This is a genomic window from Enterobacter sp. RHBSTW-00994, assembly GCF_013782625.1.
Lineage (GTDB): Bacteria > Pseudomonadota > Gammaproteobacteria > Enterobacterales > Enterobacteriaceae > Enterobacter.
Window position 1 is genome coordinate 3503806 of record NZ_CP056199.1, and the last position, 57671, is coordinate 3561476.

The 57671-nt window shown below is 51.2% G+C and carries 52 protein-coding genes, 1 tRNA gene, 3 rRNA genes and 1 other annotated feature; of the genes, 19 read left to right on the forward strand and 37 right to left on the reverse strand.

The annotated features are described in order from the left end of the window. Positions 1-358: 358 nt before the first annotated feature. Positions 359-4246, reverse strand: coding sequence for a phosphoribosylformylglycinamidine synthase (gene purL, locus HV346_RS16775; RefSeq protein ID WP_181620398.1), 3888 nt, complete (start codon positions 4244-4246; stop codon positions 359-361). Positions 4247-4512: 266 nt separating this feature from the next. Between purL and mltF the strand changes: the two genes are divergently transcribed. Continuing rightward, entirely contained in the window at positions 4513-6063 is a 1551-nt protein-coding gene (mltF, locus tag HV346_RS16780; protein WP_181620399.1) for a membrane-bound lytic murein transglycosylase MltF, read from the forward strand. On the opposite strand, the gene tadA is transcribed toward mltF, so the two are convergent. Genes tadA through murQ form a run of 4 tightly spaced genes read right to left on the reverse strand, consistent with a single transcriptional unit; the run spans position 5951 to position 9426 of the window. Further along, on the reverse strand, positions 5951-6457 hold the full coding sequence (tadA, locus tag HV346_RS16785) for a tRNA adenosine(34) deaminase TadA (protein ID WP_181620400.1): 507 nt from the start codon (positions 6455-6457) through the stop codon (positions 5951-5953). The two genes, mltF and tadA, sit on opposite strands and share 113 nt — an antisense overlap. 57 nt (positions 6458-6514) lie before the next feature. Continuing rightward, complete coding sequence (gene yfhb / locus HV346_RS16790) at positions 6515-7150, reverse strand: phosphatidylglycerophosphatase C (RefSeq protein ID WP_181620401.1); 636 nt, start codon at positions 7148-7150, stop codon at positions 6515-6517. Positions 7151-7154: 4 nt separating this feature from the next. Continuing rightward, a complete protein-coding gene (locus tag HV346_RS16795) occupies positions 7155-8516 on the reverse strand; it encodes a PTS transporter subunit EIIC (protein ID WP_181620402.1) in 1362 nt (453 codons plus the stop codon). 16 nt (positions 8517-8532) lie between these two features. Next, on the reverse strand, positions 8533-9426 hold the full coding sequence (gene murQ / locus HV346_RS16800) for an N-acetylmuramic acid 6-phosphate etherase (RefSeq protein WP_181620403.1): 894 nt from the start codon (positions 9424-9426) through the stop codon (positions 8533-8535). Positions 9427-9543: 117 nt separating this feature from the next. Here murQ and HV346_RS16805 point away from each other — a divergent pair, with 117 nt between their 5' ends. Together HV346_RS16805 and HV346_RS16810 are read left to right on the forward strand one after the other, a co-directional pair. After that, complete coding sequence (locus tag HV346_RS16805; RefSeq protein WP_181620404.1) at positions 9544-10392, forward strand: MurR/RpiR family transcriptional regulator; 849 nt, start codon at positions 9544-9546, stop codon at positions 10390-10392. A gap of 56 nt (positions 10393-10448) precedes the next feature. Next, positions 10449-10709: a YfhL family 4Fe-4S dicluster ferredoxin gene (locus tag HV346_RS16810; RefSeq protein WP_181620405.1), complete on the forward strand. Its 261-nt coding sequence runs from the start codon at positions 10449-10451 to the stop codon at positions 10707-10709. Here the strand turns inward: HV346_RS16810 and acpS are convergent. The 12 genes from acpS to rseD form a co-directional block, all read right to left on the reverse strand. Next, positions 10706-11086, reverse strand: coding sequence for a holo-ACP synthase (gene acpS, locus HV346_RS16815; RefSeq protein WP_181620406.1), 381 nt, complete (start codon positions 11084-11086; stop codon positions 10706-10708). The genes HV346_RS16810 and acpS overlap by 4 nt on opposite strands. Next, positions 11086-11817 (reverse strand): pyridoxine 5'-phosphate synthase, encoded by a 732-nt coding sequence (gene pdxJ, locus HV346_RS16820; RefSeq protein WP_181620407.1) that lies wholly within the window; start codon positions 11815-11817, stop codon positions 11086-11088. The genes acpS and pdxJ overlap by 1 nt, the downstream gene beginning before the upstream one ends. A 32-nt stretch (positions 11818-11849) precedes the next feature. Continuing rightward, positions 11850-12557: a DNA repair protein RecO gene (gene recO, locus HV346_RS16825; RefSeq protein ID WP_181623817.1), complete on the reverse strand. Its 708-nt coding sequence runs from the start codon at positions 12555-12557 to the stop codon at positions 11850-11852. Positions 12558-12688: 131 nt separating this feature from the next. Further along, positions 12689-13594 (reverse strand): GTPase Era, encoded by a 906-nt coding sequence (gene era, locus HV346_RS16830; RefSeq protein ID WP_181620408.1) that lies wholly within the window; start codon positions 13592-13594, stop codon positions 12689-12691. Then, complete coding sequence (gene rnc / locus HV346_RS16835; protein ID WP_010434072.1) at positions 13591-14271, reverse strand: ribonuclease III; 681 nt, start codon at positions 14269-14271, stop codon at positions 13591-13593. Before rnc ends, era begins: the two co-directional genes overlap by 4 nt. A 224-nt stretch (positions 14272-14495) precedes the next feature. After that, entirely contained in the window at positions 14496-15470 is a 975-nt protein-coding gene (gene lepB, locus HV346_RS16840) for a signal peptidase I (protein WP_181620409.1), read from the reverse strand. A 16-nt stretch (positions 15471-15486) separates the two neighbouring features. After that, positions 15487-17286, reverse strand: a complete 1800-nt coding sequence (lepA, locus tag HV346_RS16845; protein ID WP_181620410.1) for a translation elongation factor 4 — start codon at positions 17284-17286, stop codon at positions 15487-15489. Between the two features lie 186 nt (positions 17287-17472). Continuing rightward, positions 17473-17949: a SoxR-reducing system protein RseC gene (gene rseC / locus HV346_RS16850; RefSeq protein WP_181620411.1), complete on the reverse strand. Its 477-nt coding sequence runs from the start codon at positions 17947-17949 to the stop codon at positions 17473-17475. Continuing rightward, a complete protein-coding gene (gene rseB, locus HV346_RS16855) occupies positions 17946-18899 on the reverse strand; it encodes a sigma-E factor regulatory protein RseB (RefSeq protein WP_181620412.1) in 954 nt (317 codons plus the stop codon). Before rseB ends, rseC begins: the two co-directional genes overlap by 4 nt. Continuing rightward, positions 18899-19549, reverse strand: coding sequence for an anti-sigma-E factor RseA (rseA, locus tag HV346_RS16860; protein ID WP_181620413.1), 651 nt, complete (start codon positions 19547-19549; stop codon positions 18899-18901). The genes rseB and rseA overlap by 1 nt, the downstream gene beginning before the upstream one ends. A gap of 31 nt (positions 19550-19580) precedes the next feature. Next, a complete protein-coding gene (gene rpoE / locus HV346_RS16865) occupies positions 19581-20156 on the reverse strand; it encodes an RNA polymerase sigma factor RpoE (protein ID WP_000003307.1) in 576 nt (191 codons plus the stop codon). Beyond that, a complete protein-coding gene (rseD, locus tag HV346_RS23540) occupies positions 20153-20320 on the reverse strand; it encodes a rpoE leader peptide RseD (RefSeq protein ID WP_309228233.1) in 168 nt (55 codons plus the stop codon). The genes rpoE and rseD overlap by 4 nt, the downstream gene beginning before the upstream one ends. A 261-nt stretch (positions 20321-20581) precedes the next feature. Between rseD and nadB the strand changes: the two genes are divergently transcribed. After that, on the forward strand, positions 20582-22201 hold the full coding sequence (gene nadB / locus HV346_RS16875; RefSeq protein WP_181620414.1) for an L-aspartate oxidase: 1620 nt from the start codon (positions 20582-20584) through the stop codon (positions 22199-22201). Here nadB and HV346_RS16880 read toward each other — a convergent pair. Further along, complete coding sequence (locus HV346_RS16880; RefSeq protein ID WP_181620415.1) at positions 22186-22923, reverse strand: tRNA1(Val) (adenine(37)-N6)-methyltransferase; 738 nt, start codon at positions 22921-22923, stop codon at positions 22186-22188. The genes nadB and HV346_RS16880 overlap by 16 nt on opposite strands. A gap of 132 nt (positions 22924-23055) precedes the next feature. On the opposite strand from HV346_RS16880, the gene srmB reads away from it, so the two are divergent. Next, positions 23056-24384 carry an ATP-dependent RNA helicase SrmB gene (srmB, locus tag HV346_RS16885; protein ID WP_181620416.1) on the forward strand — a complete coding sequence of 443 codons (1329 nt, stop codon included), beginning with the start codon at positions 23056-23058 and terminating at the stop codon, positions 24382-24384. A 55-nt stretch (positions 24385-24439) separates the two neighbouring features. Here the strand turns inward: srmB and grcA are convergent, their stop codons facing one another. Beyond that, positions 24440-24823, reverse strand: a complete 384-nt coding sequence (gene grcA, locus HV346_RS16890) for an autonomous glycyl radical cofactor GrcA (RefSeq protein WP_181620417.1) — start codon at positions 24821-24823, stop codon at positions 24440-24442. A gap of 313 nt (positions 24824-25136) precedes the next feature. Between grcA and ung the strand changes: the two genes are divergently transcribed. Beyond that, entirely contained in the window at positions 25137-25826 is a 690-nt protein-coding gene (ung, locus tag HV346_RS16895) for a uracil-DNA glycosylase (RefSeq protein WP_181620418.1), read from the forward strand. A gap of 70 nt (positions 25827-25896) precedes the next feature. On the opposite strand, the gene HV346_RS16900 is transcribed toward ung, so the two are convergent. Continuing rightward, positions 25897-26994 (reverse strand): tRNA/rRNA methyltransferase, encoded by a 1098-nt coding sequence (locus HV346_RS16900; RefSeq protein ID WP_181620419.1) that lies wholly within the window; start codon positions 26992-26994, stop codon positions 25897-25899. Between the two features lie 206 nt (positions 26995-27200). On the opposite strand from HV346_RS16900, the gene trxC reads away from it, so the two are divergent. The 5 genes from trxC to HV346_RS16925 all read left to right on the forward strand — a co-directional run bounded on the left by trxC (position 27201) and on the right by HV346_RS16925 (position 32920). Next, positions 27201-27620, forward strand: a complete 420-nt coding sequence (trxC, locus tag HV346_RS16905; RefSeq protein WP_181620420.1) for a thioredoxin TrxC — start codon at positions 27201-27203, stop codon at positions 27618-27620. A gap of 69 nt (positions 27621-27689) precedes the next feature. After that, positions 27690-28388, forward strand: coding sequence for a tRNA-uridine aminocarboxypropyltransferase (tapT, locus tag HV346_RS16910; RefSeq protein ID WP_181620421.1), 699 nt, complete (start codon positions 27690-27692; stop codon positions 28386-28388). Positions 28389-28423: 35 nt separating this feature from the next. Then, on the forward strand, positions 28424-31087 hold the full coding sequence (gene pat / locus HV346_RS16915) for a protein lysine acetyltransferase (RefSeq protein ID WP_181620422.1): 2664 nt from the start codon (positions 28424-28426) through the stop codon (positions 31085-31087). Between the two features lie 110 nt (positions 31088-31197). Next, positions 31198-32553 (forward strand): CDP-diacylglycerol--serine O-phosphatidyltransferase, encoded by a 1356-nt coding sequence (pssA, locus tag HV346_RS16920; protein WP_181623818.1) that lies wholly within the window; start codon positions 31198-31200, stop codon positions 32551-32553. A gap of 43 nt (positions 32554-32596) precedes the next feature. Continuing rightward, positions 32597-32920, forward strand: coding sequence for a YfiM family lipoprotein (locus HV346_RS16925; RefSeq protein WP_181620423.1), 324 nt, complete (start codon positions 32597-32599; stop codon positions 32918-32920). On the opposite strand, the gene HV346_RS16930 is transcribed toward HV346_RS16925, so the two are convergent. The 8 genes from HV346_RS16930 to rluD form a co-directional block, all read right to left on the reverse strand. Then, entirely contained in the window at positions 32917-34212 is a 1296-nt protein-coding gene (locus HV346_RS16930) for an MFS transporter (protein WP_181620424.1), read from the reverse strand. The genes HV346_RS16925 and HV346_RS16930 overlap by 4 nt on opposite strands. 252 nt (positions 34213-34464) lie before the next feature. Then, positions 34465-34580, reverse strand: a 5S ribosomal RNA gene (gene rrf, locus HV346_RS16935). A 93-nt stretch (positions 34581-34673) separates the two neighbouring features. After that, a 23S ribosomal RNA gene (locus tag HV346_RS16940) occupies positions 34674-37577 on the reverse strand. A 231-nt stretch (positions 37578-37808) separates the two neighbouring features. Then, a tRNA-Glu gene (locus HV346_RS16945) sits at positions 37809-37884 on the reverse strand. Between the two features lie 85 nt (positions 37885-37969). Further along, positions 37970-39509: ribosomal RNA gene (locus HV346_RS16950) — 16S ribosomal RNA — on the reverse strand. Together the 16S, 23S and 5S rRNA genes with 1 tRNA gene alongside form the textbook arrangement of a ribosomal RNA operon. A gap of 462 nt (positions 39510-39971) precedes the next feature. After that, entirely contained in the window at positions 39972-42545 is a 2574-nt protein-coding gene (clpB, locus tag HV346_RS16955) for an ATP-dependent chaperone ClpB (RefSeq protein WP_181620425.1), read from the reverse strand. Positions 42546-42674: 129 nt separating this feature from the next. Further along, positions 42675-43406 carry a purine nucleoside phosphorylase YfiH gene (gene yfiH / locus HV346_RS16960; protein ID WP_181620426.1) on the reverse strand — a complete coding sequence of 244 codons (732 nt, stop codon included), beginning with the start codon at positions 43404-43406 and terminating at the stop codon, positions 42675-42677. After that, positions 43403-44383, reverse strand: coding sequence for a 23S rRNA pseudouridine(1911/1915/1917) synthase RluD (gene rluD / locus HV346_RS16965; protein WP_181620427.1), 981 nt, complete (start codon positions 44381-44383; stop codon positions 43403-43405). The genes yfiH and rluD overlap by 4 nt, the downstream gene beginning before the upstream one ends. A gap of 130 nt (positions 44384-44513) precedes the next feature. Here rluD and bamD point away from each other — a divergent pair, with 130 nt between their 5' ends. The 4 genes from bamD (at position 44514) to pheA (ending at position 47282) form a co-directional block, all read left to right on the forward strand. Beyond that, a complete protein-coding gene (gene bamD, locus HV346_RS16970) occupies positions 44514-45251 on the forward strand; it encodes an outer membrane protein assembly factor BamD (RefSeq protein ID WP_181620428.1) in 738 nt (245 codons plus the stop codon). A 269-nt stretch (positions 45252-45520) separates the two neighbouring features. Further along, positions 45521-45862 carry a ribosome-associated translation inhibitor RaiA gene (gene raiA, locus HV346_RS16975; protein WP_181620429.1) on the forward strand — a complete coding sequence of 114 codons (342 nt, stop codon included), beginning with the start codon at positions 45521-45523 and terminating at the stop codon, positions 45860-45862. A 104-nt stretch (positions 45863-45966) separates the two neighbouring features. Next, positions 45967-46092, forward strand: a sequence feature (Phe leader region). Then, a complete protein-coding gene (pheL, locus tag HV346_RS23315; protein WP_203452719.1) occupies positions 45968-46015 on the forward strand; it encodes a pheA operon leader peptide PheL in 48 nt (15 codons plus the stop codon). (Overlaps the previous feature by 48 nt.) Positions 46093-46121: 29 nt before the next feature. Continuing rightward, entirely contained in the window at positions 46122-47282 is a 1161-nt protein-coding gene (gene pheA, locus HV346_RS16980) for a bifunctional chorismate mutase/prephenate dehydratase (RefSeq protein WP_181620430.1), read from the forward strand. On the opposite strand, the gene HV346_RS16985 is transcribed toward pheA, so the two are convergent. Genes HV346_RS16985 through aroF form a run of 3 tightly spaced genes read right to left on the reverse strand, consistent with a single transcriptional unit; the run spans position 47279 to position 50414 of the window. Beyond that, complete coding sequence (locus tag HV346_RS16985) at positions 47279-48151, reverse strand: SMP-30/gluconolactonase/LRE family protein (RefSeq protein WP_181620431.1); 873 nt, start codon at positions 48149-48151, stop codon at positions 47279-47281. The two genes, pheA and HV346_RS16985, sit on opposite strands and share 4 nt — an antisense overlap. 60 nt (positions 48152-48211) lie before the next feature. Further along, the gene (gene tyrA, locus HV346_RS16990) at positions 48212-49333 is read right to left on the reverse strand and encodes a bifunctional chorismate mutase/prephenate dehydrogenase (protein WP_181620432.1); all 1122 of its coding nucleotides are present in this window, start codon (positions 49331-49333) and stop codon (positions 48212-48214) included. Between the two features lie 10 nt (positions 49334-49343). Then, on the reverse strand, positions 49344-50414 hold the full coding sequence (gene aroF, locus HV346_RS16995; RefSeq protein ID WP_181620433.1) for a 3-deoxy-7-phosphoheptulonate synthase AroF: 1071 nt from the start codon (positions 50412-50414) through the stop codon (positions 49344-49346). A 214-nt stretch (positions 50415-50628) separates the two neighbouring features. Between aroF and HV346_RS17000 the strand changes: the two genes are divergently transcribed. The 4 genes from HV346_RS17000 to HV346_RS17015 all read left to right on the forward strand — a co-directional run bounded on the left by HV346_RS17000 (position 50629) and on the right by HV346_RS17015 (position 53405). Continuing rightward, positions 50629-51003: a DUF2799 domain-containing protein gene (locus HV346_RS17000; protein WP_181620434.1), complete on the forward strand. Its 375-nt coding sequence runs from the start codon at positions 50629-50631 to the stop codon at positions 51001-51003. Between the two features lie 153 nt (positions 51004-51156). Next, positions 51157-51693, forward strand: coding sequence for a YfiR family protein (locus HV346_RS17005; RefSeq protein WP_181620435.1), 537 nt, complete (start codon positions 51157-51159; stop codon positions 51691-51693). Then, positions 51686-52906 carry a diguanylate cyclase DgcN gene (gene dgcN / locus HV346_RS17010; protein WP_181620436.1) on the forward strand — a complete coding sequence of 407 codons (1221 nt, stop codon included), beginning with the start codon at positions 51686-51688 and terminating at the stop codon, positions 52904-52906. The genes HV346_RS17005 and dgcN overlap by 8 nt, the downstream gene beginning before the upstream one ends. 13 nt (positions 52907-52919) lie before the next feature. Beyond that, complete coding sequence (locus HV346_RS17015) at positions 52920-53405, forward strand: OmpA family protein (protein WP_181620437.1); 486 nt, start codon at positions 52920-52922, stop codon at positions 53403-53405. A gap of 2 nt (positions 53406-53407) precedes the next feature. Here the strand turns inward: HV346_RS17015 and HV346_RS17020 are convergent, their stop codons facing one another. From HV346_RS17020 to rpsP, 6 genes are all read right to left on the reverse strand, one after another. Beyond that, a complete protein-coding gene (locus tag HV346_RS17020) occupies positions 53408-54778 on the reverse strand; it encodes a PepSY-associated TM helix domain-containing protein (RefSeq protein ID WP_181620438.1) in 1371 nt (456 codons plus the stop codon). A gap of 39 nt (positions 54779-54817) precedes the next feature. Continuing rightward, positions 54818-55222, reverse strand: a complete 405-nt coding sequence (locus HV346_RS17025; protein ID WP_181620439.1) for a DUF2946 domain-containing protein — start codon at positions 55220-55222, stop codon at positions 54818-54820. A gap of 132 nt (positions 55223-55354) precedes the next feature. Then, complete coding sequence (gene rplS, locus HV346_RS17030) at positions 55355-55702, reverse strand: 50S ribosomal protein L19 (protein ID WP_006178051.1); 348 nt, start codon at positions 55700-55702, stop codon at positions 55355-55357. A 43-nt stretch (positions 55703-55745) separates the two neighbouring features. Next, positions 55746-56513, reverse strand: coding sequence for a tRNA (guanosine(37)-N1)-methyltransferase TrmD (gene trmD / locus HV346_RS17035; protein WP_181620440.1), 768 nt, complete (start codon positions 56511-56513; stop codon positions 55746-55748). A gap of 30 nt (positions 56514-56543) precedes the next feature. Then, positions 56544-57089 (reverse strand): ribosome maturation factor RimM, encoded by a 546-nt coding sequence (rimM, locus tag HV346_RS17040; protein WP_166717700.1) that lies wholly within the window; start codon positions 57087-57089, stop codon positions 56544-56546. 18 nt (positions 57090-57107) lie between these two features. Continuing rightward, positions 57108-57356, reverse strand: a complete 249-nt coding sequence (rpsP, locus tag HV346_RS17045; protein WP_181620441.1) for a 30S ribosomal protein S16 — start codon at positions 57354-57356, stop codon at positions 57108-57110. Between the last annotated feature and the right edge of the window lie 315 nt (positions 57357-57671).

A 57671-nucleotide genomic window follows, 5' to 3' on the forward strand; every position in this document is an offset into this window, starting at 1 on the left:
ACGGCAGGCACCTGTTTGTGCGTCATTCGAAGTTTATGTAGCACGTCCCGAAGGGGCTGACATAAGAGGGTGAATGAGCCACTGCGCAATATTATGCAACACCCATGCCAGAATAAAAAGTAAATATTTATATTATTGATAATAATGAGGTTTATTGATTCACGCCGTCAATTACTCATCGAATGATTTTCATGCTAAGCGTCGCCAATTAACAACACCTTAGCTTAAACATAATTAATTTCATATAAATCATAGAATTAAATGTCTCCATATGGAGACATTCTAAATGCAGGGTTGTCGCGAATTCCCGACAAAAAAAAGCCCCCATTTCTGGAGGCTTTTTACAAACAGGAGGCGTTTAGCCCAACTGTTTACGTGCATTGCGGAAAATGCGCATCCACGGGCTGTCTTCGCCCCAGTTTTCCGGATGCCAGGAGTTGCTCACCGTACGGAACACACGCTCCGGATGCGGCATCATCACCGTGACCCTGCCACTTTCGCTGGTCACTGCGGTAATACCATTCGGGGAGCCGTTCGGGTTTGCAGGATACGTTTGCGTCACTTTGCCAGTGTTATCGACAAAGCGCAGCGCCACCAGGCCTTTGCTTTCAAGCTGAGCAAGATGGGCAGCATCACGAACTTCAACCTGGCCTTCACCGTGAGATACCGCAATCGGCATCTGCGAGCCAACCATACCCTGCAACAACAGAGACGGGCTTTGTGTCACTTCAACCAGGCTAAAACGCGCTTCGAAGCGGTCAGACTGGTTACGCACAAAGCGTGGCCAGGCTTCGCTTCCTGGGATCAGTTCACGCAGATTAGACATCATCTGGCAACCATTACATACGCCGAGCGCCAGAGTCTGCGGACGGTGGAAGAAGGTTTCAAACTCATCACGAACGCGGTTGTTGAAGAGGATGGACTTCGCCCAGCCTTCTCCCGCCCCCAGCACGTCACCGTATGAGAAGCCACCGCAGGCCACCAGCGCCTGGAAATCGTCCAGCCCGGTACGCCCAGCCAACAGGTCGCTCATATGAACATCGATGGCATCAAAACCTGCACGGTGGAAAGCTGCCGCCATTTCAACGTGGGAGTTCACGCCCTGCTCACGCAGCACGGCCACTTTTGGACGCGCGCCTGTTGCAATATACGGGGCAGCGATATCCTCGTTAATGTCAAAGGAGAGCTTCACGTTCAGGCCTGGATCGTTGTCATTGGCTTTCGCGTTGTGCTCCTGATCGGCACATTCCGGGTTATCACGCAGACGCTGCATCTGCCAGGTCGTTTCCGCCCACCACATACGCAGTGTGGTGCGGCTTTCGCTGAACACCGCATGGCCATCGGCTTCAATCACAAAACGATCGCCCTTCACGGCACGACCCAGATAGTGCACGCAATCTGCCAGGCCATGTTGTGCCAGCAGTGCCTCAACCGCATCGCGATCTGCTGCACGCACCTGAATCACCGCCCCCAGCTCTTCATTAAACAGCGCCGCCAGACGATCGTCACCAAGCGAAGCGATGTCGGCTTGCACACCACAGTGACCGGTAAAGGCCATTTCTGCCAGGGTCACCAGCAGGCCGCCATCGGAGCGGTCGTGGTAGGCCAGCAGTTTGCGCTGAGCAACCAGTGCCTGAACCGCATCGTAGAAGCCCTTCAACTGCGCGACATCACGCACATCAGCAGGTTTATCACCAAGCTGACGATAAACCTGAGCCAGCGCCGTTGCACCCAGCGCGTTATGGCCTTTGCCCAGATCAATCAGCAACAGGGCGTTGTCTTCAGTCGAGAGCTGCGGAGTGATGGTCTGACGTACGTCTTCGACGCGCGCAAACGCAGTGATCACCAGCGAGAGCGGAGACGTCATCTCGCGCTGCTCGCTCCCTTCCTGCCAGCGGGTTTTCATCGACATGGAGTCTTTACCCACCGGAATGGTCAGGCCGAGAGCAGGACACAACTCCTCGCCCACCGCTTTAACAGCTTCGTACAGACCCGCATCCTCACCAGGGTGACCGGCTGCAGCCATCCAGTTCGCGGAGAGCTTAATACGTTTGATATCGCCAATCTGCGTCGCAGCAATGTTCGTCAACGCTTCACCCACAGCCAGACGGGCTGAAGCGGCGAAGTCGAGCAGTGCCACAGGCGTACGCTCTCCCAGCGCCATCGCTTCACCGTAATAGCTGTCCAGGCTCGCGGTGGTAACGGCACAGTTGGCTACCGGGATCTGCCACGGACCAACCATCTGGTCGCGAGCCACCATACCAGTTACGGTACGGTCGCCAATCGTAACAAGGAAGGTTTTTTCTGCAACGGCAGGCAGATGCAACACACGGTTCACGGCCTCCGCGAGGGTGATGCCCTGGCGATCCAGTGATTTACCCGCCGCTTTACGGGTCTGAACGTTACGCGTCATCTTCGGCGTTTTGCCAAGCAGCACATCCAGCGGCAGGTCGATAGGCTGATTGTCGAAATGCGGGTCGTTCATGGTCAGGTGCAGTTCTTCTGTCGCTTCACCAATGACCGCATACGGTGCACGCTCGCGGCGACACAGTTCGTCAAACAATGGCAACTGATCGGCCGCAACGGCCATCACATAACGTTCCTGGGATTCGTTGCACCAGATCTCCAGCGGGCTCATGCCGGGTTCATCACTCAGTATTTTACGCAGGTCGAAACGGCCACCGCGTCCACCATCGCTCACCAGTTCCGGCATGGCGTTAGATAAACCACCCGCGCCGACATCGTGGATAAACAGAATCGGGTTAGCGTCACCCAGTTGCCAGCAACGGTCGATAACTTCCTGGCAACGGCGTTCCATCTCCGGGTTGTCACGCTGTACAGAGGCAAAATCGAGATCGGCATCAGACTGGCCGGACGCCATAGAAGACGCCGCACCGCCACCCAGACCGATATTCATCGCCGGGCCACCCAGGACGATCAGCTTCGCACCAACGGTAATCTCGCCTTTTTGCACGTGATCGGCACGAATGTTACCAATCCCGCCTGCCAGCATGATCGGTTTGTGGTATCCACGCAGCTCTTCACCGTTGTGGCTGTCCACTCTTTCTTCGTAAGTACGGAAGTAACCGTTCAGTGCCGGACGACCAAACTCGTTGTTAAACGCTGCGCCACCCAACGGGCCTTCCGTCATGATATCGAGCGCGGTAACGATACGTTCTGGCTTACCAAAATCTTCTTCCCACGGCTGTTCAAAACCAGGGATACGCAGGTTGGAGACGGAGAAACCAACCAGACCGGCTTTTGGTTTTGCACCGCGGCCGGTTGCACCTTCATCACGGATTTCACCGCCAGAACCGGTTGCCGCACCCGGCCACGGGGAGATCGCCGTCGGGTGGTTGTGGGTTTCAACCTTCATCAGGATATGCGCTGGCTCCTGGTGGAACTCATAACGCCCTGCTTCGCGATCGGCGAAGAAGCGGCCCACTTCTGAACCTTCCATTACCGCCGCGTTATCTTTATAAGCAGACAATACGTGGTCAGGGGTTTGTTCAAAGGTGTTTTTAATCATTTTGAACAGCGACTTTGGCTGCTCTTCGCCATCGATAATCCAGTCAGCGTTGAAAATCTTATGGCGGCAGTGTTCGGAGTTGGCCTGCGCGAACATATAGAGCTCGATGTCGTTCGGATTGCGGTTCAGCTTAACGAAAGCATCCTGCAAATAATCGATTTCATCTTCGGCCAGCGCCAGACCTAAACGCTGGTTAGCCTCAATAAGTGCCTGACGTCCCTGCCCCAGCAGATCTACGCTTTGCACGGGTGCTGGCTGGTGATGAGCAAACAACTTCTGCGCATCGTCCAGAGAGGTAAACACACTCTCCATCATACGGTCGTGTAGCTCGTCAGCAACACTCTGCCACTGCTCAGTGGTCAGCGTTGATGCTTCAACATAGTACGCCACACCACGTTCCAGACGAGTAATCTGATTCAGGCCACAGTTGTGGGCGATGTCAGTGGCTTTTGAAGACCAGGGGGAGATTGTGCCAGGACGCGGAGTCACAAGCAGAAGTTTACCGCCAGGCGTATGGCTATTCAGGGTTGGGCCATACTTGAGCAAGCGTCCAAGGCGCGCCAGCTCTTCGGCATCCAGAGATGCATTCAGATCAGCAAAATGGACATACTCAGCGTAAATATCGCTTACCGGGAGGTCGGCAGCCTGAAAACGTGCCAGCAGTTTATTAATACGGAAGGCAGACAGTGCAGGCGAACCACGCAGAATTTCCATCATAAGTCTCTCGTCTTCGAAGCGCCTGAGGCGCTTACAGTGTGCGCAAGGGGAAAACGGGCGTCATTATAGAGAATCCTGAGCGCCGACGAAACCGTTTGCGTCGAAATAAAATCAACGTTTACGTTTAACAATAGATGTGACCAAACTCTCGAAATTGTTGCCAACTGGCGTAACTTTGCGCAAAATGCCGCACATTCAATGGCAATCCTTATTCTTAACATGGCTACAGCATACTGAGGCAACCGGCGTCGCAGAGAATTAACTAATTGAAAAAATTAAAGATTAATTATCTGCTCATCGGCATAGTTACCTTGCTGTTAGCAGTGGCCCTATGGCCTTCTATCCCCTGGTTCGGCAAAGCCGAAAACCGTATCGCCGCGATCCAGTCGCGGGGAGAGTTGCGCGTCAGTACCATCGTCTCGCCACTGACCTACAGTAATATTAATGGCAAAATCATTGGCCTCGATTACGAACTCGCCCAGCAGTTTGCCAATTACCTGGGCGTGAAGCTCAAGATCACGGTACGCCAGAATATTAGCCAGTTGTTCGATGACCTGGATAACGACAATGCCGACATGCTGGCTGCCGGGCTGGTCTATAACAGCGAGCGTAGCAAGAGCTACCAACCCGGCCCAACTTATTACTCCGTATCACAGCAACTGGTTTATCGCGTCGGCAGCCCGCGTCCGCGCTCTTTGGCCGCGATTACCGAACAGCAGATGACCATCGCCCCTGGGCATGTGGTGATTGATGATTTGCGTGCGCTGAAAGAGAAGAAATACCCTGACCTTAGCTGGACGGTAGATGAAAAGCTGGGGACAACTGCACTGCTCGAGCAGGTTAAAGATAAAAAGCTGGCCTATACCATTGCCGATTCTGTTGCGATTAGCCTTTTCCAGCGTGTTCACCCTGAAATCGCGGTGGCACTTGATGTCACCGACGAGCAACCCGTCACCTGGTTTAGCCCCTTAGACAACGACCAGACTCTCTCAGCCGCCATGCTCGATTTCTTTAATTCGATGAATGAAGACGGCACGCTGGCGCGTCTGGAGGAGAAGTATCTCGGTCACGGAGAGGACTTCGACTACGTTGATACCCGCAGTTTCCTGCGCGCGGTAGACAGCGTTTTACCCGATTTACAGCCGCTGTTTGAGAAGTACGCGCAGGAGATCGACTGGCGACTGCTGGCTGCCATCTCTTACCAGGAATCGCACTGGGATACGCAGGCGACATCGCCAACCGGCGTACGCGGACTAATGATGCTGACCAAAAATACGGCGCAAAGTCTTGGCCTGAGCGATCGCACCGATGCGGAACAAAGCATCAGCGGGGGAGCGCGTTATTTACAGGACATGATGGATAAAGTGCCGGAAACCGTCCCGGAAGAAGAGCGTATCTGGTTTGCCCTGGCTGCCTATAACATGGGCTATGCGCATATGCTTGACGCGCGGACACTGACAGCAAAAACCAAGGGTAATCCGGACAGCTGGTCTGACGTAAAACAGCGTTTGCCGCTGTTAAGCCAAAAACCCTGGTACAACAAGCTCACTTACGGCTATGCCCGAGGGCATGAAGCCTATGCCTATGTGGAGAATATCCGTAAGTATCAGATAAGCCTGGTCGGTTATCTGCTGGAGAAGGAAAAAGAGGCGAGCGAGGCAAAACAGCTCGCGCAAAGTTATCCAGTCGTGTTACCGGATGAAGTTAATCGTCCGACGGCTTCAATTCTGCCTTTTGTTGCTTTTTCTGCTGCCGGCGCATTCGAAAGAAGTCACTTAACAGTCCCGAACACTCTGGTGCAAGTACCCCACCGATAGTCTGTACCTGGTGATTCATTCCAGGATGGCCCAGCACATCCATTAACGACCCCGCCGCCCCGGTTTTTTCATCCCGCGCACCGAATACCAGCGTCCCGATGCGGCTATGTACCATCGCACCGGAACACATGACACAGGGTTCTAGCGTGACATACAGCGTAGTATCGAGCAGACGATAGTTTTGTAGTACCAGGCCGCCCTGGCGTAGCGCCATAATTTCGGCGTGCGCGGTAGGATCGTGGCGACCGATAGGGCGATTCCACCCTTCACCAATCACCTGATTATTGTGAACCAGAACAGCACCGACGGGGACTTCGCCCTCGTCCCAGGCACGTTTAGCCAGCGTAAGCGCATGGCGCATCCAGTATTCATGAGTGTGTTCAAGGTCGGACAACGATTAATACTCCAGTCTGAAAAGCGGGCGCATTATACACACCCGCTATGGTTAACTCTATTCCAGTTGCTGAAGTTCGCCGGTTTGCGTGACACGCCAGCGGTGCTGGCAGAAATAGAGCAGCGGGTTATCCTGCTTACTGTCGCTATAACCGCTGTAAAGGCGCAGAGGTGTGCCGATTTTTTTCTCCAGTTGGACGACCTTCTCATGCCCCAGGCAGCGCATCGTCAACACCCATCCGCCATAGCCGCGCGCAATCTGCGTCGCGATGAGGTTCACGTGCGCCAGCCAGGCGGAGTCCCCGTATACCCGCTCCACCAGCGGTTGCGGAGAACCGGTGATGAGCCAAATATCTGCGTCACTGGCAGCCAGGTAGCGCGTCAGGCGATCCTGAACGGCCGGGAATGCTGTCACGTGTTCACGAAACCAGCGGACAAAATCGTCTTCAATCTGCTTAAGTCGAGCCTCACGGTGACCAAAAGTACATCCCCATAACAGGAGACTCATCGGCCAACGCGCCGCACGCCCCTTAATCAACAACGCAATTGCGATGACGGGAAGGAGAAGCAGCACGAGCAATGCATTCAACGGAAGACGCCGCAGCAGGTAACGAATAAAACTGCCAAACATATCCTGCTGATGTAACGTGCCGTCCAGATCAAAAAAGACAACACGACGCTCGTGATTAACCAAACCTTTACTCCTCCGGATCGTTAAAGCCTAACAGCCAGGTAAACAAGAACCCGGCGATCACCGCTACCAGATAGCCTAACAGATAGAGCATCACTTTTCCGGTCACGATGGTTAATGCCAGAGGCAACCCCGATATACCAAAGGTGATCACTGTTGCCACCTTCCAGTAACTGATCAATGCCCCACCAACCGCACCGCCGAGACATGCAGCGAGAAAGGGTTTACCCAACGGTAACGTCACACCGAAGATCAACGGTTCGCCAATGCCGAGTAGCCCTACCGGCAACGCCCCTTTGATCACCTTTTTCAGCCGCTGATTGCGCGTTTTCATCAGGACAGCGATGGCAGCACCGACTTGTCCGACACCTGCCATCGATAAAATCGGCAGAAGCGCGTTATACCCATGCGCCTGAACCAGTTCGACGTGAATCGGCACAAGCCCCTGATGCAAGCCCGTTAATACCAGCGGCAGGAATGTCCCGGAGAGTACAGCCCCAACCAGCAAACCACCGCGGTCGATAGCCAGAGAAGCACCGTGCGCAATGGCTTCAGAGATCCATCCCCCCAGTGGTTGCAGGGCGACAATAGCCACACTACCGGTGATCAGTGTGGTCAGAAGCGGGTTAAGGATCAGCTCAATTGAGCCAGGCAGCAGGCTCCTGAGCTTTTTCTCGATCCAACACATCAAAACCACGACCAGCAGAACGGCAATAACACCACCTCGCCCTGGCTGAAGTGCCTCACCAAACAGCGTGATTTGCGCGAGTTGCGGGCTGGAGAGAATGCCCGCCATTACACCGCCCATCGCCAGCGAGCCACCAAAAACTTTTGCGGTATTGACCCCAACCAGAATGTTCATAATGGCAAACACAGCGCTGCCAAAAATACCTAATATGCCCAACAGGTTAGGATAATGTGTCGCAAAATCCCCGACGATATCCGGGCGTTTAAGAATGTTAATGATCCCGGTAATCAGTCCCGACGCAATAAACGCCGGAATAAGCGGAATAAAGACGTTAGCCAGTTGTCGAAGGGCATCGCTCATCGGGGCTTTGTATTTGGCTTTGACCTGCGCTTTGGTACGTTCAGCCTCGTCAAACGCCCCAGTGCCCTCACCTGCCATCTGCGCACGCATCGCATCAACAACCTGAGCCGCTTTGCCCGGCCCGACAATCAGCTGATGCTGCTGCCCTTGTTTGACATAGCCGCTGACGCCAGAAAGCGCCTTGAGACGCGCCAGATCAAGCTGTTCATCGTCCTGAACTTCCACCCGCACACGCGTCATGCAGTTTTCCAGACGCAGAATATTTTTCTCCCCGCCGATCCCCTGCAAAATGTCGCTGGCGAGCGCTGCTGTTTTTTCCATACACGCCTCTGAGGTTTTAGTTTTCTAACGCTGCCCGTAAGAATCCGTGGTGCGCATCGAGTTTTGCTCTTGCTGCGGTGGCATCCAGCCCGCTTAAGATCATCAAAATTGCCGGTTTCACGTCGTGATCCGTTTGTGCAAGAACCCTTTCCGCGTCTTCCCGGCTCGCGCCAGTGGCTTCCACCACCATGCGGCACGCTCTGTCCACCAGCTTGATGTTAGTGGCTTTCATATCCACCATCAGGTTCTGATAGACCTTGCCAAATTTCACCATCGCACCGGTTGAAATCATATTGAGAACCAGTTTTTGTGCCGTTCCTGATTTCAGGCGCGTCGAACCGGTAAGTGCTTCAGGTCCTACTACCGGAGAAATGGCGATATGTGCCACCTGCGCAATCGGTGACCCCGGATTACAGGAGATGGCTACAGTGGTACAACCGACCTGTTTAGCAAACGCCAGACCGCCAATGACATATGGCGTCCGCCCGGATGCAGCCAGACCGACAACAAGATCCTGCGATGTCAGGTTCAGATTTTTGAGGTCATCCTCACCCAACTGCTGGCTATCTTCTGCGCCTTCAACAGCCTTCAGAAGCGCACCAGGACCGCCGGCAATCAGCCCAACGACCAGACCGTGCGGCACACCAAAGGTCGGAGGGCACTCTGACGCGTCAAGCACGCCGAGTCGTCCACTGGTTCCCGCCCCCATATAGATAATGCGCCCACCCGCTTTTAGCGCCTCCGCTGCGGCATCGACCGCTTTTGCGACCTCAGGCAATGTCTCTTTCACTGCCTGCGCGACCAGCGTATCCTGTTGATTAAAACGGCTAACCAGCTCAAGCGTGGAGAGCGCATCCAGATCCATGGTGTGCGGGTTACGCGTTTCAGAAACAAGTGAACCAAGATTCATTTTTTTACCTCAAGAATTTTTAATTCATAATAATCACACTATAATGGAATATAAAATTCATTCAGGCGAGCAAATTTCTTTATTGCTGCGGTAATCACATTTTCGCCAGGAGACCGTATGAACTGTTTAATTCGCATTCGCCAGCGCTATGCAGGCTTTGCCCAGAGCGACAAAAAACTGGCGGACTTTCTGCTTTCGCAGCCAGATCATGCCCGACACCTTAGCTCTCAGCAGCTGGCAAGCGAGGCTGGAGTCAGCCAGTCCAGTGTGGTGAAATTCGCCCAAAAAATTGGCTTTAAAGGATTCCCCGCACTGAAATTGGCTATCAGTGAAGCGTTGGCAAGCAATCCCAACCCTCAGTCTATGCCGCTGCATAATCAGATTCGGGGTGATGATCCCATGCGTCTGGTGGGCGAAAAGCTCATTAAAGAAAATGTGGCCGCTATGCACGCCACACTCGACGTGAACAGTGAAGAGAAATTACTGGAAAGCGTGGCAATGTTGCGCGCCGCTCGGCGGATTATCTTGACAGGTATTGGAGCGTCAGGCCTGGTGGCACGTAATTTTGGCTGGAAGCTGACCAAAATTGGCTATAACGCGGTTGTCGAACATGACATGCATGCGTTGTTATCCACTGTGCAGGCGATGGATCCTGACGATCTGCTGCTGCCCATTTCATATTCCGGCGAGCGCCGCGAGATCAATCTTGCGACAGATGAAGCCCTGCGTGTAGGCGGGAAAATTCTGGCCATCACCGGTTTTACCCCTAATGCTCTGCAACAGAGAGCAACCCGCTGTCTGTACACCATTGCGGAAGAACAGGCCACGCGCAGCGCTGCTATTTCATCCACCAGTGCACAGATGATGCTCACCGATCTACTGTTTATGGCACTCGTTCAGCAAGATCTTGAACATGCGCCAGAGCGCATTCGTCACAGTGAGGAGCTGGTAAAAAAACTGGTCTGAACAGGGAATGAGCGTATAATGCCCGCCCTGTTTGTGTTGCTTCTGAGAAATTCCTGATGGCGCTGTTAATCACCAAAAAATGCATCAATTGCGATATGTGCGAACCCGAATGCCCTAACCAGGCGATTTCGATGGGTGATAGCATTTATGAGATTAACAGCGACCGTTGCACCGAATGCATCGGCCACTATGAGACGCCAACCTGCCAGAAAGTGTGCCCTATCCCGAATACTATTCTGAAAGATCCGGCACATATGGAAAACGAAGAGCAGTTATGGGACAAGTTTGTCCTGATGCACCACGCGGATAAGCTTTAACTTTCGATAATTACCGTCGCGCAGGCGTAATGCCGCTCATCCGCAAGTGTGACGTGCATATGCGCGACCCCAAGTTTATCCGCCAGCTTTTGCGCTTCACCCCATAAACGTAAACGGGGTTTGCCCAGCTCATCGTTAAACACTTCGAACTGATTAAACGCCAGACCGTTTCGAATACCGGTTCCGAACGCTTTGGCTGCCGCCTCTTTTACCGCAAAGCGCTTTGCCAGAAAACGCACCGGCTGTTGGTGCGTTTCCCAGATGGCCCATTCATTGTCACTTAACACGCGTCTCGCCAGTCGCTCGCCACTACGGGCAATCACCGCTTCAATACGAGCAATTTCAACGATATCCGTGCCTAAGCCCAGAATAGCCATTACTTACGTGCTTCCAGCATCAGGCGTTTCATTTCAGCAACCGCCTCTTTAAGGCCACTTATTACCGCACGCCCCATAATCGCATGACCAATGTTCAGTTCATGCATCTCTGGTAGCGCGGCGACAGGTTTGACGTTGTGGTATGTCAGGCCGTGCCCGGCATTCACCTTCAGACCGAGGCTTGCGGCATAGGTTGCAGCTTTAGCGATACGCTCCAGTTCTTTTGCCTGGCTGGCATCATCCTTTGCATCGGCATAGCAACCCGTGTGGATTTCAATGTACGGTGCGCCCACTTCTGCAGCCGCTTTGATCTGCTCGGAATCGGCATCAATAAACAGGGAAACCAGAATGCCTGCATCGGCCAGACGTTTGCAGGCATCGCGCATTTTATCGCGTTGCCCGGCCACATCCAGACCGCCTTCAGTGGTCACTTCCTGACGCTTTTCTGGCACCAGGCAGCAAAAATGCGGTTTGGTTTCACAGGCAATCCCCAGCATCTCTTCGGTGACGGCCATTTCCAGGTTCATGCGAGTATCCAGCGTCTGACGCAGAATACGGACATCGCGGTCGGTGATATGGCGGCGATCTTCGCGCAGGTGAACAGTAATGCCGTCGGCGCCAGCCTGCTCCGCGATAAACGCCGCCTGAACCGGATCAGGATAAGCAGTGCCGCGCGCATTACGCAGCGTGGCAATATGATCAATGTTGACGCCTAACAGTAATTCAGCCATGACAATCCTCGGTTTTCTTGTGTTTCTACGATCTAACGTTTCGGCATAAACTGCCTAAATAATTCGCGGCTCTTTAAGGGCTTGCCACCAAGATACGGCTTGAGTGCAATTCGGGTAAAGCGTTTTGCCGCTCTCAGGGTATCGACGTCAGGAAACTCTCGCTCATACAACGCCCTAAGCTGTCGCCCGGTAAACGTACTGTTATCGATAACGATACTGGCGATAAAGCCCTTTTCCTCGCGATAACGGTAAGTCATGGTGTCATCAACCGGTTCGCCGCTACCCGCACAATGCAGAAAATCAACGCCGTATCCCAAATGCCCCAGTAAGGCCAGTTCGAAACGCCGTAGAGCAGGTTCAGGCGTGCCTGTTGCACCCGCCAGAGCCTGGATACAATGCAGATAATCGAAAAAAAGTTCAGAGAAGCGGGTCTCATGTTCAAGAACGCGTGAAATGAGCTCATTGACATACAGACCGCTGTAAAGCGTGATACCAGAAAGGGGGAGTGCAAGAGAAACCGCTTCGGCACTGCGCAACGTTTTAACTTCTCCGCGACCGCCAAAGCGAACCAGCAGCGGAGTGAAAGGTTGTAATGCCCCCTTCAGGTTAGAACGTTTGGAACGTGCGCCTTTAGCAACAAGGCGCACGCGACCTGACTCTTCCGTGAAGACATCCAGCATAAGGCTGGTTTCGCTCCAGGGACGACTATGCAATACAAAGGCGCGCTGCCATCCTTCCATCATACTCGTCGTCTTTCAAGTTGCAGGTGCGTTGTCTGTGCCCGTGCACCCCACTCACTTACTGAAGTAAGCTCCCGGGGATTCGCGGCCTTGCCGCCTTCCTGCACCTCGAAAGCCATAGAGCATGAAAACTACTGGTCTTCGCCGTAACCGAGGCTGCGCAGAGCACGCTCATCATCGGCCCAGCCAGATTTCACTTTCACCCACAGCTCCAGGTGAACCGGTGCTTCAAACATGTCCATCATGTCTTTACGAGCTTCAATACCGATGGTTTTGATCTTGGCACCTTTGTTACCAATCACCATCTTCTTCTGCCCTTCACGCTCAACGAGGATCAGACCGTTGATATCGTAACCGCCACGCTCGTTGCTCTGGAAACGTTCGATCTCAACGGTAACAGAATACGGCAGTTCCGCGCCCAGGAAACGCATCAGCTTTTCGCGGATGATTTCAGACGCCATAAAGCGCTGAGAGCGGTCAGTGATGTACTCTTCCGGGAAGTGATGAATCGCTTCTGGCAGATGCTTACGCACGATGCCAGCGATGGTATCGACGTTCAGACCGGTCTCTGCTGACAGCGGTACGATGTCGAGGAAATTCATCTGGCTACCCAGCCATTGCAGATGCGGCAGCAGGTCAGCTTTTTCCTGTACGTTGTCCACCTTGTTGACAGCCAGGATAACCGGCGTTTTACCATCGCGCAGTTTGTTCAACACCATTTCGTCGTCAGGCGTCCAGCGAGTACCTTCAACAACGAAAATCACCAGTTCGACATCGCCAATCGAACTGCTCGCCGCTTTGTTCATCAGGCGGTTAATAGCACGCTTCTCTTCCATATGCAGGCCTGGGGTATCAACATAAATAGCCTGATACGCGCCTTCAGTATGGATCCCCACAATGCGGTGACGCGTGGTCTGCGCCTTACGAGAGGTGATAGAAATCTTCTGCCCAAGCAGATTATTCAACAGGGTGGATTTACCAACGTTCGGACGTCCGACGATGGCAATAAATCCGCAATAGGTTTTTTCTTCGCTCATTCCAGCTCCAGCATTTTTAACGCCTGTTCGGCGGCAGCCTGTTCAGCCTTGCGTCGGCTAGAACCTGTGCCAACCACCGGTTCACTCAGGCCACTGACCTGGCAATGGATGGTAAATTCCTGATCGTGGGCTTCGCCACGCACCTGCACCACCAGATAGGATGGCAGTGGGAGATGACGCCCCTGTAAATATTCCTGCAAACGCGTTTTCGGATCTTTTTGTTTATCGCCCGGGCTAATTTCATCCAGACGACTCTGATACCAGTTCAGGATAAGCTTTTCTACGGTCTGGATATCGCTGTCCAGGAAAACGCCACCGATTAATGCTTCGACAGTATCGGCAAGAATAGATTCACGGCGGAAACCACCGCTCTTCAACTCGCCCGGACCAAGGCGCAGGCACTCACCCAGTTCGAATTCACGTGCGATTTCAGCAAGGGTATTCCCTCGTACCAGCGTTGCTCGCATACGGCTCATATCACCTTCGTCCACACGCGGGAAACGGTGATAAAGCGCGTTTGCAATCACGAAACTTAAAATGGAGTCACCTAAAAACTCGAGACGCTCATTATGTTTGCTGCTGGCACTGCGATGGGTTAATGCCTGTTGCAACAACTCCTGATGATGAAAAGTGTAGCCCAGCTTCCGTTGAAGCCGATTAATTACGATGGGATTCATGCGATACCAATAGAATAAATGCGTCAAAAATTCAGCACACGAAACCGACCTGAGAAAAACCAACGCGGTTTCGTGTGCCGTGGCACCCTTGCAGGGCCAACCTTAAACTTCGGGGGAATATTCTATACACAACGACAAGGGATGTCGTTAGTTCGAAGAGATTTATCACTTAAATAATTCGCGTAGCCGCCAATAAGCGCAGCTACGCGTTCATTTATTGAGAATTAATGGATTCCGCCAATGCGATTTAAGCGAACACCGGTCGGCCATTCGCCTTCCTGTTTCTCAAAACTCATCCAGATTCCGGTTGCTTTGCCTACCAGATTCGCTTCCGGCACAAATCCCCAGTAACGGCTGTCCGCAGAATTATCACGATTATCACCCATCATGAAGTAGTGTCCTGGCGGTACGATCCAGGTTGCCAGTTGCTGACCCTGTTGCTGGTAATACATCCCCAGTTGGTCCTGTGCAATCGGTACGGTCAGAATACGGTGAGTCACATCTCCCAACGTCTCTTTGCGCTCGACCAGGCGAATACCGTTTTCTTTGGTTTCACCTTTCGGTACCTGGAAGAAGCCGCTGGTCGCTTCCCCGCCATTACGGCGAGCAAAGGTCTGCACAAAATCACTCGGTTCAACGTTCGAGTAAGTGATTGGCAACGCGTTTTCACATGCGGTTCCGGAACTGCAGCCCGGCTGAACAGTGACTTCCTTCGCAACCGGATCATAAGTGACTTTATCGCCCGGCAGACCTACCGCACGCTTGATATAATCAAGACGCGGATCTTCCGGATATTTAAAGACCACAACATCGCCGCGTTTTGGGTGACCCGTTTCAATCAGTGTTTTCTGGTAGATCGGATCTTTAATGCCATAGGCAAATTTCTCAACCAGAATAAAATCACCAATTAACAGCGTTGGCATCATTGAACCCGATGGGATCTGGAAAGGTTCGTAAATAAACGAACGTACCACCAGAACTATCGCCAATACCGGGAACACTGAAGCACCCGTCTCCAGCCAACCCGGCTTTGGACCCACTTTCTTCAGCGTTTTTTTATCCAGTTGATCGCCAGTGGCTGCCTGCGCGGCAGCCTGACGCTCACGACGTTTCGGGGCGAAAATAAACGAATCCAGACACCACAACAGACCCGTCACCAGCGTCGCGATGACCAGGATCAGGGCAAACATGTTCGCCATGACAACTCCTTAAGGATTATTTGCCGTCTTTACCTACATGCAGAATGGCGAGGAACGCTTCCTGCGGCAGTTCAACGTTGCCGACCTGCTTCATGCGTTTCTTACCATCTTTCTGCTTCTGCAGCAGTTTTTTCTTACGGCTGACGTCACCGCCATAGCATTTCGCCAGAACGTTTTTACGCAGCTGTTTTACCGTTGAGCGAGCAATGATGTGGTTGCCAATCGCCGCCTGAATTGCGATATCGAACTGCTGACGCGGGATCAGCTCTTTCATCTTCTCAACCAACTCACGGCCACGGTATGGTGCGTTATCATTGTGGGTGATCAGCGCTAATGCATCGACGCGATCGCCGTTAATCAACACATCCACACGCACCATGTTGGAGGCCTGGAAGCGTTTGAAGTTGTAATCCAGCGATGCATAACCGCGCGAGGTTGATTTCAGACGGTCGAAGAAGTCAAGAACCACTTCTGCCATCGGAATTTCATAGGTCAGCGCAACCTGGTTACCGTGGTAAACCATGTTGGTCTGTACGCCACGTTTTTCGATGCACAGAGTGATCACGTTGCCCAGGAATTCCTGTGGCAGGAGCATATGACACTCGGCAATAGGCTCACGCAGCTCAGCAATATTATTCAGTGGTGGCAGCTTGGATGGGCTATCGACGTACACAATTTCATTGTTGGTCGTCTGCACTTCATACACTACGGTCGGCGCTGTCGTGATCAAATCCAGATCGTATTCACGCTCCAGACGTTCCTGAATGATCTCCATATGCAGCAGACCAAGGAAGCCACAGCGGAAGCCGAAGCCCAGCGCCGTTGAACTTTCTGGTTCGTAGAATAGAGAGGCATCGTTCAGGCTCAGCTTGCCGAGTGCATCACGGAAGTTTTCATAATCGTCAGAGCTAACCGGGAACAGACCAGCATAAACCTGAGGCTTCACTTTTTTGAAACCAGGCAGTGCTTTATCCGCTGGGTTACGGGCCAGCGTCAGGGTATCCCCCACTGGAGCACCCAGGATGTCTTTGATCGCACAAACCAACCAGCCAACCTCACCGCATTTCAATTCGGTACGGTCAACCTGCTTCGGCGTGAAGATCCCCAGACGGTCAGCGTTATACACCTGTCCGGTACTCATCACTTTGATTTTATCGCCTTTACGCATCGTGCCATTTTTAATACGAACCAGCGACACAACACCCAGGTAGTTATCAAACCAGGAGTCGATGATCAGCGCCTGTAACGGCGCGTCGGGATCACCCTCTGGTGCTGGAATATCACGCACCAGACGTTCCAGTACATCAGGAACACCAACACCCGTTTTCGCCGAGCAACGTACAGCATCAGTAGCATCGATGCCGACAATATCTTCAATTTCTTCGGCAACACGTTCCGGATCGGCTGCAGGCAGGTCGATTTTATTCAGTACGGGCACGACTTCGAGATCCATCTCCATCGCGGTATAGCAGTTTGCCAGGGTCTGCGCTTCTACGCCTTGCCCGGCATCAACCACCAGCAGCGCGCCTTCGCAGGCCGCAAGCGAGCGGGAAACTTCATAAGAGAAGTCAACGTGGCCTGGGGTGTCGATAAAGTTCAGTTGATAGGTTTCACCATCTGCCGCTTTGTAATCAAGCGTGACGCTCTGAGCTTTAATGGTAATACCACGTTCGCGTTCCAGGTCCATGGAGTCCAGAACCTGGGCTTCCATTTCACGATCAGACAGGCCACCGCAAATCTGGATAATACGGTCAGACAGCGTCGACTTACCGTGGTCAATGTGAGCAATGATCGAAAAGTTACGTATGTTCTTCATATAGTTAAATAATTATGCCTTACGAATTCCTGGAGGCCGCTGTTCTTAGCCTGACGTTTTTCAGTGCGAAAACGCAGCATTCTACACTACATCCCTGTAACCAGGAAATGCTCTTAGAGCCAAGCATAGCGTGAGGAAAGCGTGTTTTCTTTTTTGAGATGTAAAAAATGATAAAGCCCGAAGAAATTATCGGGCTTCGGAAGAGAGCGTTTCAACGCGAAGCTGGTCTGGTGCGAGTGCAACACTCAGAATGATGGGTTGCCATTCTTCGCGAGCGGCAAGCTTATGGGAAAAACCACGAGCCAGCCAAAAACCGCCCACTCCACCCAATACTGCACCACTCATCGCCGCAAGGTCCGTACCAAAAAGCATCTGGAATATCCCGCCCATGGCGAACAATCCCACAAGCGGAGAAAGATAAACCAGCATTGCAGAACCCAGCAAACTTCCTTCTGCAATACCCAGTTCGACTTTCTGCCCCTCAACCAGCGGCTGTTCGCTCGGAACTGAAATGGTGTGCGTCGTTTGTGGCCCTAACTTATTCAGCACACGGCTCCCGCATCCAGCTTTGGAAGCGCAACTGTTACATGAGGCTTTCACATCACAGCTGACCAGTGCAACACCATCCCGCCATGACACAACGGTAGCCCACTCTTTAATCATTGTGCTGCCCTGAATTTAATGCTGTCTGCAATACGCTTCGCTGTTTGCGGAGGAAGTTCACCCACGACAGTGATCTCTGCGTTATCACGTACTGTCGTACTCACCGTCCGACGTCCGGTTCGCAGCATTTGCTCAGAACTGTTCGCGGTTGCGCGGTTGATGTTCACTGAGAAACTGAACAGTCCGTCAGAATAGAGACGTGACTCAACTGGTGTTTCAATAGTGGGTAATTGACGACGACTGCTGGAAACTTCGCTAAAACCTTGTGGGATCCAGGATGGGACCCACTTAAAATTAACGGGATCACCTGCAGGAACAGACAAAAGCGGAGGCAGGCTGGCTTTGGCCAGCTTCTGCATGCTGTTGCCCACTTGATTATTAACGTTAAAGGAGATCACGCGGAACTGCTCCAGCGTCTCACCATCACGATCGAGTAAATCGACACGCATGGGAAGCTTAGTTTCTGCATCCATCCAGACAATATAGCTGTAACGCGTACCATCTCTGGCAACGACACGCAGCACTTCACACAATCTGTCTGCAATCCGCGTGCGACCTACTGAGATAAAATCATAGTAAGGCGCAAGACGCTTAAAATCGGTATAGATAAGCGATGGAAGGGAATCAACGATGTAGTCGCCATTTAACGTGAAGGGCTCAAGGCCTGGTTCAAAATAGCTTATTTCGTTACCACGCTGAACAACTTCACGGCGTGGGCCATCCATCTGTAACAGCTGGGCTAGTGGCTGATTATCAAGACGGGCATGGCGGTAGCGTAACGACTCTACACCCTGCTTGTTGATGCTGATAAAAGCCAATTCGTAATTGAGTGACTGGCTGGCCTGATTCATTTGCTGCAACAACGCCCCGGACGAAACATCAGCCGAGGCGTTGACAGAGAAGAACAGGCTACCCGCCATCAGAGACATGGCGAACCAAAGTTGCTTCATTACTGCGATTGCGTTCCTAAAGTTTGGTTTCCGGGCACTTGCACTGCAGCTTGCTGAGTCTGTGCCTGCTCAAACTGAAGCTGTTCCGAGTGCAGGCGACGCTGCAACTCATAATCCTGCAACATCGCATTAATGCGACGGCGCTGCTCTTGTACCTGCTGTTGTTGACCGCCGCTTGCCGACGCATCTGCTGGTACACCCAGGCTTACCGGGCTGGCTTTGCCCATCATCGGCAGTGTATTAAACACCGGCGCTTCAGGCTGCTGATTAACTTCAGACTGAGTATTATAGTGCTGGACGCCAACGATAACTGCAAGCGATACGCATGCAGCGACCCCCATTTGGGTGAGTTGACTTGCCCACGGACGCATTTTCTTCCAGAACGGCATTTTCTGCCACTGGTGAGGTGCGGGTTGAGCTTCAGGAATCAGCGAAGAGGTCTGATGAACAGGCTCATTCTCAATCGCCGCCATTACGCGTGCTGAGATATCGAAATGGAGAACCTCGCCGGTATCACCCCGTAAGGTGTCACGGATGAGATGATAGCTCTCCCAGGTCTCTTGCATTTCGGGAGAATGAGACAACTCATTGAGCAGCTCACTGTCCAGCGTTTCACCATCCATTAAAGCGGAAAGTTTTTCTTTCTGCATGCCTAATACCTTTTCCAGTATCCCGCTATCGTCAACGCCTGATAAGCGGTTGAACTTTATTATCAATAGCCTCGCGCGCACGGAAAATTCGCGAACGAACCGTACCGACCGGACAATCCATGATAGCGGCTATCTCTTCATAGCTCAGGCCATCAAGCTCCCGTAACGTAATTGCCATGCGTAAATCTTCCGGGAGCGACTCGATCGTGCGAAAAACTATTTGTCTCAGTTCTTCTGACAACATTAAGTTCTCAGGGTTCGAAATTTCTTTCAGTGCACCGCCACTTTCGAAGTTTTCGGCTTCGATTGCATCCACATCACTTGACGGTGGACGACGCCCCTGAGCGACCAGATAATTCTTTGCTGTATTTACCGCAATGCGATACAGCCAGGTATAAAAAGCACTATCTCCCCGGAACGAATCCAGCGCACGATAGGCCTTAATAAAAGACTCTTGTACGACATCAGGGACATCCCCTGATGGTACATAACGGGATACCAGACTCGCCACTTTATGCTGGTAGCGTACCACCAGTAAGTTAAAGGCTTTCTGATCTCCCTTCTGGACCCGTTCAACCAGGACCTGGTCCGTTAACTGCTCGCTCATCCGAGGTAAAGTCTCCCCAAACCTAAATTCCACGCGTTATCGAAACGCCACTCTAAAAACATTGCACTTTGAGCAAGCACCGACTTAGAGTGTCTGTTCTTCAATAAGTTCCGCCACGCATTTGTTTTTGTTAACCGTGCCGCAGACTGTTCATTTTCTCTCATTATAAGTCTGTTCACGATACGTACCCACTTTCTCTTAAGACACAACTCATATACCGCCAGCAGAGTAACGCAACACAGGCTTTATTTCATCACAAAATCTGAAGCTAACGATCTGCTTCGCAAAATATTTTCGTTCATTTACCCCTTTTTTACTTTTGCTATCGCGTTTAGTCACCTCAACACCACTCAAAAAAAACGTGCGATATCTCCCAGTCAGGTGCTATTCTGGCCAAACACTGTTTAGTAAATTAAACAAACATCATGAACACAACTCCAGAACTTAACTGTGATGTCCTAATCATCGGTAGCGGTGCTGCCGGGCTCTCACTGGCTCTTCGTCTGGCTGAACACCAACGTGTCATCGTGCTCAGTAAAGGTCCTATGAGTGAAGGCTCAACCTTTTACGCACAAGGCGGGATTGCTGCCGTGTTTGATGAAACGGACAGCATTGCTTCACACGTTGAAGATACGCTGATTGCCGGAGCAGGGATTGTTGATGAGCATGCGGCTGAATTTGTCGCCAGTAATGCGCGTCACTGCGTGCAATGGCTCATCGATCAGGGCGTTTTATTTGATACGCAGGTCCAGCCAAACGGGGAAGAGTGTTATCACCTCACCCGTGAGGGAGGACACAGTCATCGACGTATCCTGCATGCTGCAGACGCAACAGGGAAAGAGGTTGAAACAACGCTGGTCAGCAAAGCGTTGAGCCACCCAAATATTCAGGTACTGGAGCGCAGCAATGCGGTTGATCTGATTATTTCCGATAAAATTGGTCTCCCCGGGACACGCCGCGTGGTCGGTGCGTGGGTCTGGAATCGTAATAAAGAGAAGGTGGAGACGTGTCAGGCAAAAGCTGTGGTACTGGCTACCGGCGGCGCATCTAAAGTCTATCAATACACAACGAACCCAGATATTGCCTCCGGGGACGGGATCGCCATGGCCTGGCGCGCAGGCTGCCGCGTGGCGAACCTTGAATTCAACCAGTTTCATCCCACTGCATTATTCCACCCGCAGGCACGTAATTTCCTACTAACTGAGGCCCTGCGCGGAGAAGGTGCTTACCTGAAACGTCCTGATGGCTCTCGTTTCATGCCAGATATAGACGCCAGAGGCGAGCTTGCCCCTCGCGATATCGTCGCCCGTGCAATAGACCACGAGATGAAACGCCTTGGCGTGGATTGTATGTACCTGGATATCAGCCACAAACCGGCAGAATTCGTTCGTCAGCACTTCCCAATGATTTACGAAAAACTGCTGAATCTGGGAATTGACCTCACCCGCGATCCGGTTCCGATCGTCCCTGCCGCACACTATACCTGCGGTGGCGTGATGGTTGATGACCATGGTCGTACGGATGTTGATGGACTGTACGCCATCGGCGAGGTGAGCTACACCGGTTTGCATGGCGCTAACCGCATGGCGTCAAACTCGCTGCTTGAGTGTCTGGTCTACGGGTGGTCTGCCGCGGAAGATATTACCAAACGTATACCTTATGCCCGTCAGGCAGCGCATTTACCCGCCTGGGACGAAAGCCGCGTAGAGAATCCCGATGAGCTTGTCGTTATTCAGCACAACTGGCATGAGCTACGACTCTTTATGTGGGATTACGTGGGCATTGTACGTACGACGAAACGGCTTGAGCGTGCACTTCGCCGTATCACGATGCTGCAACAGGAAATTGATGAGTATTACGCGAATTTCCGCGTGTCCAACAATCTGCTGGAGTTGCGTAACCTTGTACAGGTTGCCGAGCTGATTGTTCGCTGCGCCATGATGCGTAAAGAAAGTCGCGGCCTGCACTATACGCTGGATTATCCCGACACACTGGTTGAATCCGGCCCATCCGTGCTGTCGCCGCTTTCTCACATGAACAAGTAAAATGCCTGGGTCAGAGCAGTGTAATCTTCGGAATAACGCTGGTCTGGCCCACGAATGACCATTCTGTCGTTGAAGCACTCACCCTCTTTCGGTGAAAGTGCCAACAATACACGATGCGGCATCCGCCCTTCGGTATCAGCAATATCGGTTCGTAAACGTAAATACCAGCCAATCTCTCGCGCATAGTTAATAAACGTGTTACCCGTATTTTCAGGCAGCACAACGCAGAAAAAGCCCTCCTCCGAAATCAGGTTTGCCGCACAGGTTAGCAACGCCTGATGATCGAGCGAGTCGGTATAACGTGCTTGCGCACGTTCTGGCGTAGCGCATTCAACACCCGGTTCATAATAAGGTGGATTACTGACAATAAGATCGTAACGGGCGGTTTGTTCTGGTGTCCAGGCAACGATATCCGCGCACTCGACCTGAACACGGTCAGACCAGGGGGATTCCATCGCATTTTCACGAGCCTGCTCCGCCGCTTGCGCATCAAGCTCAACTGCATCGATCGTGACGTGGTTTTCGGTTCTCTGTGCCAGCATCAGTGCTAAAAGCCCACTTCCGGAACCAATATCCAGAATACGCTTAACACCCGCGACCGGAGCCCATGCACCCAGTAAGATACCATCTGTACCGACTTTCATCGCACAGCGATCGTGAGCAATAAAAAACTGTTTAAAAGTGAAACCATCGCGGCGCAACAGCGCTTTGGGTTGAGACATGTCAAAGCAACCTTCTAAGTGAAACTGGAGTAGCATAGGGGAAAGCGAAGTTGCCGAAAAGGGATATCCATACAAACAGATGAAGATTACAGCCGTAACGTCTATAATCAGCGCCCCACACAGAGGTAGAACATGACTGTAACGACTTTTTCCGAACTTGAACTCGATGAAAGCCTGCTCAATGCACTTGAGAGCAAAGGTTTTACACGCCCGACCGCCATTCAGGCCGCGGCCATTCCGCCTGCGCTTGAGGGCCGCGATGTGCTCGGTTCTGCGCCAACCGGTACGGGGAAAACAGCAGCCTACTTGCTGCCTGTGTTGCAGCATCTGCTCGATTTCCCGCGTAAAAAATCAGGCCCGCCGCGTATTTTGATTTTAACGCCAACGCGTGAACTGGCGGTGCAGGTTGCCGAGCATGCGCGTGAACTTGCAGCTAATACCCATCTGGATATCGCCACGATCACTGGCGGCGTTGCGTATATGAACCACGCTGAAGTCTTCAGCGAAAACCAGGATATCGTCGTTGCGACGACCGGCCGCTTGCTGCAATACATTAAAGAAGAAAACTTCGACTGCCGCGCAGTTGAAACGTTGATCCTTGACGAAGCCGATCGCATGCTGGATATGGGCTTTGCCCAGGATATCGAGCACATTGCTGGTGAAACGCGCTGGCGCAAACAGACAATGCTGTTCTCCGCAACGCTCGAAGGTGATGCGATCAAGGACTTTGCTGAACGCCTGCTGGAAGATCCAGTAGAAGTGTCTGCCACACCGTCCACCCGTGAACGTAAAAAGATCCACCAGTGGTACTACCGCGCGGATAATTTTGATCATAAATTTGCCATCCTGACCCATCTGCTCAAGCAAGATGATGCCACACGAACCATCGTGTTTGTTCGTAAACGCGAGCGTGTGCATGAACTGGCTGACAAACTCCGCTCAGTAGGGATTAACAACTGCTATCTTGAGGGCGAGATGGCACAAGTAAAACGTACCGAAGGGATTAAACGTCTTACTGAGGGGCGCGTAAACGTGCTGGTTGCTACCGATGTCGCAGCACGCGGTATTGACATACCTGATGTCAGCCACGTGATTAACTTCGACATGCCGCGCAGCGGGGATACCTACCTGCACCGTATTGGTCGTACCGGCCGTGCGGGCCGCAAAGGGACGGCAATTTCTCTGGTGGAAGCCCATGATTATCTGCTGCTGATGAAAATCGGCCGTTACATCGAGGAACCGGTAAAAGCCCGAGTGATCGATGAACTGCGTCCAACCACACGTCCGCCTAGTGAGAAGATGACGGGTAAACCGTCGAAGAAAGTTTTGGCTAAACGCGCTGAGCAGAAAGAGAAAGATAAAGAGAAGCCGCGTGTGAAGAAACGCCACCGTGATGCCAAAAACATTGGAAAACGCCGTAAGCCCAGTGGCACGACGCCAACATCACAAACTGAAGAGTAAAAAAAGCCGGGTGAAGACCCGGCTTTTTTATTTCGGTTACTTCTGACCAAAGACCTTACAGGCTTTCAGTAAAGGTACGCGCAATAACATCGCGTTGCTGCTCTGGGGTCAAAGAGTTGAAGCGAACGGCATAACCAGAAACACGGATGGTCAGCTGCGGGTATTTTTCCGGGTGCTTAACAGCATCTTCCAGGGTTTCACGACGCAAAACGTTAACGTTCAGGTGTTGACCACCTTCCACGCGCACTTCCGGTTTTACTTCCATCGGGATTTCGCGATATTCGATTTCGCCCAGTTTGGTTACCGGAACAATTTCGTCTTCAGCAAAACCCGCTTTAGCCACTACACAGCGCGCTTCACCTTTCTCGCTGTCCAGCAGCCAGAAAGAATTCAGCAGGTCGTCATTTGCAGCTTTAGTAATCTGGATACCTGTAATCATGTGATGCCTCCCTTAGGCTACATTAACTGGTGTCGGCCTCTCGCGGCCAATTGGTAAAACCATTGTTGCTTGTGTGTATATATATCAGTCAGGCACGCGTGATTCTTTGATTTAAATCAACAAAAACACTGACCACATAAAGAGTGTGGTTAGGATTTATTGTTTTAGATCAATTTACCTCACACAGGAACTCAATCATTTTTGTGTGTTTTCAAATTAAATTGAAAGACTTAGCGGTAATTTCCGCGAGGGATTTTGCGCACTGCGTGTAAACGGGTAAGCTAGGCTCAGATGAGAATCGCAGGAGAGCGACATGACAACGCCTTTAACATGGCATGATGTACTGGCCGATGAGAAACAGCAGCCTTATTTCATTAATACTTTAAGCACTGTTGCAGCAGAGCGGCAATCTGGCCAAACGATTTATCCGCCACAGAAAGATGTGTTTAACGCCTTTCGCTATACCGAGTTGAACGATGTAAAAGTGGTTATTCTGGGGCAAGACCCTTATCACGGCCCAGGGCAGGCGCACGGTTTAGCTTTTTCCGTACGTCCCGGAATTGCGACTCCCCCTTCTCTGCTGAACATGTATAAAGAACTCGAAGGGACAATCCCTGGGTTTACGCGCCCAGCACATGGATATCTCGAAAGTTGGGCACATCAGGGCGTTCTGCTGCTGAACACCGTATTGACCGTGCGGGCTGGGCAGGCGCATTCCCATGCCAGCCTCGGCTGGGAAACCTTTACGGACAAGGTTATTAGCCTTATCAACGAACATCGTGAAGGCGTGGTGTTTTTACTGTGGGGTTCACACGCACAGAAGAAAGGGGCAATTATTGATTCACAACGTCACCATGTTCTGAAAGCACCTCACCCTTCACCGCTGTCAGCACACCGCGGCTTTTTTGGTTCGAATCACTTTGTTCTGGCGAATGAATGGCTGAAGAAACGTGGCGAAACGCCGATTGACTGGATGCCTGTATTACCGGCAGAGAGCGAATAAGATTGAGTGATTTTGTATAACACCCGGCTAGCGTAAGCGTCACCGGGTATACCTACTGATAAAAGGCAGTTTACGCCTTATTCTGACGCCACCATTCAGCCAGCAATACCCCCGTTGCAACGGAAACGTTGAGGCTTTCTACATTACCAGTGCCGTCAATTGATACGCTCAAATCGGCGCTGGATAATGCAGCATCAGACAGACCATCACGTTCCTGCCCAAGCACCAGCACCATTTTACGTGGCAGTGTTGCTTTAAACAGTGGTGTGCCTTCGTGGCTGGAGGTGGTTACGATGGAATAGCCTGCTTTGCGGAATTGTTCGATGGCATCCAGAACGCTGTCACCGGTAATTGGTTGCACATGTTCAGCCCCGCCTTCCGCAGTACGGATCGCCGCTCCGGATTCCAGCAGCGCCGCATCCTGCAACAACACACCCTTCACACCAAAGTGTGCACAGCTACGCATCATAGCCCCCAGATTATGTGGGTTGCCCACATCTTCCAGCGCCAGTACACAATCATCAGCATCAGCCTGGCTTACCCACTGCTGAACTGTCGTGCCGTTACGCTTTTTAATCAGGAAACAGACACCGCCGTGGTGTTCAGTACCCGAAGCTTTCGTCAGTTCGGCATCATCGACCACATGATAGGCTTTGCGGTTTGCAGCCATCCAGCGCAATGCTTCTTTAAAACGCGGCGTTACGCTCTGGATAAACCATGCGCGAACGATGCATTCAGGGCGACTCTGGAACAGAGCCTGGCACGCATTCTCACCATAGACGCGGGTTTCTTCCGCACGCTGACGGCGAAGAACCTCCGGATCAATAAAGCTTTTACCACTGATACCACCGTGATCGGCTTTTTCTGGCGCTTCCACACCTGGCGCGCGCGAAACGGTACGCCATGGGGATACATCACGCTGGAAATCATCACGCGGACGATCGTCACGTTTGCGATCGTCACGCTTACGGTCATCACGTTTGCGGTCATCACTGCGGTTATTTCTGTCATCGCGGGCGGGGCGACGGCCACCGTCAGCACGAGAAGACGCCGGACGCCCGCCACCTTTTCCGGTACGCGGATTTTGGGTGCGTTTATCAGAGTCATCATCACTGCGGACATACATCACTTTGACCTTGCCGCTTTTATTCTTTAATTCGTCGTTCATGCTTTTCTCCACCAGCGCTGCGCGAAGCGCGCAGATTACCCGATGTGTAAGCTCATAGCCATAATTTCGTACAAAAGCCTGCGACTATTGTACTCATTGAATAAAACGCATTGTCGTTTCAAACAGGCCAATTGATAATATGTAACATATTAGAAACAAAAATGGCGTATTAGCGCTCTGTCCCACCGCTCTATCAGAGGTTAGTTATGAATACCGTATGTGCCAACTGTCAGGCTCTTAACCGCATTCCCGATGACCGGATTGATGATGGTGCAAAATGCGGACGTTGCGGCCATGAATTGTTTGATGGCGATGTAATTAACGCAACGGGCGCGACGCTGGACAAACTCCTCAAGGATGACTTGCCTGTGGTTGTCGATTTCTGGGCTCCATGGTGCGGTCCTTGCCGGAACTTTGCGCCGATCTTCGAAGATGTCGCAGAAGAACGAAACGGCAAAATGCGTTTCGTAAAAGTGAACACCGAAGCTGAACGCGAACTCAGTGCCCGTTTTCGCATTCGCAGCATCCCCACCATTATGATTTTCAAAAATGGTGAAGTGATTGACATGCTCAACGGCGCCGTACCCAAAGCCCCTTTTGAGAGTTGGCTTAACGAATCACTGTAACATTCGCGGGGCGCATCTTGTGCCCCGCTCCCTCCTCTGCGAAAATAGCCTTTTTCCAGCACTTCTCTCATGACTGATAACGCCGTACTTCAATTACGCGCCGAACGCCTCGCGCGCGCAACCCGCCCTTTTCTGGCTCGTGGTAATCGTGTGCGGCGCTGCCAGCGCTGTTTGCTCCCTCTGAAACAATGTCTGTGTGAAACATTGCAGCCCAGCCAGGCGCAAAGCCGCTTTTGTCTGGTTATGTTCGATACTGAACCGATGAAGCCCAGTAATACCGGGCGTTTGATTGCCGACATTCTGCCTGATACCGCCGCATTTCAGTGGTCCCGCACAGAGCCACCGCAGGCGCTGCTAGACCTGGTTTCCAGCCCTGACTATCAGCCAATGGTGGTGTTTCCCGCATCGTATGCTGGTGAGGATCGTCAGGTCATTGCCGCGCCATCAACAGGTAAGCCACCACTCTTTATTATGCTGGATGGCACCTGGACCGAAGCACGGAAAATGTTTCGTAAGAGCCCTTATCTTGATGCACTTCCGGTGATTTCAGTGGATTTGTCACGGGTCTCAGCTTATCGCTTACGCGAAGCCCATGCTGACGACCAATATTGTACTGCGGAAGTGGCAATTGCCTTGCTGGATCTTGCCGGGGATACGCTGGCGGCGAGTGCATTGGGGAGCCATTTTTCCTGTTTTCGCGAGCGCTATCTGGCAGGAAAAACCATTCATAAGGGCAGTATCACAGCAGCGGAGTCAGAAAGCGTTTAAAATCATCAAGTCACTCGCATATACAGGAGACTTGCATGAGTCAGCGAGGGTTGGAAGCGTTACTACGCCCTAAATCCATAGCCGTTATAGGCGCATCAATGAAACCGGACCGCGCAGGATATCTGATGATGCGCAACTTGTTGGCCGGTGGATTTAATGGACCCGTTATGCCAGTTACCCCAGCTTATAAAGCAGTGCAGGGGGTACTTGCCTGGCCTGACATTCAGAGCCTGCCTTTCGTACCTGATCTTGCCATACTTTGTACCCATGCGAAGCGCAATCTGGATTTACTGGAATTGCTGGGTAAACGAGGGTGTAAAACCTGTATTATTCTCTCTTCTCCTCCTGAACAGCAGGCTGAACTTCTCACCTGCGCCGGCCGTTATCAGATGCGTATTCTTGGCCCAAACAGCCTGGGATTACTGGCTCCCTGGCAAGGGTTGAATGCCAGCTTCTCTCCTGTTCCTATCCGCAAAGGCAAGCTGGCTTTCATTTCACAGTCTGCTGCCGTGTCAAACACGATCCTTGACTGGGCACAGCAACGTGAAATGGGATTCTCTTACTTCATCGCTCTGGGTGATAGCCTGGATATCGACGTAGACGAGTTACTGGATTTTCTGGCCAGAGATAGCAAAACCAGCGCCATACTGCTCTACCTTGAGCACTTAAGTGATGCCAGACGTTTTGTTTCTGCTGCGCGCAGCGCATCACGCAATAAACCCATTCTGGTGATCAAAAGCGGTCGTAGCCCAGCCGCTCAACGTTTGCTGCACTCGCACTCAGGAATGGACCCCGCATGGGATGCGGCTATTCAACGCGCAGGCCTGTTGCGCGTACAAGATACGCATGAGCTTTTTTCTGCCGTCGAAACGCTTAGCCATATGCATCCCCTGCGTGGCGAAAAATTAATGATTGTAAGTAATGGCGCAGCGCCTGCCGCACTGGCACTGGATGAACTGTGGCTACGCAATGGAAAACTGGCCACTTTGGGGGAGGAAACTCTCCAACGTTTACGCAACGACCTGCCACTGAGTGTGTCTCCAGGAAATCCGCTGGACTTGCGTGATGATGCCAGTTGCGATCGTTATATCAAGGCAATAACCATCCTGCTGGATAGTCAGGATTTTGATGCGCTGATGATAATCCATTCACCAAGTGCGGCAGCGCCCGGAAGTGAAAGCGCACGAGCACTGATCGAGGCGGTCAGAAATCATCCACGAGGAAAATACGTCACCTTGCTCACCAACTGGTGTGGTGAGTTTTCCTCTCAGGAGGCTCGCCGTCTTTTCAGTGAGGCAGGACTTCCAACTTACCGGACGCCAGAGGGCACAATCACCGCTTTCATGCATATGGTTGAATATCGCCGGAACCAAAAACAGTTGCGGGAAACACCCACATTGCCAGGCAATTTAACAGCAAACTCGGTTGATGCCCACGTGTTGTTACAGCAGGCTATCAAAGACGGAGCGACTTCACTGGATACTCATGAAGTGCAACCAATCCTTGGCAGCTACGGTATGCAAACGCTGCCGACCTGGATCGCCAGTGATAGTGCTGAAGCTGTACACATTGCTGAACAGATTGGTTATCCGGTCGCACTTAAACTGCGCTCACCGGATATCCCGCACAAATCAGACGTTCAGGGCGTGATGTTGTATCTACGCACAGCGGCTGAAGTGCAGCAGGCTGCAGACGCTATTATCGACCGGGTAAAAATGGCCTGGCCTCAAGCAAGGATCCATGGGCTACTGGTTCAAAGTATGGCCAACCGTGCCGGAGCGCAGGAATTACGCGTTGTTGTTGAATACGATCCGGTCTTTGGCCCGTTGATCATGCTGGGCGAAGGCGGTGTGGAATGGCGTCCAGAGGAACAAGCGGTTGTCGCACTTCCGCCTTTGAACATGAATCTGGCTCGCTATCTGGTGATTCAGGCGGTTAAAAGTAAAAAAATTCGTGGCAGGAGCGCCCTGCGTCCTCTCGATATTGCCGGGTTAAGCCAGTTTTTGGTGCAGGTATCCAATCTGATCGTCGATTGCGCAGAGATCAAGCGACTGGATATTCATCCGCTCTTAGCCTCTGGCAAGGAATTTACCGCGCTGGATGTGACACTTGAGATTGCGCCGTTTGAAGGCGATCGGGAAAGTCGCCTCGCTATACGTCCATACCCTTTGCAACTCGAAGAGTGGGTAAAACTGAAAAACGGTGAACGATCGCTATTTCGCCCTATCCTGCCAGAGGATGAGCCTCAACTACGGCAGTTCATAGCCCAGGTCACTAAAGAGGATCTTTACTATCGCTACTTTAGCGAAATCAATGAATTTACCCATGATGATTTAGCCAATATGACCCAGATCGACTACGATCGTGAAATGGCATTTGTTGCCGTTCGCCGCACTGATATAGGCGATGAAATCCTGGGTGTCACCCGGGCCATTTCAGATCCTGATAATATCGATGCTGAATTTGCGGTATTAGTGCGTTCTGACCTGAAGGGCCTTGGTCTGGGCAGACGACTACTGGAAAAACTCATCAGTTATACGCGCGATCACGGACTGTTGCGGTTGAATGGCATTACTATGCCTAACAATCGTGGCATGGTGACCCTGGCGCGAAAACTTGGATTTGACGTTGATATTCAACTGGACGAAGGTATTGTCGCTCTGACTCTTGACCTGACATCCGCAGATAACCAAGAGTAACCTACTGGAAATGTTGACCACTTTGGACGGTACTGGTGGTATCATTGTCCGCTTATGTTGTTTGCCTGGTACAGACAACCCTTCAATGAACAGAGAAGAAACGCACTGTGATGTTGTCAAAATTTAAGCGTAATAAACATCAACAACACCTTGCTCTACTACCGAAGATTTCTCAGTCAGTTGATGATGTAGAGTTCTTTTACGCTCCCGCTCATTTTCGGGAGACGCTTCTGGAAAAGATCGCCAGTGCCACACAGCGTATTTGCATCGTGGCACTGTATCTTGAACAAGATGAAGGCGGGCGTGCGATCCTGAATGCGCTCTATGAAGCTAAACGTCTGCGTCCTGAACTGGATATCCGCGTTCTGGTTGACTGGCATCGTGCACAGCGCGGCCGTATCGGCGCAGCGGCTTCTAACACAAATGCCGACTGGTATTGCCGTACCTCACATGAAAACCCAGGCATTGAAGTCCCGGTCTATGGTGTACCCGTCAATACGCGGGAAGCACTTGGAGTGCTTCATTTCAAGGGTTTCATTATTGATGACAGCGTATTGTATAGCGGTGCTAGCCTGAATGATGTTTACCTGCATCAACTTGATAAGTATCGATATGATCGTTATCACCTGATTCGTAATCAGCAGATGGCCGATATCATGTTTAACTGGGTTGATACAAATCTGGTACATGGTCGTGGTGTAAATCGTCTTGATGATCCGCACCGTCCAAAAAGCCCGGAAATTAAAAATGACGTTCGCCTCTTCCGCCAGGAATTGCGTGATGCGGTTTATCATTTCCAGGGCGATGCTAACAACGAGCAACTATCTGTAACACCTCTGGTTGGTTTAGGTAAATCAAGCCTGCTGAATAAAACTATTTTCCACCTGATGCCCTGTGCCGATCATAAACTCACTATCTGCACACCTTACTTCAATCTTCCTGCCGTGCTGGTTCGCAATATTATCCAGTTACTGCGCGATGGTAAGAAAGTGGAAATTATTGTTGGCGATAAAACCGCGAACGATTTTTTTATCCCGGAAGATCAGCCGTTCAAAATCATCGGTGCATTGCCCTATCTCTATGAGATCAACCTTCGTCGCTTCCTGAGCCGTTTACAGTACTACGTGAACACCGACCAACTGGTTGTGCGTTTGTGGAAAGATGAAGACAATACCTACCATCTCAAAGGTATGTGGGTGGACGATGAATGGATGCTACTGACTGGCAATAACCTGAACCCTCGCGCCTGGCGTCTGGACCTGGAAAATGCCATTTTAATTCACGATCCTCAGCATGAGCTCGCAGAGAAACGTGAACATGAGCTGAATATTATTCGTACTCATACAACGGTAGTTCGACATTATCGGGATCTGCAAAGCATTGCAGATTATCCGATTAAAGTCCGCAAACTCATTCGCCGTTTGCGCCGAATCCGAATTGACCGTCTTATTAGCCGCATTCTGTAATACTCAAGCCCTGTTATCCAACAGGGCTTTTTATGGAGCTCGCATGCGCATTATTTTCCCTATCACCCTACTGTGCCTGACAGGCTGTAGCCATATGGCTAATGATAACTGGCAAGGTCAGGATAAAGCTCAACATTTTATTGCATCTGCCATGCTGTCTGCCGCAGGTAACGAGTATGCTCAACATCAGGGCTATAGCCGGGATCATAGCGCAGCTATCGGCTTCATGTTCTCAGTAAGCCTTGGTGCGTCAAAAGAGCTTTGGGACAGCCGTACTGCAGGAAGTGGCTGGAGCTGGAAAGATTTTGCCTGGGATGTAGCCGGTGCAACGACCGGCTATGCCGTGTGGCAACTGGCGCATTATTAAAGGCGAATCCCCTTATCTTTACGATGTAACATCAAGGAAACAATGAAAGCCAGCGCTCCCATTGCTGTGACATACCAGAAGAAGGCCGATTCACTCCCCAATGACTTCAGCAATAGCGCAAGATACTCGGCAGAACCACCAAACAGGGCGTTCGCGACAGCATAAGAGAGCCCAACCCCCAGAGCTCGAACTTGCGCAGGAAACATCTCAGCCTTCAATATTCCACTAATAGAGGTATAAAAACTGGCAATCACCATTGCCAACATCACGAGTGCAAATGCCGCGTATGGTGAGGAAACGCGCTGAAGCGCAGTTAAAATGGGAACAGTGCAGAGTACTGACATTGCGCCAAAAATCAGCATCGATGCGCGGCGTCCTATTTTATCTGAAAGCGCACCAATCAAGGGTTGTATCAACATAAAAACGAATAGCGCCACGGTCATCACTACACTGGCGACATTTGCATGCATTCCCGTCGTGTTTACCAGGTACTTTTGCATGTACGTCGTAAAGGTGTAGAAACTGAGCGAACCGCCAGCGGTGAATCCTAAAACCATCAGAAACGCTTTGCGATTTCGCCAGAGTCCCTTGAATGTCCCTGCTTCCTTCAATGACATTACTTCTTTTCGTGAGGTTTCATCTAACTGACGACGTAACCAAAGGGCAACAACTGCCAGTATCGCTCCCATAGCAAAGGGAATTCGCCATCCCCAGCTATGGAGTTGTTCATCGGTCAGTATCTGCTGCAAGATCACCACCACCAGGATTGCCAGGAGCTGACCACCAATAAGCGTGACATACTGGAAGGAAGCATAAAAACCTTTACGCCCCTCAAGCGCGATTTCACTCATGTATGTTGCGCTAGTACCGTATTCGCCACCAACAGACAGTCCCTGAAATAATCGGGCCACTAACAACAATGCTGGAGCCCATGTGCCAATAGCGTCATAACCCGGTAAGCAGGCGATGACTAATGACCCCAGACACATCATACAAACTGAGATTAACATTGAGGTTTTTCGTCCCTGGCGATCGGCAATTCGCCCAAACAGCCAACCACCAATAGGACGCATTAAGAAACCTGCGGCAAATACCCCTGCCGTCTGCAGTAACTGTGTTGTGGTATTTCCAGATGGGAAAAATATATGGGCGAAATAAAGCGAACAAAATGAGTAGACGTAAAAATCAAACCATTCAACCAGATTTCCAGAAGAAGCACTGATGATTGCCCATACCCTTCGTCGGGTATCACTGCTCGCCAGTACCTCTTGCGATGTGATGCTCTCTGTCATTGTCGTGATGCTCCTGCCATAAATACCGGCCTGGCGTTCTCTCGGTGACTCAGTTATTTGATAATTAAATGTTATTATTTTGTTGCTTATAATATCGAGAGAACGATCACATATTTAATTAGCATGATAAGGAATCAGGAGGAGATGGCAGAAGCAACAATGCAGTTTCAGGGTGAGGCTGACGAAAATACGCAGGTACACAGACGCAAAAAACCCCGGACCTTTCGGACCGGGGTTTCCTGCTTATTTGATGCCTGGCAGTTCCCTACTCTCGCATGGGGAGACCCCACACTACCATCGGCGCTACGGCGTTTCACTTCTGAGTTCGGCATGGGGTCAGGTGGGACCACCGCGCTAAAGCCGCCAGGCAAATTCTGTTCATTAACCCGCTTTCGCCGGCTAATATTATCTGTATCAGGCTGATTATCATGTCTCTTTCGCCAAAACATCTTCGGCGTTGTAAGGTTAAGCCTCACGGTTCATTAGTATCGGTTAGCTCAACGTATCGCTACGCTTACACACCCGACCTATCAACGTCGTAGTCTTCAACGTTCCTTCAGGACCCTTAAAGGGTCAGGGAGAACTCATCTCGGGGCAAGTTTCGTGCTTAGATGCTTTCAGCACTTATCTCTTCCGCATTTAGCTACCGGGCAATGCCATTGGCATGACAACCCGAACACCAGTGATGCGTCCACTCCGGTCCTCTCGTACTAGGAGCAGCCCCCCTCAATTCTCCAGCGCCCACGGCAGATAGGGACCGAACTGTCTCACGACGTTCTAAACCCAGCTCGCGTACCACTTTAAACGGCGAACAGCCGTACCCTTGGGACCTACTTCAGCCCCAGGATGTGATGAGCCGACATCGAGGTGCCAAACACCGCCGTCGATATGAACTCTTGGGCGGTATCAGCCTGTTATCCCCGGAGTACCTTTTATCCGTTGAGCGATGGCCCTTCCATTCAGAACCACCGGATCACTATGACCTGCTTTCGCACCTGCTCGAGCCGTCACTCTCGCAGTCAAGCTAGCTTATGCCATTGCACTAACCTCCTGATGTCCGACCAGGATTAGCTAACCTTCGTGCTCCTCCGTTACTCTTTGGGAGGAGACCGCCCCAGTCAAACTACCCACCAGACACTGTCCGCAACCCGGATCACGGGTCCACGTTAGAACACCAGCCATTAAAGGGTGGTATTTCAAGGGCGGCTCCACGCAGACTGGCGTCCACGCTTCAAAGCCTCCCACCTATCCTACACATCAAGGACCAGTGTTCAGTGTCAAGCTATAGTAAAGGTTCACGGGGTCTTTCCGTCTTGCCGCGGGTACACTGCATCTTCACAGCGAGTTCAATTTCACTGAGTCTCGGGTGGAGACAGCCTGGCCATCATTACGCCATTCGTGCAGGTCGGAACTTACCCGACAAGGAATTTCGCTACCTTAGGACCGTTATAGTTACGGCCGCCGTTTACCGGGGCTTCGATCAAGAGCTTCGCGTTGCCGCTGACCCCATCAATTAACCTTCCGGCACCGGGCAGGCGTCACACCGTATACGTCCACTTTCGTGTTTGCACAGTGCTGTGTTTTTAATAAACAGTTGCAGCCAGCTGGTATCTTCGACTGATTTCAGCTCCACCCGCAGGGGCTTCACCTACATATCAGCGTGCCTTCTCCCGAAGTTACGGCACCATTTTGCCTAGTTCCTTCACCCGAGTTCTCTCAAGCGCCTTGGTATTCTCTACCTGACCACCTGTGTCGGTTTGGGGTACGATTTCGTGTTACCTGATGCTTAGAGGCTTTTCCTGGAAGCAGGGCATTTGTTACTTCAGCACCGTAGTGCCTCGTCATCACACCTCAGCGTTAAAAGAGTCCGGATTTACCTAAACTCTCCGCCTACATGCTTAAACCGGGACAACCGTCGCCCGGCTAACATAGCCTTCTCCGTCCCCCCTTCGCAGTAACACCAAGTACAGGAATATTAACCTGTTTCCCATCGACTACGCCTTTCGGCCTCGCCTTAGGGGTCGACTCACCCTGCCCCGATTAACGTTGGACAGGAACCCTTGGTCTTCCGGCGTGCGGGCTTTTCACCCGCATTATCGTTACTTATGTCAGCATTCGCACTTCTGATACCTCCAGCATCCCTCACAGGACACCTTCAACGGCTTACAGAACGCTCCCCTACCCAACAACACATAGTGTCGCTGCCGCAGCTTCGGTGCATGGTTTAGCCCCGTTACATCTTCCGCGCAGGCCGACTCGACCAGTGAGCTATTACGCTTTCTTTAAATGATGGCTGCTTCTAAGCCAACATCCTGGCTGTCTGTGCCTTCCCACATCGTTTCCCACTTAACCATGACTTTGGGACCTTAGCTGGCGGTCTGGGTTGTTTCCCTCTTCACGACGGACGTTAGCACCCGCCGTGTGTCTCCCGTGATAACATTCTTCGGTATTCGTAGTTTGCATCGGGTTGGTAAGCCGGGATGGCCCCCTAGCCGAAACAGTGCTCTACCCCCGAAGATGAGTTCACGAGGCGCTACCTAAATAGCTTTCGGGGAGAACCAGCTATCTCCCGGTTTGATTGGCCTTTCACCCCCAGCCACAAGTCATCCGCTAATTTTTCAACATTAGTCGGTTCGGTCCTCCAGTTAGTGTTACCCAACCTTCAACCTGCCCATGGCTAGATCACCGGGTTTCGGGTCTATACCCTGCAACTTAACGCCCAGTTAAGACTCGGTTTCCCTTCGGCTCCCCTATTCGGTTAACCTTGCTACAGAATATAAGTCGCTGACCCATTATACAAAAGGTACGCAGTCACCCCATAAAGAGGCTCCCACTGCTTGTACGTACACGGTTTCAGGTTCTTTTTCACTCCCCTCGCCGGGGTTCTTTTCGCCTTTCCCTCACGGTACTGGTTCACTATCGGTCAGTCAGGAGTATTTAGCCTTGGAGGATGGTCCCCCCATATTCAGACAGGATACCACGTGTCCCGCCCTACTCTTCGAGTTCACACCAGATGCGTTTTTGTGTACGGGACTATCACCCTGTACCGCCGGACTTTCCAGACCGTTCCACTAACACACCTGCTGATTCAGACTCTGGGCTGCTCCCCGTTCGCTCGCCGCTACTGGGGGAATCTCGGTTGATTTCTTTTCCTCGGGGTACTTAGATGTTTCAGTTCCCCCGGTTCGCCTCGTTAACCTATGTATTCAGTTAACGATAGTGCAACGAATTGCACTGGGTTTCCCCATTCGGACATCGCCGGGTCAAAGGTTCATATCACCTCGCCGACGCTTTTCGCAGATTAGCACGTCCTTCATCGCCTCTGACTGCCAGGGCATCCACCGTGTACGCTTAGTCGCTTAACCTCACAACCCGAAGATGTTTCTTTCGATTCATCATCAAATTGCGAAAATTTGAGAGACTCGAACACACCTTCATCTGTTCTTATTACGGAGAACAGACACAGTGTGTCGTTTCAATTTTCAGCTTGATCCAGATTTTTAAAGAGCAAATATCTCAAACGTGACTCGCTGCTCACGCAACGGAATCAGTTTTGAGATATATCGGCAGGTGACTTTCACTCACAAACCAGCAAGTGGCGTCCCCTAGGGGATTCGAACCCCTGTTACCGCCGTGAAAGGGCGGTGTCCTGGGCCTCTAGACGAAGGGGACACTGAAGTCTCAATCGCAAGACGCCTTGCTATTTACTTTTCATCAGACAATCTGTGTGGACACTACAAAGGCAGGTTCTTTAAGGTAAGGAGGTGATCCAACCGCAGGTTCCCCTACGGTTACCTTGTTACGACTTCACCCCAGTCATGAATCACAAAGTGGTAAGCGCCCTCCCGAAGGTTAAGCTACCTACTTCTTTTGCAACCCACTCCCATGGTGTGACGGGCGGTGTGTACAAGGCCCGGGAACGTATTCACCGTAGCATTCTGATCTACGATTACTAGCGATTCCGACTTCATGGAGTCGAGTTGCAGACTCCAATCCGGACTACGACATACTTTATGAGGTCCGCTTGCTCTCGCGAGGTCGCTTCTCTTTGTATATGCCATTGTAGCACGTGTGTAGCCCTACTCGTAAGGGCCATGATGACTTGACGTCATCCCCACCTTCCTCCAGTTTATCACTGGCAGTCTCCTTTGAGTTCCCGGCCTAGCCGCTGGCAACAAAGGATAAGGGTTGCGCTCGTTGCGGGACTTAACCCAACATTTCACAACACGAGCTGACGACAGCCATGCAGCACCTGTCTCACGGTTCCCGAAGGCACTAAAGCATCTCTGCTAAATTCCGTGGATGTCAAGAGTAGGTAAGGTTCTTCGCGTTGCATCGAATTAAACCACATGCTCCACCGCTTGTGCGGGCCCCCGTCAATTCATTTGAGTTTTAACCTTGCGGCCGTACTCCCCAGGCGGTCGACTTAACGCGTTAGCTCCGGAAGCCACTCCTCAAGGGAACAACCTCCAAGTCGACATCGTTTACGGCGTGGACTACCAGGGTATCTAATCCTGTTTGCTCCCCACGCTTTCGCACCTGAGCGTCAGTCTTTGTCCAGGGGGCCGCCTTCGCCACCGGTATTCCTCCAGATCTCTACGCATTTCACCGCTACACCTGGAATTCTACCCCCCTCTACAAGACTCTAGCCTGCCAGTTTCGAATGCAGTTCCCAGGTTGAGCCCGGGGATTTCACATCCGACTTGACAGACCGCCTGCGTGCGCTTTACGCCCAGTAATTCCGATTAACGCTTGCACCCTCCGTATTACCGCGGCTGCTGGCACGGAGTTAGCCGGTGCTTCTTCTGCGGGTAACGTCAATCGCTGTGGTTATTAACCACAACGCCTTCCTCCCCGCTGAAAGTACTTTACAACCCGAAGGCCTTCTTCATACACGCGGCATGGCTGCATCAGGCTTGCGCCCATTGTGCAATATTCCCCACTGCTGCCTCCCGTAGGAGTCTGGACCGTGTCTCAGTTCCAGTGTGGCTGGTCATCCTCTCAGACCAGCTAGGGATCGTCGCCTAGGTGAGCCATTACCCCACCTACTAGCTAATCCCATCTGGGCACATCTGATGGCAAGAGGCCCGAAGGTCCCCCTCTTTGGTCTTGCGACATTATGCGGTATTAGCTACCGTTTCCAGTAGTTATCCCCCTCCATCAGGCAGTTTCCCAGACATTACTCACCCGTCCGCCGCTCGTCACCCGGGAGCAAGCTCCCTGTGTTACCGCCCGACTTGCATGTGTTAGGCCTGCCGCCAGCGTTCAATCTGAGCCATGATCAAACTCTTCAATTTAAGTTTGATGCTCGTGAATTAAACTTCGTAATGAATTACGTATGTTCACTCAGAGACTTGGTATTCATTTTTCGTCTTGCGACGTCAAGAATCCATGTCACTTTGAGTGCCCACACAGATTGTCTGATAAATTGTTAAAGAGCAGTGCCGCCTCGCTTTTCGCTGCGGCGCGGGGTGTGCATATTACGCCCTCCCGCTACAGAGTCAAGCTTTTATTTTCGCTTTTCTCCGGGATTCTTCATCTGCTTTCGCCGGAGAACCCTGCTGATCCGGCGGCTCGCTTGCCGTTGTTCCGTGTCAGTGGAGGCGCATTATAGGGAGTTATTCTGAAGCTGCAAGTGCAAAGTGAAAATTATCTACTGACCGCTCACTTTCCAGGCAAAACACCCTCCAGACATTCATTTTCGCCTGGTTTTTAAACAAAAACGAGCCGCAAGCGGCCCGTTTTTGATGTTTTGTGACTTACTGCACTGCCACAATTCGATCGTCATTCACTTCCAGACGAATCACTTTACCTGGAATCAGCTCTCCCGAAAGGATTTGCTGTGCCAGAGGGTTTTCGATCTGCTGCTGGATAGCGCGTTTCAGAGGACGTGCACCGTAAACAGGATCGTAGCCGTTCTCGCTAAGCAGTTTCAGCGCCTCATCAGAAATGTGGATTTCATATCCACGCTCTTCCAGACGTTTATAAAGGCGCTGCAACTGGATTTGTGCAATAGAGGCAATATGTTTTTCACCCAATGGATGGAACACAACCACTTCATCAATACGGTTAATGAACTCAGGACGGAAGCTGTGGCTTACCACGCCCATCACCAGATCCTTCATATGCCCGTAATCCAGCTCACCAAAACGCTCCTGGATAAGATCAGAGCCCAGGTTAGACGTCATAATGACTACCGTATTACGGAAATCAACCGTTCTCCCCTGCCCGTCAGTGAGTCGTCCATCATCCAGAACCTGTAGCAGAATGTTGAACACATCCGGATGCGCTTTTTCCACCTCATCCAGCAGGATGACGGAGTAAGGACGACGCCGAACCGCTTCTGTCAGATAGCCCCCCTCTTCATAACCAACATATCCCGGAGGAGCGCCAACCAGACGCGACACAGAGTGTTTCTCCATAAACTCGGACATATCGATACGAATCATGGCGTCATCGCTGTCGAACATAAAGTTAGCCAGAGCTTTGCACAGTTCTGTTTTACCCACACCCGTAGGCCCAAGGAACAGGAACGAACCAATAGGGCGATTTGGATCGGACAATCCCGCACGGCTACGACGAATCGCATTCGATACGGCTTCAACGGCTTCATCCTGACCAATAACACGCTGGTGCAGATCTTGTTCCATCCGCAACAGTTTTTCTCGCTCACTTTCCATCATGCGAGCAACAGGAATACCGGTCCAACGCGCAAGCACCTCCGCAATTTCTGCATCAGTCACTTTGTTACGTAACAAACGCATAGTTTTGCCTTCTGACTGCGTAGCCGACTCTAACTGTTTTTCCAGTTCAGGGATTTTTCCGTATTGCAGTTCAGACATGCGCGCCAGGTCACCCACACGGCGAGCTTGCTCAATCGCAATTTTTGCCTGCTCCAGCTCAGCCTTGATCGTCTGAGTTCCGGAAAGAGAGGCTTTTTCCGCTTTCCACTCTTCTTCTAACTCAGAATACTGTCGCTCTTTGTCGTCCAGCTCTTCATTAAGCATATCCAGGCGTTTCTTACTGGCTTCATCCGACTCTTTCTTCAGTGCCTGCTGTTCCAGTTTTAGCTGGATAATTCGACGATCAAGCCTGTCGAGCTCTTCCGGTTTCGAGTCGATCTGCATACGGATACTTGATGCCGCTTCATCAATCAAATCTATAGCTTTATCCGGAAGCTGGCGATCCGCAATATAGCGATGTGAAAGCGTCGCCGCCGCAACAATTGCCGGATCAGTGATCTGCACATGATGATGCAGTTCATAACGCTCTTTCAGACCACGCAAAATCGCGATGGTATCTTCGACAGTCGGTTCAGCCACAAACACTTTCTGGAAACGACGCTCCAGCGCAGCGTCTTTTTCAATGTACTGGCGATATTCATCCAGCGTCGTCGCCCCAACGCAGTGAAGTTCACCGCGTGCCAGAGCAGGTTTCAGCATATTCCCGGCATCCATTGCGCCGTCTGCTTTTCCTGCACCGACCATCGTGTGTAATTCATCGATAAACAGAATGACGTTGCCTTCCTGCTTGGCCAGATCGTTAAGCACACCTTTCAGACGCTCTTCAAACTCACCACGGTATTTTGCCCCTGCCACCAGCGCACCCATATCCAGCGCCAATACACGTCGACCTTTCAGCCCCTCCGGCACTTCACCGTTCACAATACGCTGCGCCAGTCCTTCGACAATGGCTGTTTTACCTACACCAGGCTCACCAATTAACACCGGGTTATTTTTGGTACGACGTTGCAGCACCTGAATAGTGCGGCGAATTTCTTCGTCACGGCCGATCACCGGATCAAGCTTGCCCTGTTCGGCACGCTCGGTCAGATCGACTGTAAATTTTTTCAAAGCCTGACGCTGGTCTTCGGCTCCCTGATCGTTCACGCTTTCACCTCCGCGCATATTTTCAATCGCCTGAGTCACATTGGCGGTTGTTGCTCCGGCAGTCTTCAGCAGATCGGTCAGCGTACCGCGTGATTCAAGCACCGCCAGAACAAACAGTTCTGACGAAATAAAGTTGTCCCCACGTTTTTGCGCCAGCTTGTCGCAAAGATTCAGCACTCGCACCAGATCCTGAGACGGTTGCACATCACCGCCCGTACCTTCTACCTGAGGTAGACGGCTCAGAGCCTGATCGATGGCTGTGCGTAACTGGCCAGCATTAATGCCAGCAGACGTTAATAAAGGACGTACCGATCCCCCTTCCTGATTCAGCAAGGCGCTCATTAGATGAAGAGGTTCGATAAATTGGTTGTCGTGCCCCAGTGCGAGAGACTGGGCATCGGCGAGAGCAAGCTGGAATTTATTAGTAAGACGATCCAGACGCATAACTCCTCCCATAACAGGTCAAATTTGCTACTGGAGATTAAATGAGGTCATCCCTCAATTATTCAAGGTTAATGACCTGAATTATGTGAAAAGAAAACGGCACGTACCGGATCGTCTTGATTCTTTAGGTTATATCAGCCAAATAAAACTTGCCATACGCCCCGTGGTCTTGTCGCGACGATAAGAGAAAAAATCACCCTTTTCGGTGAAGGTACAACGATCTCCGCCGAAGATTTGCGTGATACCCAGACGATTCAGGCGTTGACGGGCGAGTTGATAAATATCGGCAAGATACTTTTCACCAACGGGGGAGAAGGCGGTCTCAGCTTGCGGGTCTTTCGCCATAAACGCCTCGCGAACCTCCAGCCCAACTTCAAATGCCTGAGGACCAATTGCCGGGCCAAGCCAGGCAATAATATTGGCAGGACTATCGTTGAAGCAGGCGACTGTTTCCTCAAGCACCCCTTCGCACAAACCACGCCAACCCGCATGTGCTGCAGCCACTTCTGTTCCTGCACGGTTACAGAATAACACCGGCAGGCAATCTGCCGTCATCACAGCACACACAGTCCCTGGCGTATTACTGTAGGAAGCATCAGCACGTTTTGAAGCATAGGGTTCGCCTGTAAGCTTCAAAACGTCTTTACTGTGCACCTGTTCCAGCCAGACCGGTTTTGAAGGCAGATTTCCTGCAGTAAACACACGCTTACGGTTTTCTTCAACGTGCTCAAGATTATCACCGCAGTGTGCACCGAGATTCAGAGATGCCCATGCTTCCAGACTTACACCGCCAATACGGGTCGAACTACAGGCAGCCACCCCCTCAGGCAGTGGCCACTCCGGGACAATCAGTTTGGTCATAACCAGTCCACTTGATCCTTATGCTCTTCAAAATCAGCGCGCATCGCATCGATAAGCTCAACCATATCCTGCGGGATCGGCGCATGCCATTCCATCTGAATACCGCTGATTGGGTGGTAAAGACGTAGCATCGTTGCATGCAACGCCTGACGATCGAATTTACGCAATACGCTGATAAACTCGTCCGACGCACCTTTTGGCGGACGCGGACGCCCACCGTATACCTGATCACCTACCAGCGGATGAGTAATATGTGACATATGTACACGGATCTGATGCGTACGGCCCGTTTCCAGGCGTAAACGCAAGCGCGTATGGATACGGAAATGTTCCATAATGCGGTAGTGCGTCACTGCCGGTTTGCCCATAGGATGCACCGACATATGGGTACGCTTGGTTGGATGACGGCTAATGGGTTCTTCTACTGTACCACCAGATGTCATATGACCAATCGCGACCGCTTCGTATTCACGGGTGATTTCGCGCAGTTGCAACGATTCGACCAGACGCGTCTGAGCTGGGATAGTTTTCGCCACAACCATCAGACCAGTGGTGTCTTTATCAAGACGGTGCACGATACCCGCACGCGGAACGTCGGCAATCGGTGGGTAATAGTGGAGCAGTGCGTTAAGCACTGTACCGTCAGGGTTTCCCGCACCGGGATGAACAACCAGATCGCGCGGCTTGTTAATCACCAAAATATCATCATCTTCATAGACAATGTTCAGTGGGATATCCTGCGGCTCGAAGCGGACTTCCTCTTCAATTTCAGCATTGATGGCGACAGCTTCCCCACCTAACACCTTCTCTTTCGGTTTGTCCCAGACTTTACCGTTAACCAGCACGCGCTGGTCGAGAATCCATTCTTTTATGCGTGAACGCGAATAATCAGGGAACATTTCAGCCAAAGCTTGATCTAAGCGTTGACCGAGCTGATTTTCGGAGACTGTTGCGGTGAGTTCTACTCGTTGTGCCATAGACTGCTTCTTCGTTTAACGTTGGGTTTTACGGCTTTGCCGTTTAATATAGTGTGCTATTGTAGCTGGTCTTAATCGGGAGCAGGAAAGAGATTCTCCCGGACAAACATTTGAGGAAAGTCAAAACGTCATGACGCGCATGAAATATCTGGTGGCAGCGGCCACGTTGAGCCTGGCTTTGGTGGGCTGCTCCGGTTCAAATGAACAGGTCCCTGACAATCCGCCGAATGAAATCTATGCGACTGCACAACAAAAACTGCAGGACGGTAACTGGAAACAGGCGATAACGCAACTGGAAGCGCTGGATAATCGCTATCCATTTGGTCCGTATTCGCAGCAGGTACAGTTAGATCTCATCTACGCTTACTATAAAAATGCCGACCTGCCGCTGGCTCAGGCTACGATCGATCGCTTCATGCGTTTGAACCCGACTCATCCTAACATTGATTATGTCATGTATATGCGCGGTCTGACTAACATGGCGCTTGATGACAGTGCTTTACAGGGGTTCTTCGGTGTTGATCGCTCAGACCGTGACCCGCAACACGCACGTGACGCCTTTAATGACTTCTCCAAGCTGGTGCGCAGTTACCCGAACAGCCAGTACATTACAGATGCAACCAAACGCCTGGTGTTCCTGAAAGATCGCCTGGCTAAATATGAATATTCAGTTGCGGAGTACTACACCCGTCGTGGTGCGTGGGTAGCCGTAGTCAACCGAGTAGAAGGTATGCTGCGCGATTATCCGGATACACAGGCAACACGTGATGGTCTGAAACTCATGGAAAATGCATACCGTCAAATGCAGATGAATGCGCAAGCCGAAAAAGTGGCGAAAATTATTGCAGCAAACAGCAGCAATACCTGACGTACAGCACCATGCAAAACGGCAGCCTCTGGGCTGCCGTTTTTTTATGCGTTTTCGTCATAAGCTGAAGCGGTTTAGCTACAGCACATCCTATCAACTATGACCGTAATTCCCGACTTCGACAAGGTAAAAATCATCTCTTCCTGTCCTGCCTCACAAAAAAGATTCCCTGACAAAAACCGACAAAATAACGTGATTTAGATCACACATTTTGACATTAGGACAGGTATGCTGGAATCACCAAGACGGAAAGACAAGAGGTAAAATTTATGACAATGAACATTACCAGTAAACAAATGGAAATTACTCCGGCAATTCGCCAGCACGTCGCAGACCGTCTCGCCAAACTGGATAAATGGCAAACTCATTTGATTAACCCACATATCATTCTGTCTAAGGAGCCACAGGGTTTTATCGCTGACGCAACTATCAATACTCCAAACGGCCATCTGGTCGCCAGCGCTAAACATGAAGATATGTACACCGCAATCAACGATTTGATCAACAAGCTGGAACGGCAGCTCAATAAAGTGCAACACAAAGGCGAAGCCCGTCGCGCCGCAACATCGGTGAAAGACGCCAGCCTCGCGGAAGAAGTTGAAGAAGAGTAATCCTTTAAATTGAGTGTACCGCCAACGCGCCTTCGGGCGCGTTTTTTATTGACAGGATGAAAACAGTACGGGTACTTTAAACGGTATCAATCACAGGATGACTTCATGAAACAAACGCTGTTCTTCTTCGCATTCTTTTTTACCTTCCCCTGAATGGGAGGCGTTTCGTCGTGTGATAAAGAATGCGAAGACGAACAACAAGGCCTCCCAAACCGGGGGGCCTTTTTTATTGATAACTATAAACGAGACAGGCAACACTATGACACCGGAAAACCCGTTACTGGATCTGCGAGTAAAAATCAGTGCGCTGGATGAGAAATTACTGGCGTTGCTGGCAGAACGTCGTACTCTCGCCGTCGAAGTGGGTAAAGCTAAGCTGGACTCCCATCGCCCAGTACGCGATATCGACCGTGAGCGCGATTTGCTGGACCGTCTTATTCAGCTTGGTAAGGCTCACCATCTTGATGCCCATTACATTACCCGACTGTTCCAGCTTATCATTGAAGATTCCGTTCTGACCCAACAGGCACTGCTCCAGCAGCATCTGAACAAAACCAACCCACACTCCGCTCGCATCGCATTTCTGGGGCCTAAAGGTTCCTATTCTCACCTTGCCGCACGTCAGTATGCTGCACGTCATTTTGAAGAGTTCATCGAGAGCGGTTGCGCAAAGTTTGCTGATATTTTCAATCAGGTTGAGACCGGACAAGCTGATTACGCTGTAGTCCCAATTGAGAACACCAGTTCCGGAGCCATTAATGATGTTTATGACTTGCTACAACACACCAGCCTGTCATTGGTTGGCGAACTGACTATCCCGATTGATCATTGCGTACTGGTATCCGGTTCAACCGATCTCAGTACAATCGAAACTATTTACAGCCATCCGCAACCTTTCCAGCAGTGCAGTCAGTTCCTGAACCGCTACCCGCACTGGAAAATTGAGTACACCGAAAGCACCTCGGCAGCAATGGAAAAAGTGGCACAAGTGAACTCGCCGACAGTCGCCGCCCTTGGCAGCGAAGCCGGTGGAGCACTGTATGGTTTGCAGGTCCTGGAACGCAATCTGGCGAATCAGACACAAAACATCACGCGCTTTGTGGTTCTCGCGCGCAAAGCCATTAATGTGTCCGATCAGGTTCCGGCTAAAACCACCCTGTTGATGGCAACCGGGCAGCAAGCAGGAGCTCTGGTTGAAGCCCTGTTGGTCCTGCGCAATCACAATCTGATCATGACCAAACTGGAATCGCGCCCCATTAACGGCAACCCCTGGGAAGAGATGTTTTATCTCGATATCCAGGCCAACCTGCAGTCGGCATCCATGCAAAATGCGCTGAGGGAATTGGGCGAAATCACCCGGTCAATGAAAGTTCTGGGTTGCTACCCAGGTGAAAACGTTGTTCCGGTTGATCCCGCTTAACGTTCGATAAAACGGCTTTTCTTCATCCCTGCCACGCTCACTGGCAGGGTGAAGATCGCGCCAGATAGCGGATATCTCACCACCTCATCTCTGGTCATATTTTCCCGCGTCGTGGTGATAAACAGCGTTTTCATATCCTCTCCGCCAAAGCAGACCATTGTCGGACAACGCACCGGCAAACGGTACTCTTCAAGCTGCTCTCCTTGCGGTGAGAAGCGCGCAATGCGCCAGCCATCAAATAACGCGCTCCAGTAGCAACCTTCCGTATCCATAGCTGCACCGTCCGGTATCCCCTCACCTTCCCTGAACTGCCGGAATACTTCGCGTCTGCCAGGTTCTCCCTGTTCATCAAGTGGGGTTCGATATATAACGCCATTCGGTGTATCAGACGTGAACATCCATTGATGGTCATAACTAAATGCCAGACCATTATGACCATGAATATCACACTGAATAACTTTAGGCGTCAGATCGTTATCGATTCGCATCAACATCGCGCCGTTGTAATCTCCCGGCCCCCAGAATGTTCCTGCGTAAAAGCGCCCCCGGAGATCGGTTCCCCCATCATTGAAACGCGCAAGCTGCGGATTCGACGGGTTGTCGCACACTTTGCGCTGCATCAGACCATGCTTATCGGTCAGCCAGATAGCATTTCGCATCGCGACAATAAAACCACCACGCTCTCGCAACGCAAAACATCCGACCTCTTCAGGAAAAGATAATATATCGTGCTCTGATGTAGGCAGATGATAACGATGGATCTCCCCTTCCAGGATATCCGCCCAATAGAGCGCATTCTCTTCCGCACTCCAGATCGGGCACTCCGGAAGATGTCCGGTGTAATTCAACAGCAGTTGCGGTTCAACCATGACAGTACCCCAAAATGAAAAAAGCCAGCATTGCTGGCTTTTAGTATATACATCATCGGATTACTGGCGACTGTCATTTGCCTGTCGCAACAATGTGCGGCTCTCACTCTGGAATCTCTGCGCATAATCGCCAAACCAGTGCTCGACTTTACGGAAGCTGTCGATAAACGCCTGCTTGTCGCCATGCTCAAGTAAGGTGATAGCCTCTCCAAATCGCTGGTAATAGCGCTTGATTAACGCAAGGTTGTTTTCTGACGACATAATAATGTCCGCATACAGTTGCGGATCTTGCGCGAACAGGCGGCCAACCATCGCCAACTCAAGCCGATAGATTGGTGAGGAAAGCGCCAGAAGTTGTTCAAGCTGTACGTTTTCCTCTGCCAGATGCAACCCATATGCAAAGGTTGCAAAGTGACGTAATGCCTGGATAAACGCCATGTTCTGGTCGTGTTCCACCGCACTGATCCGGTGTAAACGCGCGCCCCAGACCTGAATTTGTTCCAGGAACCACTGATAAGCCTCTGGCTGACGGCCATCACAGTACACCACCACCTGTTTGGCAAGGCTGCCACTGTCCGGACCGAACATCGGATGCAGACCAAGCACTGGGCCAGTATGGGCTGCCAGCATTGCCTGCAGCGGACCATTTTTGACCGATGCCAAATCAACCAGAATGCAATCTTCCGGCAGCGGAGGCAGTTTCTCAATAATTTGCTCAGTCACATGAATCGGTACGCTGACAATCACCATGCCCGCATCTGCCATTAATTCCGGTGCGCGGGCCCAGTCATCTTTCTCAACAATCCGTACCTGGTAACCAGACAGCATGAGCATCTTTTCAAACAGACGCCCCATCTGACCACCACCACCGACAATGACTACCGGGCGCAGAGAAGGACAGAGGGTTTTGAATCCTTTGTCATTCTCGCTGGAGTAGGACTCACGCATCACGCGGCGCAGGACATCTTCGATCAAGTCAGGTGAAACACCCAATGCCTGCGCTTCTTTACGGCGTGACGCCAACATTGATGCCTCACGTTCCGGCACATAGATCGGCAGGCCATATTTACTTTTGACCTCGCCCACTTCAGCGACCAGGGCCATACGACGCGCCAGCAAATCCAGCAACGCCTTATCAACTTCATCAATTTGATCGCGTAACGCGGTCAATTCAGCAACCATAACTAACCTCTTAAGCCAGGCGCGCCGCCAGCTGGCCGTTTAAATCTTTATGAATCTCACGCAGCAGCGCATCAGTCGCTTCCCAGCTAATGCAGGCATCTGTCACCGATACACCCTGTTTCATCGCGCTGCGCGGTTGTTCAGATGACTGATTGCCTTCATGGATATTGCTCTCAATCATTAACCCGATAATGGAGCGATTACCATCCTTGATTTGTGCCACAACAGATTCCGCAACAGCAGGCTGACGGCGGTAATCTTTATTTGAGTTGCCATGGCTGCAATCTACCATCAGCGACGGGCGCAGTCCCGCCTGTTCCATCTCTTTTTCACACTGGGCAACATCCGCTGGGCTGTAGTTTGGTGCTTTACCGCCACGCAGGATCACATGACCATCCGGGTTGCCCTGCGTTTGCAGCAGGCACACTTGCCCCGCCTGGTTAATGCCGACAAAGCGGTGTGGCATCGCCGCGGCGCGCATGGCGTTAATTGCCGTCGCCAGACTACCATCTGTGCCGTTTTTAAAACCAACCGGCATAGACAAACCAGATGCCATTTCGCGGTGAGTTTGCGATTCAGTGGTACGCGCACCAATAGCCGACCAGCTAAACAGATCGCCCAGGTACTGCGGACTATTCGGATCAAGCGCTTCTGTTGCCAGTGGCAGCCCCATATTGACCAGTTCAACCAACAGTTGGCGCGCAATTTTCAGACCAGCTTCCACATCAAACGAGCCATCCATGTGCGGATCGTTAATCAACCCTTTCCAGCCAACGGTTGTACGAGGCTTTTCAAAATAGACGCGCATCACCAGATAGAGGCTATCGCTGACCTCAGCTGCTAATGCTTTAAATCGACGAGCATATTCAATCGCGGTTTCAGGATCGTGAATGGAGCAAGGACCACACACCACCAGCAGACGCGGATCGCGCCCTGCAATGATGTCAGAGATGGTCTGGCGGGAAAGCTCAATTTGCGCCTCCTGCTCCACACTCAGCGGGAATTCCGCTTTCAGTTGATCCGGAGTAATCAAAACCTGTTCGTCAGTAATATGTACGTTGTTCAGCGCGTCTTTTTGCATGATGGCGATCCTGTAAAGCTCGTTTGCGATAGTTGTTTTCCTCTAAGAGGTGCTTCCACAATACCACACAAAGTAAAGATTTCAATCCGAAATACGTAAACAATAATTTACATCAAGCGATTTTCATCAAAAAACAACCCTTATACATGTAAACATAAAGTTACACTCACTCTTTTTTCTCACCAGGCTATGCTAAATAAAAAAGGAGATCTCTATGCGTTCGATCCCTGTCACATTACTTGCACTGTTGTTATCCGGTTGCCAGATTAACCCTTATACATTTCAACCAAACTGGACGAGCACCAACTGGTTTAATGCGGGTAAAGAAGAGGCAATGAACGGAACAGCCGTTAAAGATAACCAGGTCCTGGCCGATAATTTTAACGATCCAAATGTGAATCGTAGTGAATATCTTCGCGGATATGCGGATGGACAGAAAAAAGTGTGCGAAGAAGGATTTATTCATGCCTGGGGTTTAGCAGGAAAATCATTCCCGGCCACCTGCGATACAGCAGAAAACACCGCAAAACTACGTGAAGCATGGCAACAAGGGATGGATGAAAGCTTGAAAGCCAGCAGGCTTAATTAATTTTATCTGTAACCATCTGAATAAATGCAACTGTAAGATTTAACCTAAGTCAATTCAGTTACATTCCTGACATAATGACGGCCTTGATAAACAATGGTATTCTGCCGACAACTCTTAAGGACATCTATTTCCAGAGCGGCGTGGCGGATTCTGGTGAGAAAATCATTCTTGATCTCTTTGTACCGACTCACTCTGGTGCTGATGCTGTTTGTTAGTGCGAGCCCCGCAACAGCCGGAACGCTGACGGAAACCGATAAATCGGTGCGTTCAATTGTGTCTGGGATTGTAAGCTATACGCGGTGGCCATCCCTTTCTGGACAGCCCAAACTCTGTGTTTTTGCCTCTTCTCACTATGTGCAAGCACTTACTAGTGAAGATGGGCAAACCTTGTTACCTTATACACCAACGATCGTGAATAATGATCAAGAAGCGCTGTCTGCAACTTGCGATGCTATTTATTTCGGCGCTGAATCGCCATCTGACCAGCTTGAATTAATAAGTAAATATCAGGGCAGACCCCTGCTATTAATCTCAGAGCAAACTCCAGAATGTCTTATTGGCAGTGCATTTTGCATGATAATAGATAACAACCGGGTTAGATTTTCCGTAAATCTGGATGCACTGTCTCGTAGCGGTGTAAGAGTCAATCCGGATGTATTAATGCTTGCACGGAATTCGAAGCATGAATAAGGACTTCACTTCAACGCCACGTCCAACGTTTAAAAGAACGTTGCGGCGTATCAGCATGATAAGCGTCATCATCACAATGACGCTTATCTGGCTCTTGCTTTGTTTTGCATCTGTAGTGACGTTGAAGCAATATGCGCAAAAAAATCTCGAATTAACTGGTGCAACAATGAGCCATAGCCTTGAAGCTTCGCTGGTTTTCAATGACTCACTGGCGGCAAATGAAACTCTGGCTGCTCTCGGCAAGCAAGGGCAATTCGCCGTGGCGGAAGTCCTCGATACTCATAAAAAACGCTTTGCTTACTGGTCATGGAACCCGGAAGAAAATACGGACACTCTCGGTGCACTGGTCAGCCGCTGGCTGTTCCCGACTCCCGTTTCGCAACCGGTCCTGCACAATGGCAACACCATTGGTGAAATCCGCCTTACCGCTCGCGATAGTTTGATCGGCCACTTTATCTGGATGTCGTTTGCGGTTTTGACCGGCTGTATTCTTTTCGCCTCAGTTGTCGCGCTCACTATCACACGTTCTCTGCACCATGGCATGGTGACAGCAATACAAAACATCACCGATGTTGTCCACGATGTGCGCACAAACCGTAATTTCTCGCGCCGAGTGAAGGAAGGACGTATTGAGGAATTCCACCGTTTTGGCGAAGACTTCAATAGTCTGCTGGACGAAATGGAAGAATGGCAGCTCAAGTTACAGGCAAAAAACGCCCAATTACTTCGTACCGCTATGCACGACCCGCTTACTGGCCTTGCTAACCGGGCAGCATTTCGCAACAGTATTGCAGCCTTAATGAATGATTCGTCAGCAAAGGTTAACTCTGCCCTGCTTTTTCTCGATGGCGATAACTTTAAATTTATCAATGACACCTGGGGCCATGCAGCAGGCGACTGCGTACTCATTGAAGTGGCCAGCCGGATGGTGGAATTTGGTGACAAACGCCATCAATCGTACCGTCTTGGCGGAGATGAGTTTGCGATGATCCTGTATGGCGTACACTCTGAACTTGAAGTTCACAACATTTGTATTGCACTGTCGCAGCAGTTTATTCGTCCGTTTGATTTGCATAACGGGCATACAGCATCGATGTCACTCAGCATTGGTTCAGCTCTGGCGTGGGAAAATGCCTCTGTGGAAGCATTACTGGAGCAAGCCGACCGCAATATGTACCTGGTCAAAAACCAGAGTTCAAAAACAATATCTTAGAAAGGAATACGATATGTTAAAGCGATACCTCGCACCTTTTTTACTCACATCACTGATCCTGGCGGGTTGCCAGACTCCCCCTACCGGCAAATTTACTCCAGAACAAATCGCCGCAATGAAATCATATGGGTTCAATGAGACCAACGGCGACTGGTCACTGGGGCTGTCAGATAAAATCCTCTTCGGTAAAAATGAGGCGCAGATCCGCCCTGAGAGTGAGCAACAGATCCAGTCTATGGCGAAGCAGCTTGCCACTACGGGCTTAACTCATGCCCGGATGGACGGCCATACTGACAACTATGGTGAAGATGGCTACAACGAAGCGTTATCACTCAAACGTGCAAACGTCGTCGCCGATACCTGGGCAAAAGGGGCCAATATCCCGCGCAGTAACCTCACCACACAGGGATTAGGTAAAAAATATCCCGTTGCCAGTAACAGCACTTCGCAAGGCCGCGCTGAAAACCGCCGGGTTGCGGTGGTCATCAGCACGCCATAACGTTATTTAGCGGATGATTCGGTGAGCGACACAGTTGATGCCGCTCGCCAGCGTAGCCAGTCAATCAGCATGAGCAGTGCCAGACTCGCGCCCATCACCGGAAGGGCTAACCCCAGCAGCGCGCAGACAACGACCGTCATACTCCGCCCTGCCAATGGTAATGCCAGCCAACTCTGGCAAAGCGTCTGCACGGGGCTTGCCACCGACTGGGCCGGACGACGCATCCACCACATTCGATATCCCCAGATAATCAGAACACACAGTGCTATTCCAAACGCAATGAGCACTAACTGATTCGCCAGGCCAAATAAAATCCCCATATGGAAATCCACGCCCCAGCGGGTCAACTTAGCCATTAGCGGAAAATGTTCGAACTGGGTGCGATCCAGGATTTGCATTGAATGGGGATCAATTGCAACGGCATCAACTTGCGTAGGCCAGCTACGCTCAATCTCAGTAACGGTCCACGCCTGATTTGCCATTTTCGCCGGACGGATCTCCAGCTTCTCGGCATCAATGCCAGCCTTTCTCGCTGCGAGCAGAACATTGTCAAACTGCGTCAGATCCATCGCCATATCGGGCATCATCATCCCACCATGATGACCACGATGCTCAGAATGTTCATCAGTGTTCTCTGATGTTCCGTGTAACGTGGTATTCACCTGAGGCGTAAGCCAGTTCATTTCAGCACGCAATTTATCGACGTTGCCCCCCGCCCATTGTGACCAGGTGAGACCCGTGGCCGAAAACAGTAACATGCCCCCCAGCAGGAGCCAGCCCAACGTAATATGCACGCGTCGACGATTCTGGAAGCGGTTATTCAGTCGGCGTTTAGGTCGGGTGTAAAACCACAATACAATTCCCCCTACTGCCGCTATCCACATCCAGGAAGCTGCCAGTTCACTATACAACCGTCCGGTATCACCCAACATTAATGAGCTGTGGAGATAATCGATTTTCTGACGCAGCGGCAAAATACCGCTTGTGCCATACACCGTCATATCACCGCGAACCTGCAGAGTTACCGGGTCAACAAAGATAGCCCGGGTCTCTGATGGCCCAAGCATCGGGTCAGCAAACATCACTCGCGTCGTTTCCCCTTCAGCCAGACCGGGGCGTACCGCATGTAAACGTAATCCAGTACCGACAGTTTTTTCCGCCACGGCTATCTGCTCAGACAGCGGCAATGCGTCACCCGAAGTGTCTGTATGTAAAGCTGTGCGATAGACATAACCTTCTAGCTGCGGCGTCGCCACATAGAGCGTGCCGGTAAGCGCAGCGAAAAAAATAAACGGACCAACAAATAGCCCGACATAGAAATGGAGGCGTCGCAGCAGGTTTACCCATGCCACGCGCGAAGTGCAGGTAGTCATACTTTTCCTTTTTAAGGTAAAAAGTGATCGATTTTGTTTTTAAAGGGAAAAAGCAGACAGATGCGGTGGCGCACGGGTATCAGGATACAACCAGGGGAAAAAATGCCAGTGGCTTACCACCGGGCGAGGCAGTTTAAGACGAAGCCGTTGCAGTGCGATACTGAGCAGCACGATCAGCGCCAGTATCATGCCCGGTACATGAGCTAACAGTACGCAGTAACCGCAGGCTTCAGCGTGATCAACAGGCATTGAGTGTTGCATGTCGCCATGATGCTCATCCATCGACATCATGTTCATATCGTGGTGCATGCCCGGCATGGCACTCATGGGATCTTTCTGAAGCGAGATGGAGATAAGCGGAGCAATCACGATCAGCAGGATCGCAAACAACGCGGCCCATGCCGCTGTGCGTTTCCAGACTGACTGATGCAATACGTTACCCACTGCCCCTCCCTCCAGGATCGACAGCATTGTAAATGATTTATATCAAAACGGTTAACGCAAGGGAGGTTTTTAGATAAAAAAAGGGCCAGCCTTTTGGCCAGCCCTTTTTACAGGATGTCGCTTAAGCGAATCTTAGTTCAGACGCTCTTTAATACGAGCAGACTTACCAGTACGCTCACGCAGGTAGTACAGTTTAGCTTTACGTACAGCACCACGACGTTTAACAGCAATGCTGTCAACTACCGGAGAGTGAGTCTGGAAGACACGCTCAACGCCTTCGCCGTTGGAAATTTTACGAACAGTGAATGCAGAGTGCAGACCGCGGTTACGAATAGCGATAACCACGCCCTCGAATGCCTGCAGACGTTTTTTGGAACCTTCAACAACCCATACTTTCACTTCCACGGTATCACCCGGACGGAAGGAAGGTACGTCCTGCTTCATCTGCTCTTGTTCAATTTGTTTAATAATGTTGCTCATAATTTAATCTCTTATCCTGGGTAAACTGATATTCGGGTGCGTATTACGCCTTCCCATCATGTTCATGCTGCTGGTGCGCGTGTTCAGTTTTGAACTCGGCCAGCAACTTTGCTTGCTCTTCAGTCAGAGCCAGGTTTTCCAGAAGTTCAGGTCTTCTAAGCCAGGTTCGGCCCAGCGACTGCTTCAGACGCCAGCGACGTATCTCGGCATGGTTTCCTGACAGTAACACTGTCGGGACCTCCATCCCTTCCAACACTTCAGGACGAGTATAGTGTGGACAGTCCAGCAATCCATCAGCAAAGGAATCTTCCGTTGCTGAAGCTTCATGTCCCAGTACACCCGGAATGAACCGGGAAACCGAGTCAATCAGCGTCATTGCCGGTAACTCACCACCGCTGAGAACGTAATCGCCGATAGACCATTCTTCGTCAATCTCGGTCTGAATTACGCGCTCATCTATCCCTTCGTAGCGACCGCACACCAGAATCAGTTTCTGACTGGCTGCCAGTTCGCTCACGCCCGCTTGATCAAGCTTGCGTCCCTGAGGTGACAGATAAATCACCTTCGCGCCTTCACCTGCCGCGGCTCTTGCTGCTGAGATGGCATCCCGTAAAGGTTGCACCATCATTAACATCCCCGGTCCGCCACCGTAAGGACGATCATCCACGGTACGGTGTCGGTCATGAGTGAAATCTCGTGGACTCCAGCTCTCGATGCTCAGCAGGCCATTTTTTACTGCCCGGCCAGTTACCCCGTAATCGGTAATCGCGCGGAACATTTCAGGAAACAGGCTAATTATGCCAATCCACATAGCGCCGTCTTTTACCGTTTTCAGGAGAATTTAAAAACCAGGATCCCAATCTACTTCAATCGTTTGAGTAGCGAGATCGACTTTCTTGATAACCTGCCCATCGAGGAACGGAACCAACCGCTCCTTGATACCGAACGCATCTTTCAGGTTTGCCTTAATGACGAGAACGTCATTCGATCCAGTTTCCATCATATCGATGACTTTACCCAGACCATAGCCTTCTGTTGTCACAACCTGGCAACCGATAAGGTCTTTCCAGTAGTAACCATCATCCAGCTTCGGCAACTGCGATGAATCAACGACAATTTCGCAATTGGTCAGCAGATTCGCGGCATCGCGATCGTCAACGCCTTTCAGCTTAATGACGATATCCTGATTGTGGTGACGCCAGCTTTCCAGCTCGACCTCTTCCCACTTACCACCTTTCTGGATAAACCAGGGTTGGTAATCAAAAATGCTTTCGGCGTCTTCGGTGGAGGAAAACACTCTGAGCCAACCACGGATACCGTAAGTAGAACCCATTTTCCCCAATACGATCGGTTCAACAGGGACTGGTGCGGCGTGTTGCTTGCTCATCATGACCACCGTGACAGATTAAGCTGCTTTGTTAGCGGCTTTGATCAGCGCTGCAACGCGATCGGACAGAGTAGCGCCCTGGCCAACCCAGTGAGCGATACGATCCAGATCCAGACGGGTTTCTTCTTCAGAACCAGATGCGATCGGGTTGAAGAAACCAACGCGCTCAATGAAGCGACCGTTGCGTGCATTACGGCTGTCGGTTACAACAACCTGGTAGAACGGACGCTTTTTCGCGCCGTGACGTGCTAAACGAATAGTTACCATAACATCCTCTTGTGTGAATAAAACAACCGGGCCCCATCGAGGAACGGAGCCCGGGTGTCATATTAAAAGCCCGAAAATTTTACTGATTTCTGGGGAAAATGCAATCAGCATCTTGATACTGAGCATTAAACGACGGGCAGAAGGCGTATATCGGTGCAACCCGTTTCGTTCCGGTGTGCGCGAAGAAAGCGGAGTGTGCACGTTGTACTTGAGCATTTACTCGCTCCGCTCGCCCTGAAGGGCATTCAAAACACTATAGTGTTTTGTTGAGCACACCCCGGAACTAAAATGGCAAACAAGATAGCCTCATGCCCT

Coding starts and splice junctions, on each gene's coding strand:
- nadB (WP_181620414.1), top strand. CDS start 20,582: ATGAACACAACTCCAGAACTTAACTGTGATGTCCTAATCATCGGTAGC.
- recO (WP_181623817.1), bottom strand. CDS start 12,557: ATGGAAGGATGGCAGCGCGCCTTTGTATTGCATAGTCGTCCCTGGAGC.
- rimM (WP_166717700.1), bottom strand. CDS start 57,089: ATGAGCAAGCAACACGCCGCACCAGTCCCTGTTGAACCGATCGTATTG.
- grcA (WP_181620417.1), bottom strand. CDS start 24,823: ATGATTACAGGTATCCAGATTACTAAAGCTGCAAATGACGACCTGCTG.
- HV346_RS16795 (WP_181620402.1), bottom strand. CDS start 8,516: ATGGAAAAAACAGCAGCGCTCGCCAGCGACATTTTGCAGGGGATCGGC.
- HV346_RS16900 (WP_181620419.1), bottom strand. CDS start 26,994: ATGAACGACGAATTAAAGAATAAAAGCGGCAAGGTCAAAGTGATGTAT.
- bamD (WP_181620428.1), top strand. CDS start 44,514: ATGACGCGCATGAAATATCTGGTGGCAGCGGCCACGTTGAGCCTGGCT.
- lepB (WP_181620409.1), bottom strand. CDS start 15,470: ATGGCGAACATGTTTGCCCTGATCCTGGTCATCGCGACGCTGGTGACG.
- clpB (WP_181620425.1), bottom strand. CDS start 42,545: ATGCGTCTGGATCGTCTTACTAATAAATTCCAGCTTGCTCTCGCCGAT.
- ung (WP_181620418.1), top strand. CDS start 25,137: ATGACAACGCCTTTAACATGGCATGATGTACTGGCCGATGAGAAACAG.
- HV346_RS16930 (WP_181620424.1), bottom strand. CDS start 34,212: ATGACAGAGAGCATCACATCGCAAGAGGTACTGGCGAGCAGTGATACC.
- pdxJ (WP_181620407.1), bottom strand. CDS start 11,817: ATGGCTGAATTACTGTTAGGCGTCAACATTGATCATATTGCCACGCTG.
- acpS (WP_181620406.1), bottom strand. CDS start 11,086: ATGGCTATTCTGGGCTTAGGCACGGATATCGTTGAAATTGCTCGTATT.
- pssA (WP_181623818.1), top strand. CDS start 31,198: ATGTTGTCAAAATTTAAGCGTAATAAACATCAACAACACCTTGCTCTA.
- trmD (WP_181620440.1), bottom strand. CDS start 56,513: ATGTGGATTGGCATAATTAGCCTGTTTCCTGAAATGTTCCGCGCGATT.
- rseA (WP_181620413.1), bottom strand. CDS start 19,549: ATGCAGAAAGAAAAACTTTCCGCTTTAATGGATGGTGAAACGCTGGAC.
- rplS (WP_006178051.1), bottom strand. CDS start 55,702: ATGAGCAACATTATTAAACAAATTGAACAAGAGCAGATGAAGCAGGAC.
- trxC (WP_181620420.1), top strand. CDS start 27,201: ATGAATACCGTATGTGCCAACTGTCAGGCTCTTAACCGCATTCCCGAT.
- HV346_RS16805 (WP_181620404.1), top strand. CDS start 9,544: ATGAACTGTTTAATTCGCATTCGCCAGCGCTATGCAGGCTTTGCCCAG.
- rseB (WP_181620412.1), bottom strand. CDS start 18,899: ATGAAGCAACTTTGGTTCGCCATGTCTCTGATGGCGGGTAGCCTGTTC.
- pat (WP_181620422.1), top strand. CDS start 28,424: ATGAGTCAGCGAGGGTTGGAAGCGTTACTACGCCCTAAATCCATAGCC.
- era (WP_181620408.1), bottom strand. CDS start 13,594: ATGAGCGAAGAAAAAACCTATTGCGGATTTATTGCCATCGTCGGACGT.
- tyrA (WP_181620432.1), bottom strand. CDS start 49,333: ATGGTTGCTGAATTGACCGCGTTACGCGATCAAATTGATGAAGTTGAT.
- murQ (WP_181620403.1), bottom strand. CDS start 9,426: ATGAATCTTGGTTCACTTGTTTCTGAAACGCGTAACCCGCACACCATG.
- HV346_RS17015 (WP_181620437.1), top strand. CDS start 52,920: ATGTTAAAGCGATACCTCGCACCTTTTTTACTCACATCACTGATCCTG.
- HV346_RS16925 (WP_181620423.1), top strand. CDS start 32,597: ATGCGCATTATTTTCCCTATCACCCTACTGTGCCTGACAGGCTGTAGC.
- raiA (WP_181620429.1), top strand. CDS start 45,521: ATGACAATGAACATTACCAGTAAACAAATGGAAATTACTCCGGCAATT.
- rseD (WP_309228233.1), bottom strand. CDS start 20,320: ATGAGAGAAAATGAACAGTCTGCGGCACGGTTAACAAAAACAAATGCG.
- dgcN (WP_181620436.1), top strand. CDS start 51,686: ATGAATAAGGACTTCACTTCAACGCCACGTCCAACGTTTAAAAGAACG.
- rnc (WP_010434072.1), bottom strand. CDS start 14,271: ATGAATCCCATCGTAATTAATCGGCTTCAACGGAAGCTGGGCTACACT.
- aroF (WP_181620433.1), bottom strand. CDS start 50,414: ATGCAAAAAGACGCGCTGAACAACGTACATATTACTGACGAACAGGTT.
- pheA (WP_181620430.1), top strand. CDS start 46,122: ATGACACCGGAAAACCCGTTACTGGATCTGCGAGTAAAAATCAGTGCG.
- HV346_RS16985 (WP_181620431.1), bottom strand. CDS start 48,151: ATGGTTGAACCGCAACTGCTGTTGAATTACACCGGACATCTTCCGGAG.
- srmB (WP_181620416.1), top strand. CDS start 23,056: ATGACTGTAACGACTTTTTCCGAACTTGAACTCGATGAAAGCCTGCTC.
- rpoE (WP_000003307.1), bottom strand. CDS start 20,156: ATGAGCGAGCAGTTAACGGACCAGGTCCTGGTTGAACGGGTCCAGAAG.
- tapT (WP_181620421.1), top strand. CDS start 27,690: ATGACTGATAACGCCGTACTTCAATTACGCGCCGAACGCCTCGCGCGC.
- HV346_RS16880 (WP_181620415.1), bottom strand. CDS start 22,923: ATGTCTCAACCCAAAGCGCTGTTGCGCCGCGATGGTTTCACTTTTAAA.
- rseC (WP_181620411.1), bottom strand. CDS start 17,949: ATGATTAAAGAGTGGGCTACCGTTGTGTCATGGCGGGATGGTGTTGCA.
- rpsP (WP_181620441.1), bottom strand. CDS start 57,356: ATGGTAACTATTCGTTTAGCACGTCACGGCGCGAAAAAGCGTCCGTTC.
- HV346_RS17020 (WP_181620438.1), bottom strand. CDS start 54,778: ATGACTACCTGCACTTCGCGCGTGGCATGGGTAAACCTGCTGCGACGC.
- rluD (WP_181620427.1), bottom strand. CDS start 44,383: ATGGCACAACGAGTAGAACTCACCGCAACAGTCTCCGAAAATCAGCTC.
- purL (WP_181620398.1), bottom strand. CDS start 4,246: ATGATGGAAATTCTGCGTGGTTCGCCTGCACTGTCTGCCTTCCGTATT.
- HV346_RS17000 (WP_181620434.1), top strand. CDS start 50,629: ATGCGTTCGATCCCTGTCACATTACTTGCACTGTTGTTATCCGGTTGC.
- HV346_RS16810 (WP_181620405.1), top strand. CDS start 10,449: ATGGCGCTGTTAATCACCAAAAAATGCATCAATTGCGATATGTGCGAA.
- lepA (WP_181620410.1), bottom strand. CDS start 17,286: ATGAAGAACATACGTAACTTTTCGATCATTGCTCACATTGACCACGGT.
- yfiH (WP_181620426.1), bottom strand. CDS start 43,406: ATGACCAAACTGATTGTCCCGGAGTGGCCACTGCCTGAGGGGGTGGCT.